55 protein-coding genes (2 of these 55 cut by a window edge) are annotated in these 57,671 nt (G+C 56.5%); all 55 read left to right on the top strand.

Annotated features, from left to right (window positions below):
• On the top strand, window positions 1–578 hold the final stretch of the coding sequence (gene flhA, locus E5161_RS04555) for a flagellar biosynthesis protein FlhA (protein WP_136776539.1). It extends 1,456 nt beyond the left edge of the window; only the last 578 of its 2,034 coding nucleotides appear in the window; its start codon lies beyond the left edge, outside the window; the stop codon is at window positions 576–578.
• A complete protein-coding gene (gene flhF, locus E5161_RS04550; protein WP_136776538.1) occupies window positions 575–1,927 on the top strand; it encodes a flagellar biosynthesis GTPase FlhF in 1,353 nt (450 codons plus the stop codon). Before flhA ends, flhF begins: the two co-directional genes overlap by 4 nt.
• Window positions 1,920–2,783, top strand: a complete 864-nt coding sequence (locus E5161_RS04545) for a MinD/ParA family protein (protein ID WP_136776537.1) — start codon at window positions 1,920–1,922, stop codon at window positions 2,781–2,783. The genes flhF and E5161_RS04545 overlap by 8 nt, the downstream gene beginning before the upstream one ends.
• 46 nt (window positions 2,784–2,829) lie before the next feature.
• Entirely contained in the window at window positions 2,830–4,275 is a 1,446-nt protein-coding gene (locus tag E5161_RS04540) for a protein-glutamate methylesterase/protein-glutamine glutaminase (protein WP_136776536.1), read from the top strand.
• Window positions 4,276–4,326: 51 nt separating this feature from the next.
• Entirely contained in the window at window positions 4,327–6,375 is a 2,049-nt protein-coding gene (locus E5161_RS04535) for a chemotaxis protein CheA (RefSeq protein ID WP_136776942.1), read from the top strand.
• A 28-nt stretch (window positions 6,376–6,403) separates the two neighbouring features.
• On the top strand, window positions 6,404–6,871 hold the full coding sequence (locus tag E5161_RS04530) for a chemotaxis protein CheW (protein WP_136776535.1): 468 nt from the start codon (window positions 6,404–6,406) through the stop codon (window positions 6,869–6,871).
• Window positions 6,868–7,494: a chemotaxis protein CheC gene (locus E5161_RS04525; protein ID WP_136776534.1), complete on the top strand. Its 627-nt coding sequence runs from the start codon at window positions 6,868–6,870 to the stop codon at window positions 7,492–7,494. Before E5161_RS04530 ends, E5161_RS04525 begins: the two co-directional genes overlap by 4 nt.
• Window positions 7,491–7,985 (top strand): chemotaxis protein CheD, encoded by a 495-nt coding sequence (locus E5161_RS04520; RefSeq protein ID WP_136776533.1) that lies wholly within the window; start codon window positions 7,491–7,493, stop codon window positions 7,983–7,985. The genes E5161_RS04525 and E5161_RS04520 overlap by 4 nt, the downstream gene beginning before the upstream one ends.
• 1 nt (window position 7,986) lies before the next feature.
• Window positions 7,987–8,400, top strand: a complete 414-nt coding sequence (locus E5161_RS04515; protein WP_136776532.1) for a hypothetical protein — start codon at window positions 7,987–7,989, stop codon at window positions 8,398–8,400.
• A 16-nt stretch (window positions 8,401–8,416) separates the two neighbouring features.
• Window positions 8,417–9,205, top strand: a complete 789-nt coding sequence (locus E5161_RS04510; protein WP_136776531.1) for a FliA/WhiG family RNA polymerase sigma factor — start codon at window positions 8,417–8,419, stop codon at window positions 9,203–9,205.
• A gap of 15 nt (window positions 9,206–9,220) precedes the next feature.
• Window positions 9,221–10,633, top strand: coding sequence for a flagellar assembly protein A (locus E5161_RS04505; RefSeq protein ID WP_281279841.1), 1,413 nt, complete (start codon window positions 9,221–9,223; stop codon window positions 10,631–10,633).
• A gap of 33 nt (window positions 10,634–10,666) precedes the next feature.
• Window positions 10,667–10,987 (top strand): hypothetical protein, encoded by a 321-nt coding sequence (locus E5161_RS04500; RefSeq protein WP_136776530.1) that lies wholly within the window; start codon window positions 10,667–10,669, stop codon window positions 10,985–10,987.
• Window positions 10,988–11,020: 33 nt separating this feature from the next.
• Window positions 11,021–11,608, top strand: a complete 588-nt coding sequence (locus tag E5161_RS04495; RefSeq protein ID WP_136776529.1) for a hypothetical protein — start codon at window positions 11,021–11,023, stop codon at window positions 11,606–11,608.
• Window positions 11,601–12,092 carry a hypothetical protein gene (locus E5161_RS04490; RefSeq protein WP_136776528.1) on the top strand — a complete coding sequence of 164 codons (492 nt, stop codon included), beginning with the start codon at window positions 11,601–11,603 and terminating at the stop codon, window positions 12,090–12,092. The genes E5161_RS04495 and E5161_RS04490 overlap by 8 nt, the downstream gene beginning before the upstream one ends.
• A gap of 270 nt (window positions 12,093–12,362) precedes the next feature.
• Entirely contained in the window at window positions 12,363–13,061 is a 699-nt protein-coding gene (gene rpsB, locus E5161_RS04485; protein ID WP_136776527.1) for a 30S ribosomal protein S2, read from the top strand.
• Window positions 13,062–13,199: 138 nt separating this feature from the next.
• Window positions 13,200–13,850, top strand: a complete 651-nt coding sequence (tsf, locus tag E5161_RS04480; RefSeq protein ID WP_136776526.1) for a translation elongation factor Ts — start codon at window positions 13,200–13,202, stop codon at window positions 13,848–13,850.
• Window positions 13,851–13,923: 73 nt separating this feature from the next.
• Entirely contained in the window at window positions 13,924–14,652 is a 729-nt protein-coding gene (pyrH, locus tag E5161_RS04475; RefSeq protein ID WP_136776525.1) for a UMP kinase, read from the top strand.
• Window positions 14,652–15,206 (top strand): ribosome recycling factor, encoded by a 555-nt coding sequence (frr, locus tag E5161_RS04470; RefSeq protein ID WP_136776524.1) that lies wholly within the window; start codon window positions 14,652–14,654, stop codon window positions 15,204–15,206. The genes pyrH and frr overlap by 1 nt, the downstream gene beginning before the upstream one ends.
• Before the next feature lie 67 nt (window positions 15,207–15,273).
• Window positions 15,274–16,086 (top strand): undecaprenyl pyrophosphate synthase, encoded by an 813-nt coding sequence (locus E5161_RS04465; RefSeq protein WP_136776523.1) that lies wholly within the window; start codon window positions 15,274–15,276, stop codon window positions 16,084–16,086.
• A 4-nt stretch (window positions 16,087–16,090) separates the two neighbouring features.
• Window positions 16,091–16,885, top strand: a complete 795-nt coding sequence (locus E5161_RS04460) for a phosphatidate cytidylyltransferase (protein ID WP_136776522.1) — start codon at window positions 16,091–16,093, stop codon at window positions 16,883–16,885.
• A gap of 33 nt (window positions 16,886–16,918) precedes the next feature.
• Complete coding sequence (locus E5161_RS04455) at window positions 16,919–18,064, top strand: 1-deoxy-D-xylulose-5-phosphate reductoisomerase (protein WP_211246688.1); 1,146 nt, start codon at window positions 16,919–16,921, stop codon at window positions 18,062–18,064.
• A 95-nt stretch (window positions 18,065–18,159) separates the two neighbouring features.
• Window positions 18,160–19,419 carry an RIP metalloprotease RseP gene (rseP, locus tag E5161_RS04450; RefSeq protein WP_136776520.1) on the top strand — a complete coding sequence of 420 codons (1,260 nt, stop codon included), beginning with the start codon at window positions 18,160–18,162 and terminating at the stop codon, window positions 19,417–19,419.
• 28 nt (window positions 19,420–19,447) lie between these two features.
• On the top strand, window positions 19,448–20,902 hold the full coding sequence (proS, locus tag E5161_RS04445) for a proline--tRNA ligase (RefSeq protein ID WP_136776519.1): 1,455 nt from the start codon (window positions 19,448–19,450) through the stop codon (window positions 20,900–20,902).
• Window positions 20,903–20,918: 16 nt separating this feature from the next.
• Window positions 20,919–21,872, top strand: a complete 954-nt coding sequence (locus E5161_RS04440) for a helix-turn-helix domain-containing protein (RefSeq protein ID WP_246042098.1) — start codon at window positions 20,919–20,921, stop codon at window positions 21,870–21,872.
• Window positions 21,873–21,968: 96 nt separating this feature from the next.
• A complete protein-coding gene (locus E5161_RS04435; protein WP_136776518.1) occupies window positions 21,969–22,541 on the top strand; it encodes a dihydrofolate reductase family protein in 573 nt (190 codons plus the stop codon).
• A gap of 227 nt (window positions 22,542–22,768) precedes the next feature.
• The gene (locus E5161_RS04430; protein ID WP_136776517.1) at window positions 22,769–27,100 is read left to right on the top strand and encodes a PolC-type DNA polymerase III; all 4,332 of its coding nucleotides are present in this window, start codon (window positions 22,769–22,771) and stop codon (window positions 27,098–27,100) included.
• Between the two features lie 185 nt (window positions 27,101–27,285).
• Entirely contained in the window at window positions 27,286–27,747 is a 462-nt protein-coding gene (gene rimP, locus E5161_RS04425; protein ID WP_136776516.1) for a ribosome maturation factor RimP, read from the top strand.
• A gap of 27 nt (window positions 27,748–27,774) precedes the next feature.
• Window positions 27,775–28,872 (top strand): transcription termination factor NusA, encoded by a 1,098-nt coding sequence (gene nusA, locus E5161_RS04420; protein WP_136776515.1) that lies wholly within the window; start codon window positions 27,775–27,777, stop codon window positions 28,870–28,872.
• A gap of 46 nt (window positions 28,873–28,918) precedes the next feature.
• On the top strand, window positions 28,919–29,239 hold the full coding sequence (gene rnpM, locus E5161_RS04415) for an RNase P modulator RnpM (protein WP_136776514.1): 321 nt from the start codon (window positions 28,919–28,921) through the stop codon (window positions 29,237–29,239).
• Window positions 29,220–29,555, top strand: a complete 336-nt coding sequence (locus tag E5161_RS04410) for a L7Ae/L30e/S12e/Gadd45 family ribosomal protein (RefSeq protein WP_136776513.1) — start codon at window positions 29,220–29,222, stop codon at window positions 29,553–29,555. Before rnpM ends, E5161_RS04410 begins: the two co-directional genes overlap by 20 nt.
• Window positions 29,548–32,454: a translation initiation factor IF-2 gene (gene infB / locus E5161_RS04405; RefSeq protein ID WP_136776512.1), complete on the top strand. Its 2,907-nt coding sequence runs from the start codon at window positions 29,548–29,550 to the stop codon at window positions 32,452–32,454. Before E5161_RS04410 ends, infB begins: the two co-directional genes overlap by 8 nt.
• Before the next feature lie 32 nt (window positions 32,455–32,486).
• Complete coding sequence (gene rbfA / locus E5161_RS04400; protein ID WP_136776511.1) at window positions 32,487–32,843, top strand: 30S ribosome-binding factor RbfA; 357 nt, start codon at window positions 32,487–32,489, stop codon at window positions 32,841–32,843.
• A 47-nt stretch (window positions 32,844–32,890) separates the two neighbouring features.
• On the top strand, window positions 32,891–33,877 hold the full coding sequence (locus E5161_RS04395) for a DHH family phosphoesterase (RefSeq protein ID WP_425456456.1): 987 nt from the start codon (window positions 32,891–32,893) through the stop codon (window positions 33,875–33,877).
• Window positions 33,874–34,827, top strand: a complete 954-nt coding sequence (gene truB, locus E5161_RS04390) for a tRNA pseudouridine(55) synthase TruB (protein ID WP_136776509.1) — start codon at window positions 33,874–33,876, stop codon at window positions 34,825–34,827. The genes E5161_RS04395 and truB overlap by 4 nt, the downstream gene beginning before the upstream one ends.
• A 54-nt stretch (window positions 34,828–34,881) precedes the next feature.
• A complete protein-coding gene (locus E5161_RS04385; protein WP_136776508.1) occupies window positions 34,882–35,868 on the top strand; it encodes a bifunctional riboflavin kinase/FAD synthetase in 987 nt (328 codons plus the stop codon).
• Window positions 35,869–36,017: 149 nt separating this feature from the next.
• Entirely contained in the window at window positions 36,018–36,287 is a 270-nt protein-coding gene (gene rpsO / locus E5161_RS04380) for a 30S ribosomal protein S15 (RefSeq protein WP_136776507.1), read from the top strand.
• Window positions 36,288–36,519: 232 nt separating this feature from the next.
• A complete protein-coding gene (gene pnp, locus E5161_RS04375; protein WP_136776506.1) occupies window positions 36,520–38,622 on the top strand; it encodes a polyribonucleotide nucleotidyltransferase in 2,103 nt (700 codons plus the stop codon).
• Window positions 38,623–38,727: 105 nt separating this feature from the next.
• Window positions 38,728–39,729, top strand: coding sequence for a polysaccharide deacetylase family protein (locus E5161_RS04370; RefSeq protein ID WP_136776505.1), 1,002 nt, complete (start codon window positions 38,728–38,730; stop codon window positions 39,727–39,729).
• Between the two features lie 90 nt (window positions 39,730–39,819).
• Entirely contained in the window at window positions 39,820–41,100 is a 1,281-nt protein-coding gene (locus E5161_RS04365) for a M16 family metallopeptidase (protein WP_136776504.1), read from the top strand.
• A complete protein-coding gene (gene dut / locus E5161_RS04360) occupies window positions 41,063–41,506 on the top strand; it encodes a dUTP diphosphatase (protein WP_136776503.1) in 444 nt (147 codons plus the stop codon). Before E5161_RS04365 ends, dut begins: the two co-directional genes overlap by 38 nt.
• A 233-nt stretch (window positions 41,507–41,739) precedes the next feature.
• Window positions 41,740–42,639 carry a dipicolinate synthase subunit DpsA gene (gene dpsA, locus E5161_RS04355; protein ID WP_136776502.1) on the top strand — a complete coding sequence of 300 codons (900 nt, stop codon included), beginning with the start codon at window positions 41,740–41,742 and terminating at the stop codon, window positions 42,637–42,639.
• Window positions 42,636–43,232, top strand: coding sequence for a dipicolinate synthase subunit B (locus E5161_RS04350; RefSeq protein WP_136776501.1), 597 nt, complete (start codon window positions 42,636–42,638; stop codon window positions 43,230–43,232). The genes dpsA and E5161_RS04350 overlap by 4 nt, the downstream gene beginning before the upstream one ends.
• A 37-nt stretch (window positions 43,233–43,269) precedes the next feature.
• A complete protein-coding gene (locus E5161_RS04345; protein WP_136776500.1) occupies window positions 43,270–44,310 on the top strand; it encodes an aspartate-semialdehyde dehydrogenase in 1,041 nt (346 codons plus the stop codon).
• Window positions 44,311–44,333: 23 nt separating this feature from the next.
• Window positions 44,334–45,557 (top strand): aspartate kinase, encoded by a 1,224-nt coding sequence (gene dapG, locus E5161_RS04340; RefSeq protein ID WP_136776499.1) that lies wholly within the window; start codon window positions 44,334–44,336, stop codon window positions 45,555–45,557.
• A 14-nt stretch (window positions 45,558–45,571) separates the two neighbouring features.
• Window positions 45,572–46,447, top strand: a complete 876-nt coding sequence (gene dapA, locus E5161_RS04335) for a 4-hydroxy-tetrahydrodipicolinate synthase (protein ID WP_136776498.1) — start codon at window positions 45,572–45,574, stop codon at window positions 46,445–46,447.
• A 240-nt stretch (window positions 46,448–46,687) separates the two neighbouring features.
• Window positions 46,688–48,367 (top strand): ribonuclease J, encoded by a 1,680-nt coding sequence (locus E5161_RS04330; RefSeq protein ID WP_136776497.1) that lies wholly within the window; start codon window positions 46,688–46,690, stop codon window positions 48,365–48,367.
• A gap of 221 nt (window positions 48,368–48,588) precedes the next feature.
• The gene (locus tag E5161_RS04325) at window positions 48,589–49,302 is read left to right on the top strand and encodes a ClpP family protease (RefSeq protein WP_246042125.1); all 714 of its coding nucleotides are present in this window, start codon (window positions 48,589–48,591) and stop codon (window positions 49,300–49,302) included.
• Complete coding sequence (locus E5161_RS04320) at window positions 49,299–49,571, top strand: YlzJ-like family protein (RefSeq protein ID WP_136776495.1); 273 nt, start codon at window positions 49,299–49,301, stop codon at window positions 49,569–49,571. The genes E5161_RS04325 and E5161_RS04320 overlap by 4 nt, the downstream gene beginning before the upstream one ends.
• A 62-nt stretch (window positions 49,572–49,633) precedes the next feature.
• A complete protein-coding gene (locus E5161_RS04315) occupies window positions 49,634–52,216 on the top strand; it encodes an FtsK/SpoIIIE family DNA translocase (RefSeq protein ID WP_425456444.1) in 2,583 nt (860 codons plus the stop codon).
• 73 nt (window positions 52,217–52,289) lie between these two features.
• Complete coding sequence (gene sleB / locus E5161_RS04310) at window positions 52,290–53,075, top strand: spore cortex-lytic enzyme (protein WP_136776493.1); 786 nt, start codon at window positions 52,290–52,292, stop codon at window positions 53,073–53,075.
• Between the two features lie 123 nt (window positions 53,076–53,198).
• Window positions 53,199–54,479 (top strand): EF-P 5-aminopentanol modification-associated protein YfmF, encoded by a 1,281-nt coding sequence (gene yfmF / locus E5161_RS04305; protein ID WP_136776492.1) that lies wholly within the window; start codon window positions 53,199–53,201, stop codon window positions 54,477–54,479.
• 2 nt (window positions 54,480–54,481) lie between these two features.
• The gene (gene yfmH / locus E5161_RS04300) at window positions 54,482–55,768 is read left to right on the top strand and encodes an EF-P 5-aminopentanol modification-associated protein YfmH (RefSeq protein WP_136776491.1); all 1,287 of its coding nucleotides are present in this window, start codon (window positions 54,482–54,484) and stop codon (window positions 55,766–55,768) included.
• Window positions 55,741–56,499 (top strand): elongation factor P 5-aminopentanone reductase, encoded by a 759-nt coding sequence (gene ymfI, locus E5161_RS04295; RefSeq protein ID WP_136776490.1) that lies wholly within the window; start codon window positions 55,741–55,743, stop codon window positions 56,497–56,499. The genes yfmH and ymfI overlap by 28 nt, the downstream gene beginning before the upstream one ends.
• Before the next feature lie 66 nt (window positions 56,500–56,565).
• Window positions 56,566–56,820: a DUF3243 domain-containing protein gene (locus E5161_RS04290; RefSeq protein ID WP_136776489.1), complete on the top strand. Its 255-nt coding sequence runs from the start codon at window positions 56,566–56,568 to the stop codon at window positions 56,818–56,820.
• A gap of 197 nt (window positions 56,821–57,017) precedes the next feature.
• A protein-coding gene (locus E5161_RS04285; RefSeq protein ID WP_136776488.1) for a DUF3388 domain-containing protein crosses the window boundary here: on the top strand, window positions 57,018–57,671 show its 5' portion. Its footprint extends 117 nt past the window's final position; the window shows 654 of its 771 coding nt (coding positions 1–654); its start codon is at window positions 57,018–57,020; its stop codon lies off the right edge, out of view.

The following is a 57,671-nucleotide window of genomic DNA, read 5'->3' as shown; positions in this document are numbered from 1 at the left end:
GACGGCAAGAGACGAAGGCGCTTGTCGAGAGCGTCAAGGAGACGTATCCGGCGCTGGTGGAAGAGCTGATTCCTTCGATATTGAGCGTTGGGGAAATCCAGAAGGTGTTGTCCAAGCTGCTCAAGGAAAAGATTTCGATCCGCGACCTGGTCACGATTTTCGAAACACTGGCCGATTACGGCAAGTACACGAAAGACCCGGAAGTGCTGACCGAATACGTCCGCCAAAGTCTTTCCCGTCAAATCACGCAGCAGTACGCGAGCGTCACGGAGCCGCTGAAAGTGATCACGATCAGCCCGGCCGTGGAGAAAAAAATCGCGGAATCGGTGCAGCAATCCGACCAGGGCAGCTATCTGGCGATGGACCCGGTGTCCTCGCAATCGCTCTATCAGAAGCTGACGGAACAGGTCAACCGGCTGGTGCAGTCGGGGCAGCAGCCGATCATTCTGACTTCTCCGACGATCCGCATGTATTTGCGTCAGTTGCTGGAGAGAAGTCTGCAAGATGTTCCGGTGCTTTCCTACAGCGAGTTGGAGCCCAATATTGAAGTGCAAAGCGTCGGGGTGGTGAACGCATGAAAGTCAAACGATACGTAGTCGACGATTTGCCGCAAGCCGTTCAGATGATCCGCAGCGAGCTCGGTTCCGACGCCGTCATCCTCAATACCAAAGAGATCCGCATCGGCGGATTTCTTGGTATGTTCCGCAAAAAACGGGTGGAAGTGATCGCGGCGGTAGACGAAGCATCGCGCAAAATGCCGGCTCGTCCGCAGCCGGCACGGCCGGCCAAACCCGCGGCCCCCGATAACAAACCGCCCGCATCCGTAACGGATGATCTGCCGGAGCTGCGCACGCCGATACCGAATCAGGCGGTCCGTAGCAAATACGCAGCCGGATCGGGCGCTTCCGCGCCTGCGGCTCCTGCGGGAGTAGCGATTGCGGAACAGGCGGTTGAATATAAACCTCTGTTAGACGAGACGCCGCTTCCGGGTATGGTTGAGGCTGTCCATCCATCCCAAGGACAGACCGGCGGGGAAGCGCCGGCTTCCGAAAATACGCTCACCTTGCTGCAAGAGCTTCGCACGATGAAGGACATGATGGCGAAGCTGACGCGTCAGCAGACGTTCCGCAGCATGCCGGAATCTGTCGTCAAATGGAGCCGGAGACTGGCCGAACAAGGCGTTGATCCGGTCCATGTCGAGCAATTCGCAGAAGAAGTGCGGCACCGGCTGGGCGACGAGGACAAATCGGACGAGTCGGCTTCTTACGAAGCGGCCAAGGAAGTGCTCACGTCCTGGCTGCTGCCATGCGCCGGTTCGGGTATATCACCCGGCATCCGGATCGCACACTTCGTCGGACCGACGGGCGTGGGCAAGACGACCACGATCGCCAAGCTTGCGGCGGAGCAGTCGCTGAACCACCGCAGATCGGTCGGCTTGATCACGGCGGATACGTACCGGATTTCGGCGGTCGATCAGCTTCGTACCTATGCGGACATTTTGAATGTTCCTTTGGAAGTTGTGTTTTCACCGGGAGAATTGACCCGTGCCTATAAGAAAATGGCGGACCGCGATTTATTGTTCATGGATACTGCCGGCCGCAATTACCGTAACGAGATGTTTGTTTCGGAAGTGAACAGCTTGCTCGCTCCTGGCGAGAAATCGGAAACGTTCCTTGTGCTCAGCATGACGCACAAATACGCCGACATGAAGCTGGTGGCCGCGCAGTTCGCCAAATACGGCGTCCGGCGTCTTCTGATCACCAAAACGGACGAAACCGACACGTTCGGCGCGATCGTCAATCTGGTGCGCGAGTTTTCATTTCCGATTTCTTACATTACATGCGGCCAAACCGTGCCCGACGACATTCGTCCCTTCGATCCGGCCGAATGGGTAAACAAGCTGTTGGGGGAACCGGCTCATGAATGATCAAGCGCAAGCGCTCCGGCAGCTCATTATGACACGGGGAAATACCGACACGAAGGCCACGCGGATCCTGACCGTCACCAGCGGCAAAGGAGGGGTCGGTAAGTCGAATTTCAGCTTAAACTTCGCGATGGCGCTCAAACGCCGGGGACACAGCGTGCTGGTGTTCGACGCCGATATCGGCATGGCGAACATCGATGTCCTGCTCGGCACCCCGGCGCAATATAACCTGTTTCATCTGCTTAAGCGGGAGAAAACGATCTGGGACATCATCCAGACGGGGCCGAACGAACTTCCGTTCATCGCGGGAGGCTCAGGGTTTCAAGAGCTCGTACGTCTGGACGATGAAGATATCGAGTACTTTGCCGAGCAGGTTGGCCAGTTGAATGGACATTTCGATTATTTACTGTTCGACACCGGCGCCGGTCTGTCGAAGGAAACGCTTCGGTTCATTACGGCGGCGGAAGAGACGATCGTCGTCACCACGCCCGAACCGACTTCGATCACGGACGCCTACGCCTTGATGAAAATGGTCAAGACCATGGGACACGACGTGCCTTTCCGGCTTGTCGTCAATCGTGTGAGCGACGAGCGCGAAGGTCTGGTGACGGCGGACAACATGCGCCAAGTGGTGCAGAAGTATTTGGCTGTGGACTTGCCGGTGCTCGGATTCATACCGGACGACACCCAGGTGACGAAAGCCGTCAAAAAGCAAACCCCGCTTTCGCTCGCGTTTCCACAGAGTGCGGCCATGCAGGGGATCGACCGGATCGCCGCGTCGTATTTACGGGAAGACAGAGGTCCGGCTCAGCCGGCCGCCGGCGGATTTCTTCAACGCATCAGGCGGCTTTGGAGTTAGGACAAGCAGCAGCTGCGGATAAAACAGCGGAGAGGTGAAGTCGTACATGCCCATCTATCGCGTACTCATCGTGGACGATTCGGCCTTTATGCGCAAAGTGTTCAGCGACAGAATCGGTGCGGACGACGACTTTACGGTGGCGGCCACCGCTTCCGACGGGGAAGAAGCGGTACGCCTGGCGCTCTCGCTGGAACCGGACATCATTACGATGGACCTCGAGATGCCGAGAATGAACGGGATCGAAGCGTTGCGCCGCATTATGGAGGTTCGGCCTACGCCCGTTATCATGCTCTCCGCGATTACGGACAATGGTACCCGAGATACGATAAGAGCACTGCAATACGGGGCATTCGACTTTATCCACAAACCGGATTCTTCGGTGAGACAGGATATCCGGCAGGTCGGCGACGAGTTGCTTAACAAACTGCGGATCGCCTTAGAAGCGGTGAAAACAGGAACATTCCGTATGCTTCCGGCTGTGGAAGACCGGAGCGTCGAAGAATGGCCTTCGCCGCCGGAAACCGCAGAAGGAGTGCCGAAGACGCCGATCTCGACAGAGCCGCCTCCGGAACCGGTGAACACCGTCCCGCCGGACACCGGTTCGAATCAAGTGACGGCTCCCGCGCAAGATCCGGCATTGGGACCGAAGCGGACCAGAGAGATGCACCACCCGCCGGAACCTGCGCCTCAGCCGAAGTCGGCACGACCTTCAGCGAAGACATCTAAGCCGGCCGCCGAAGCTTCATCGCTTCGGCCGCAGTCCAAAACAGTGCCGCGAAGTCCTGAGCCGGTACGTTCCCCCGCGGCGGCAAAGGCGGTCTCGCCGCCGCCAGTTCGTGAGACGAAACGGGAGACGCGTACCTCGGCTCCTGAACCGCGTAAGTCCGCTAAGCATTCGGCGGTATTTTCGCAGATCGTCGCCATCGGAACTTCAACCGGGGGACCGCGCGCTCTGCATGAAGTGTTGACCGGCCTGCCCGCGGATTTCGAAGCGCCGGTGCTGGTCGTTCAGCATATGCCGCCTAAATTCACCCTTTCACTGGCCCAGCGTCTCGACTCGTTTTGTTCGATACGCGTACGGGAGGCGGGGGACGGCGAGCAAGTCGAATCCGCAACCGCGTATATCGCGCCGGGCGGCAAGCATATGTCGCTCATGAAGGAGTCATCGGGCACGTATCGCATCAAGCTCACGGAGGAAGGGCCGCGAAGCGGACACATGCCTTCCGTGGACGTACTCTTCGAATCGCTGGTCGGCCATCGGCAGTTAAAGCGCCATGCCGTATTGATGACCGGCATGGGCAGCGACGGAGCCAAGGGGATGAAGGCGCTGCAAGAAGACGGTGCGGAGACGCGAATCGCGGAAGCGGAAGAAACCTGCGTCGTATACGGCATGCCACGCTCGGCGGTCGAGCTCGGCGCCGCTAACGCCCAGGTTCCGCTTCAGCGTATCGCACCGTTATTGGTGCGCGAAGTGAGATCCCGCAGCAAGTGAAACTGCATGTAGTGGTAAAGCCAACCAGGAGGTGTCCGGCCAGTGGAGGAAATGAATCAGTATTTGTCGATCTTCATCGACGAGGCAAACGAACATCTGCAATCCCTTAACGAGAATATGCTTCGGCTGGAGCAACAGCCGGAAGACATCGACATCGTTCAGGTCATTTTCCGTTCCGCTCACACGCTCAAGGGCATGTCGGCGACGATGGGGTTTGAAGATCTCGCTTCTCTGACGCATGAGATGGAGAACGTGCTGGATCTGGTTCGTAACGGCAAGCTCTCCATGAACGGCAACATTTTCGATACGTTGTTTAAAGGTCTGGACTCGCTGGAAGGCATGATCCAAGACGTGGTCAACGGAGGAACCGGCAAAGCGGACGTCGGAGAGCTCGTCCAGCGTCTGAAGGCGATCGTGTCCGGAGACAGCGCCGGCTCCGGCCCGGCTTCTTCCAAATCCTCCGATTTATCGGCTTCGCTTCTGTTGGATCAGTTCCAACAATCGGTACTGATGCAGTCGCTCGAAAGCGGGCACAGCGCTTATTACATCGAAGTGGCCGTACGCGAGGACTGCGTGCTGAAAGCGGCACGGGCCTATATGGTATTTGATGTTCTGGAACGCAACGGGGAAGTCGTCAAATCCCATCCTTCCGTCCAGGACATCGAACAAGAGAAGTTCGACCGCAGCTTCTCCGTGTATTACATAACCCGGATGGACGAGGAAGCGCTGAAAGAGCAAATCTCGCGCGTTTCGGAGATCGAATCGGTCAGGCTGAACGTCATCGACAAATCTTCGCTCGCCGAGATGGCTCGGGCGGAGAACGAAGCGCCTGCCGCTCCGAATGCCGCGCAACGGGAAGCGGCGGCCGCTTCAACAGCTCCTGCGGCGGCACAGCCCGCGACCAGCGAGAATGCGGCACCGCGTTCGGCTCCTGCCGCCGGCAGCGCGGCTCCGAGAACAATCCGCGTGGACATTGAGCGGCTTGACTCGCTCATGAACCTGTTCAGCGAGATGCTCATCGACCGTGTACGTCTCGAGCAGCTGGCTTCGGAAATCCGCCGCGGCGATTTGACCGAAACGGTCGAGCATATGGCCCGGGTGAGCTCCGATTTGCAAAACATCGTCCTTAAGCTCCGAATGGTGCCGATCGACAGCGTCTTCAACAGGTTCCCCCGCATGGTGCGAGACTTGGCGAAGTCGCTGAACAAAAAGGTTGACCTGGTCATCAGCGGAGCGGAGACGGAGCTTGATCGGACCGTCATCGACGAAATCGGAGATCCGCTGGTGCATTTGATCCGGAACGCCGTGGATCACGGGATCGAATCGATCGAGGACCGGCTCGCGGCGGGGAAACCGGAGATCGGTACGGTTCATTTGCGGGCCTACCACAGCGGGAACCACGTCTTTATCGAAATCGAGGAAGACGGACGCGGGATTCATCGCGACAAAGTGCTGGCCACCGCGGTGAAGCGCGGAGTGGTCACGCCGGAGGCCGCCAAGGCGCTCACCGACGACGAAGTGAATATGCTCATCTTCGCGGCAGGCTTCAGCACGGCAGACAAAGTGTCGGACATCTCGGGACGGGGCGTCGGTCTCGACGTGGTCAAAGCGAAGATCTCGTCGCTCGGCGGTCACGTATCCGTCACCTCGGCGCCGGGCAAAGGTACGACCTTCTCGATCCAATTGCCGCTTACCTTGTCCATCATCGCGGCGATGCTCGTAAAGCTAGGGTCGGAAAAGTACGCATTCCCGCTTTCTTCGATTGTGGAGACGTCGACGGTCAAGCGGGATCAAATTCGCTCGCTGCACGGCACGAATATCGTGGAGTACCGCCAGTCGGTGATTCCGGTGCTGTCTCTGGCGCAGCTGGTCGATTCGCCGGATTATCGCGACGCCGAAGAGACGGAAACCGAAATGCTCGTCATCCGCAAAGGGGACAAGCTGGCTGCGGTACTTGTGGATGAATTCATCGGTCAAAGCGAAATCGTTCTGAAAACGCTGGGCAAATATTTGAAGAACCTCGACCTCGTATCCGGAGCGACGATCCTCGGGGACGGCCAAGTGGCACTTATTATCGATCCGAACGCGTTAATCAAGTAAACCGGAACAGTCATAAGGAGGAGTTCGCATGGCAGAAGAGCTCAAAGTGATCGTGTTCACGTTAGCGAATGAAGAGTATGGCATTGAAGTCGACAAAGTCCGTTACATCGAGCGGATGCTCCCGATCACCCGGGTTCCCAAAACCCCTTCGTTCGTAAAGGGCGTCATCAACCTGAGAGGCGTCGTCGTGCCGGTCATCGACCTTCGCGGCCGCTTCGGGCTCGCTGAGACGGAGCCGACCGAAAGCTCGCGGATCATCATTGTCGCGGCTAACGACATGGAGATCGGCTTTATCGTGGATTCGGCGAACGATGTGTCGGATGTGATGAGCGACAGCATCGAAGTCCCGCCTGAAGTCGTTGGCGGAGTCAAAGCCAAATATTTGAGCGGCGTGGCCAAGCTGGACGAAAACCGCCTTCTGATCCTGCTGAATCTGACCGAGGTGCTGAACCGCTCGGAAATTATCCAACTTGAACAATTCGGAAGCGAATCGTGAGCTTGTTTCCGAACGATGAGGCTTTTAAGCTGGACGTGCTTCGCGAGGTGGGAAACATCGGCTCCGGACACGCTGCCACTGCGCTCTCGACCTTAATGGACAGGCCGGTGGATATGGCCGTTCCTACCGTCAGCCTGCTCCCGTTCGAATCGATCGCGGAGCGGGTCGGAGGACCGGAAGAGCTGGTGATCGCCGTTTTTTTCCGGGTGGAAGGACCGGCTCCGGGGAACATGTTTTTTATCCTCCATCCGCGGTCGGCACGCCGCCTGCTCGCACGATTTGAAGTGTTGAAGGGTTCCGAAGGAGACGAGTACACGTATTCGGAATTGGAACTCTCCGCGCTGTGTGAAATCGGCAACATTCTCGCCGGCTCCTACTTGTCGTCGCTCGGCGATTTAACAGGTCTGTACATGTCGCCTTCCGTGCCTTCGATCGCCTTCGATATGGCGGGAGCGATCCTCAGTTTCGGGTTGCTGCAATTCGGGGTGATGGGAGATGAAGCGCTGCTCATCGACACCACGTTGGTGGAAGGCGGACAAAAGACGGAGGGACAGTTTTTCCTGATTCCCGATCCGGAGTCGTTCGATAAGTTGTTTCGGGCGCTCGGGGTGCCGGTCGAATGACGGAAATGACCTTCATCAAAGTTGGCATGGCCGATTTGAACATTGCAGGCGACGGTGCGGTGCTCAAAACGACAGGCCTCGGCTCATGTGTCGGCATAACCTTGTACGACCCGATTTTGAAATTGGCCGGGATGGCCCACATCATGCTTCCGGATTCGCAGATTGCGAAGGAAGGGCAGCTCAATATCGCCAAATACGCGGATACCGCGGTTCCGGAGCTCGTTCGGAGGCTTCGTGAAAAAGGCGCGGACGTCAAGCGGCTGGTAGCGAAAATGGCCGGCGGCGCGCAAATGTTCGCTTTTGCGGTGGGAAGCGACTCGATGAGAATCGGTCCCCGCAACGTGGAGTCCACCAAGCTCGCGCTTCAGGCATTTTCGATCCCGCTGTTGTCGGAGGATACCGGGGCGAATTACGGGCGTACGGTCGAATTGGACAGCGGTACCGGAATATTTACGATCCGGAGCGTGCAGTTCGGAGTAAAGGAGATTTAGCATGATTGGTTCTTGGCGCTGGAATGCCGCTTTCGGCGGGTTTGGAGCGGCGTTGACGTTCCTGTTCTCGTTGGCGAACAACCCGTTCGGAACCACAATTCTTCGCACCTTGCTCGGTTTCGCGGCTTTCGGTTTGATGGCGTTTGCGGTCCGTTTCGTGCTGGGATGGCTGTTGATCCCGCCGGCGCAGCCTTTCCAGGCTGAGCTGCCCGAGGAAGAGCGGGGCTCTGTTCTGGATCTAAGGACGCCTGATGACGACCGGCTGCTCAGCGAAATGCTGAAAGAGCAGTGGTCGGACGGCAAAGAAGCGGGTGTAGCCGGCTTTCAGCCGCTGCAGCCCAAACGATTGGTCTCACTGGACGATCCCGACCCCGAGCAAGTGGTTCAGGCCATTCGCCGCCTGAACGATGAATAAGGAAGGTGAAGCAAAAATGGTCGATCAATCTCGTTCCCGGTTGTCTCATCAGGAATTGTGGCTGAGTTGGAAAGAGGCCGGAGATCCGGATGCCAGAAAGTCGTTGATCGAGCATTATTTGCCGCTGGTGGAATACGTGTCGAGCCGAATGGCCGCCACTTTGCCCAAAAACGTCACGAAGGACGATTTGGCCAGCCACGGCGTCATGGGTTTGATTGATGCCATAGAGAAATTCGATTACCGGCGCGGGCTGCAATTCGAAACTTACGCTTCCTGGCGGATCCGCGGAGCCATTATCGACGGGCTCCGCCAAGGAGATTGGGTGCCGCGGTCGGTTCGCGAAAAGGCGAAAAAAATGGAGGACGCATACGGAGTGCTGGAGCAGCAACATTTGCGCTCCGCCACGGACGAAGAAGTATGCGCCTACCTGAACATAACGGAAAAAGAATTTCAGCAAATGCTTCAGGAAGTGGCGGTTGCCGCCGTGTGTTCGCTGGAGGATCCGATCCGGGAAGAAGAGTCCGAGACTCGCTTGTCGCTGTTGATCGATGACAAAGCGCTGAATCCGGAGTCGAAAGTGCACGAAACATTTCTGAAAGAAACGCTTACGCAGGGAATCGGGCGTCTGACGGAGAAAGAACGTACGGTAGTATCTTTGTTTTATTACGAGGATCTTTCGCTGAGTGAAATCGCGGAGGTCATGTCTTTGTCGCCATCCCGCATTTCGCAGCTTCATTCCAAAGCGATCTTGAGACTGCGCGGCGCTTTGGCCAAACAAAAAGACCATCTGCTTCAAAATCGATGAAAGGAGGCGCTGCTTGTGGCAACCCATGATCCGTCGCAGCTTCAGCAATGGCTGCAGGTCTCGGTTTCTGAGGACAAAATGTATGCTTATTTGATATTCCGGCATGTGGAAGAGGAAGTCCGGCTGACCGCCGGCCAATTGGAGACCTTCCTATTCTCCCAAGGAGTAAAATTCGGCTTGCAGCAAGATTCGTTGTATTTGATCAGCCAGCGGCCGCAAGATTTCTATTTTACCCAAAACGTCGTGGCGGTTGGAATTCCTCCAACGAACGGCAAGGACGGCAGCATTCGCGTTCTGTTTGAATTGGACGATCAGAAAAACCGCCGGCCAACGGAGCGGGAAGACGGCAGCGTTGACTATAAGAATGTTACCCAACTGGCCAATGTGAAGGCCGGGCAGTTGATCGCCGAGCGGGTTCCGCCCGTTCCGGGAATTCCCGGCAAAGCGGTTACCGGCGAGGACGTCGCATGCAAGGACGGCAAGGAAGCAAATTTTAAAATCGGCAAAAACGTGGTCGTCAACCCGGAAAAAACGGCGATGTATGCGGCCATTGACGGACTTGTGACAAAGACCGAAAAAGATAAGCTCAACGTTTTTCCGGTATTCGAAGTGAACGGAGACGTAGACTACAATATCGGAAATATCGATTTTGTCGGCAACGTGGTCATACGGGGAAACGTTTTGACCGGGTTCCGCGTCAAGGCGTCCGGAGACATTCGGGTAACCGGCGGAATCGAGGGCGCCGAAGTAGAGTCGGAAGGTTCGATCGAGATTTCCGGCGGCATCATCGGGAGCAACAAAGGGTACGTGAAGGCAGGCCGAAACATCCGCTGCTCCTTCATACAAGAAGGAAATGTATATGCGGCCGAGGAAATCATCGTTCATCAAAGCATTATGCACTCCAATATTCGCTCCGGTAAAAATGTGATCTGCAACGGGCCGAAAGGGCTGGTGGTCGGAGGGCTGGTGCAGGCCGGCGAACGGGTCATCGCCCGCACGATCGGCAATTCCATGTCCACCGCCACGGCAATTGAGGTCGGCGTGCAGCCGGAGCTCCGCCAGGAGCTTGTGGACTTGAAGAAGCAGTTGAACGAATTGAGGGAGAACATCGACAAATCCGACAAAGCTTTAGCCCTCATCGACCAGCTCGCGGTTACAGGGCAATTGTCTTCGGATAAGCTTGCGCTCCGAACGAAGCTCAGTGCGACGAAAAAGCAAAGCACGGAACAGATACAGATCGCGAAGGAACGGGTATTGGAAATCGAAATGACGCTGGAAAACACCACGTTGGCCAGGGTGGATGGGGTGCATACGGTCTTCGGAGGCACCAAAATCGTGGTCGGACGATATACGCGGTTCGTGAAGGACAGCGTGCAGCGCGTCTCCTTCCGTCTGATGGACGGAGATGTAGGAATGGTTCCGCTATAAAGGATAAACCATTTTTAGGCTGGAGTGATGACCATGCCTTACCGACCGATCGATCTGCAGACCTCGATTCCGCGGGCGGCGGAGCTGACACCGTCGGCGCAATATCAACAGCATCGGACCGCCTCCGAACAAGCCATGCTGGCGCAGCAGACGGTGAAAAACACCGAGCGGCAAGCACAGCGCAAGACGAAGGCGGAATCGGCGTCGGGCGGCGGCATCACAGATCGGCAGCCGAAGGGCGGCGGAGGCCGTCAAGGCTCCAAAGACCAGCATCCGCACGGCGGAGCGCAGCAGCAAGAGACGAATCGCAGCGAGCACCCGTTCAAAGGCAAACATATCGACTTCATGGGGTGACAACGGCGCCGGGAAAGGGGAGCGACACGAATCATGAGTCCTTGGTTAAGCGTCGTATTATTCGGCGTTGCCGTATTCGGTTTCTCATGGCTGATGCCCAAACGCGGCCAGGGAGAAGACCGTGCCGGAATCGTCGGCGAGGCGGCGTACGACCGGCTGCTGGAAGATCTCGAGATGGAAAACCGCGAGCTTGTGGACGCGGTAGCCAAATTTAAGGATGAACAAGATGAGACCGTTCGCAGACTCGGCAATCGGATTGTCGAAATGGAACGGCAGATGAAATTATGGACGGACCAACAGTTCTCAGCTCCCGCGGTGCCAAGCTTGCAGACGGCTTCATCTGCGGGATCGCCGGCGGCACCGGTAACGGTGGAAGCATCGGCAATACCGGCAGCCTCTGTTGAAGTGCCGGAAGCTCCCGCACCAGCGGCGGAAGAGCAGGCGGGAGTCGAAGAAACGGATGTGCCGTCGACTTCCATCCGCGTCCGCTATGCCGAGTTGATCGCGATGCACGACAAAGGCCGGTCGGTGGAGCAGATCGCCAAAGCGGCGGGGATGAATAAAGGCGAAGTGCAATTGATTTTGCAGCTTGCGCGGCGGGAGGAAGAGCAGCTTGCGTAAACACCGGTCATGGCTGATGGGCTTCGGCATCGGGATTATTCTCGGCGCTTGCATGCTGCAGCTGATCACCTTCTCCGAGAAGCAGGATCAAGCGTTGTCGATCGGATCGGGCGCACTCACGCGCGCGGAATTAGAACAAGCGGCGCAGAATCAGGGGCTGGCACTTCTTCCGGCGGACGAGAAGACTTACACGCAGCAGCAGCTCGAACAAGAGATCGCGAAAGCGAAAGCCGACTCTTCCAAGGGACAAGCAACGGAGGACCCGGAGAATCGTTCGGTCAGCCTTTACGTGAAATACAACACGAGCTTGGAAGAAATCGCGTGGAAGCTGGAAGCTCTCGAGGTCATTAAAGACGCCGACGATTTCATCAGCAAAGCGTACGATATCCGCAAGAAGCTGGCCATCGGAACGAGCACGTTTAAAGACCAACCGACCTACAAGCAAATCATGGACGAACTCACACGTATCAAAAAAGACGAATAACGCTCGAACCGCCGCACTGTTTCCGGTGCGGCGGTTTTTTTACGCCGCGGGGCCCACACACCCACCGCAATTCTCTTTGGATGCGGCATGAAATGATTTGCGTCCGCCATGCGAATATGTTATATTATCTGTCGGTGTGAAAAAACACACGCCGTTCAATTTCGTCAATGGTGCTTCCTTTCGAGGTTCCTGTACAGGGAGTTTTGGCGAAAGATGCGAGCGGCGGCGGAGATTCACCTAAAAAACCATTTTATCAGGAGGTACGGAACCATGGCAGTTATTTCCATGAAGCAGCTTCTCGAAGCTGGGGTACACTTCGGTCACCAAACCCGTCGCTGGAACCCGAAAATGGATAAGTACATCTTTACCGAGCGTAACGGGATCTATATCATCGACCTGCAAAAAACGGTAAAGAAAGTTGACGAGGCGTACAATTTTGTTCGCCAACTCGCAGAGAACGGCGGCACGATGCTGTTCGTCGGCACGAAGAAGCAAGCGCAAGATTCCGTGAAAGATGAAGCGGAACGCGCCGGCATGTACTACATCAACCAACGCTGGCTCGGCGGCACGCTGACCAACTTCTCCACGATCCAGAAGCGGACTGATCGTCTGCATCAACTGAGCCGTTGGGAAGAAGACGGCACGTTCGAAGTCCTGCCTAAGAAAGAAGTTATTTTGCTCCGCAAGGAGAAAGAGCGCCTGGAGAAATTCCTCGGCGGCATCAAAAACATGCGCAAACTGCCGGACGCACTGTTCATCATCGATCCGCGCAAAGAGCGTATCGCTGTTGCAGAAGCACGCAAGCTGGGCATCCCGATCGTCGGCATCGTCGACACGAACTGCGATCCGGACGAAATCGACTACGTCATTCCGGGCAACGACGACGCCATCCGCGCCGTGAAGCTGCTCACAGCCAAAATGGCGGACGCGATCGTAGAAGCTCACCAAGGCGAAGAAACGACGGCATAAGCTTCAACTTCCATTTCGCGACAAACAAAGGGTGGTCAGAAGCGAACCTTCTCACCGCCCTTTTTTTAAAAAACACAGGACGCTCTCCGTACATAAGAAGACCGGACTGGAGAGCGCAAATTTCAGGAGGGAATCCACTTGGCTATTAGTGCAGCAGACGTTAAAACGCTCCGCGAAAGAACAGGAGCCGGTATGCTCGATTGTAAGAAGGCTTTGGAGGAAGCGAACGGCGATTTGACGAAAGCGTCCGAACTGCTCCGCGAGAAAGGCCTGGCGGCAGCCGCGAAGAAAGGCGACCGCATCGCCACCGAAGGCGTCGTCGAATCTTACATTCACGCCGGAGGACGCATCGGCGTTCTGGTCGAAGTCAACTGCGAAACTGACTTCGTCGCGAAAACCGATCAGTTCCGCAGCTTCGTGAAGGACATTGCCATGCAAATCGCGGCGGCCAACCCGAAATTTTTGAGCCGTGAAGAAGTGTCCCAGGAAGAATTGGACAAGGAGAAGGAAATTCTCCGCAACCAAGCGCTGAACGAAGGCAAACCGGAAAAAATCGTCGACAAAATGGTCGAAGGTCGCATGAACAAATATTACGAAGAAAACTGCCTGATGGAGCAAGCGTTCGTGAAAGATCCGGACAAAAACATCACGACGCTGCTGAACGAGAAAATCGCCGCCATCGGCGAAAAAATTTCTATCCGCCGTTTTGCCCGTTTCGAACTGGGTGAAGGCTTGGAGAAAAAAGTAGACAACTTCGTCGAAGAGGTTATGGCCCAGGCGAAGCTGTAATAAGCCATCGCCGATTCGGGAACACGCCTGTGTTCCCTCTTTTTAAACCACGAGACGATGGAGGTAACACAATTTGGAACGTCCGGTATATAAACGCGTAGTTCTCAAGGTGAGCGGCGAATCGCTCTCGGGCCCGAACGGATACGGGATCGAAGCGGCTACCATCCTGTCGATTGCGGAGCAGGTGAAGGAAGTCGTCGCACTCGGAGTGGAAGTCGCCATCGTTTGCGGCGGCGGCAACATTTGGCGGGGAATCGCCGGAAGCCAAAAAGGCATTGACCGCGCGACTGCCGATTACATGGGCATGCTCGCAACGGTTATGAACTCGCTTGCTTTGCAGGACGCATTGGAACAAATGGATGTTCCGACACGCGTGCAAACGTCCATCGCCATGCAGCAAATCGCAGAACCTTACATTCGCCGCCGCGCGATCCGTCATTTGGAGAAGGGACGCGTCGTCATTTTCGCTGCGGGTACGGGCAACCCGTTCTTCTCGACCGATACGACGGCCGCGCTGAGAGCAGCGGAAATCGAGGCGGAAGTCATCCTGATGGCCAAAAACAAAGTGGACGGCGTATACAGCGCAGATCCTTTCAAGGATGCCAACGCGGAGAAATACGAACAGCTTACTTACATGGAAGTATTGAGCAAAAACTTGGGCGTCATGGACTCCACGGCCTCCTCGTTATGTATGGACAACAACATTCCGCTTCTCGTATTCGCCATTACCGAGAAAGGAAACATTAAACGTGCCGTAATGGGCGACAAAATCGGCACGATCGTGAAAGGGAGTGTAGACTAGTGCCGCAAGCGATCAAGAAAGACGCCGAAGAGCGTATGGAAAAAGCATTGGCCGCTTTGAAGCGCGATTTGTCGACTCTGCGCGCCGGACGCGCGTCCCCGGCTCTGCTCGAGCGGGTGCAAGCCGAGTATTACGGCACCCCGACGCCGATCAATCAGCTTGGATCGGTCAACACACCGGATTCCCGTACGCTGGTCATCCAGCCGTGGGACAAAACCGCGCTGTCCGCGATCGAGAAAGCCATTTTGAAGTCCGAGCTCGGTCTGAATCCGGCCAATGACGGCTCGATCATCCGGATCGTGATTCCTCCGCTCACGGAGGAGCGCCGCAAGGAACTCGTCAAAGAGACGAAGAAGTTCGGCGAAGAGGCCAAAGTGGCGATTCGTAACATTCGCCGGGACGCCAACGACGACATCAAGAAAAAAGAAAAAGACGAAATTTCCGAAGACGAGTCGCGGCGTCATCAAGATGACGTTCAGAAGCTGACCGACCGGTACGTCGCGGAAGTCGATAAAATTTTGGCCTCGAAAGAAAAAGAAATCATGGAAGTGTGAAACAACTGCTTCGACCCCTCCGTCAGGTGGGGTTTATTCTCTTTTTGCTACTTAAGGGGGAACAGCCATGAGCAGCCGTTTCACCGGCGGTTGGCTCCACAAGCTTCGAGCCGGTTTTCCCGGTTCGGCAAATCGACAAAAACTTGCCCCTGGGATCGACGGGAATGCCGAGCCTTCCGGCGATAACATTCCGCACCATGTCGCGATCATCATGGACGGCAACGGGCGTTGGGCGAAATCTCGCGGCCTTCCCCGGATCGCAGGCCATCATAACGGGATGAAAGCGGTCAAACGAATTGCCAAAGCTGCGGACCGCATTGGCGTCAAAGTGCTCACGCTGTATGCTTTTTCGACCGAGAACTGGAAGCGGCCCAAAGACGAAGTGGATTTTTTAATGAAGCTTCCTCAAGAGTTTCTTTCCATTGAATTGGCCGAATTGATTGAGAACAACGTGCAGGTTCGCATGATGGGTTACCTAGAAGGGCTGCCTTCTCATACGCTGGCTGCGGTGGAAGAAGCGGTCAGGCGCACGAAAGGCAACACGGGACTCATTCTCAATTTTGCTTTGAATTACGGAAGCCGGCTGGAAATGGTCGACGCGGCCCGCCAGCTCGCGCGCGAGGCGGCGGAAGGCCGGCTGGATCCCGCGGCGATAGAGGAAGAACATATTGCTAGCCGGCTGCTCACAGCCGGAATACCGGATCCCGACTTGCTCATCCGCACAAGCGGGGAGCTGCGTTTGAGCAATTTTATGCTGTGGCAGCTCGCGTATACGGAGTTTTGGTTTACGGACGAGTATTGGCCGGGGTTTACGGAACAACATTTTTTCGAAGCCATCCGTGAATATCAGCGGCGGGCGAGACGATACGGAGGGCTGTAAGCGCATGGTGCAACGAATCGTCACCGGTGTGGTGGCGGGAGCCGCGTTTCTGGGGCTGCTGTGGCTTGGAGACTGGTACTATTCCCTCCTGCTTGTGGCAATGGCCGTGATCGGCTATGACGAATTCGCCAAGATGAACGCACTTCCCCGGACCCGCTGGGACGTATTGGCCGGGTTCGCCGCCGTCATTCTTCTTACCTTAACGCAGCTGCCGGCCTCATGGAATATTCAATTGCCTTCATTCGAGCGTGTTTCTTGGATTTTCATGTTTGTGGCGCTGGCTGCCACGGTCATCAGTAAAAACCGCATTCAATTGGAAAACGCGGGCATATTGTTCCTGGGCGCGGTATATGTGGGCACAGGGTTTCATTTTATGCTGGCCACCCGGGAACTCGAACACGGGATTTTCTGGTCGGCGTTAACCTTCGTCTGTATTTGGGCGTCGGACGCGGGCGCTTATTTCGTCGGCAAAGCGATCGGCCGAACGAAACTGTGGCCGGCCATCAGTCCGAACAAAACGATTGAAGGATCTGTCGGAGGGTTGGTGATCGCGGTCATCGCGGCATTGGCGTTCGCATGGTTCCAGCCTGAATGGCTGGGTTATGCCCAGGCGGCGGCCATCGGAGTCGTGGCGGCTGTTGCCGGTCAATTCGGAGACTTGATTCAATCCGCGTATAAAAGATTCCGCGGGGTCAAAGATTCCGGACATCTGCTGCCGGGGCACGGCGGCATTCTGGATCGGACGGACAGCTGGCTCATCGTGTTTCCGTTCGTCCACTTGCTCGGACTGTTGGGCTAGTCGATCAGTGAGTACATAACGCGGGGGTTTATCATGAAAAAAGTTGCCGTTCTCGGCAGTACGGGGTCCATCGGCACCCAGACGCTCGATGTGATCTCGCGGGAATCGGATCGATACGAAGTCGCTGGACTTGCGGCCGGCTCGAATGTCGAGCTGCTTCTTGAGCAGGCGGAGGCATTCCGGCCGAAGCTCGTTTCGGTGGCCACGAAAGAGCTGGCCGGCCGGATTCGCGACCGCCTGCCTTCCGGCACCCGAATCGTGTTCGGCGAAGAAGGATTAAACGAAGTCGCGGCCGGAGCGGGAGCGGATTTCGTCGTCTGCGCGCTCGTCGGCAGCCTGGGCATACGGTCCACGCTGGCGGCGATCGACGCCGGCGCCGCGATCGGACTGGCCAACAAGGAGACGCTCGTCACCGCCGGCCATCTGGTCATGGCGCGGGCCGAGGAGAAAGGCGTCGACCTGCTGCCGGTGGACAGCGAACATTCCGCTTTGTTTCAATGCTTAAACGGAGAGCCGCGATCCGCCCTCAAACGCCTGATCTTGACCGCGTCCGGCGGAAGCTTCCGCGACAAGACGAGGGATCAGCTTCGCGGTGTTACGGTAGAAGATGCGCTGAAGCATCCGAATTGGAGCATGGGTGCCAAGGTTACGATCGACTCGGCGACCATGGCCAATAAAGGGCTCGAGGTCATCGAAGCGCACTGGCTGTTCGGCGTGCCGTACGACCGGATCGACGTCGTTATTCACCCGGAAAGCATCGTTCATTCGATGGTGGAATTCGAAGATACGAGCGTGATGGCGCAGCTCGGCAATCCGGACATGCGGGTGCCGATCCAATATGCGCTCACCTATCCGGAGCGCCGTCCTTCACCGGCTTCGCCGCTTGATCTGCTCGCCAGGGGGGCGCTGCATTTCCGGCCGATGGATTTGGAACGTTATCCCGCCCTGCGGCTCGCCTTTGCAGCGGGACGCGCAGGCGGAACTGCGCCGGCCGTGTTCAATGCCGCCAACGAGGTTGCGGTCGCCCGGTTTTTACGCGGGGACATTCCGTTTCTAGCCATCGAAACGATGATCGAGGAAGTATTGAATCTTCACACGCCTAAGGCCTCGCCGGATTTGGAGACCATTCTCGAAACCGACCGCTGGGCCCGGCAAAAAGCCGAATCGCTCCGCCCGTGAAACCTGTTTCCTGTCCGTCCGTATTCTCTTGAATCGGTCCGGAGAATAATGTTAATCTAAGGACAGCCGTTTTGCGGCGACGGGAGTGATCTTACATGCAGCAAATACAGGTCGTGATCTCGACCGTTCTCATGTTTTTTTTGCTCGTATCTCTTCACGAGTGGGGGCATTTTTATTTCGCGAGACGCGCGGGAATCCTCGTCCGGGAATTCGCCATCGGATTCGGGCCGAAGCTGTTCTCCGTGAAACGTGGAGAAACGCGCTACACCATTCGCCTGCTGCCGATCGGCGGCTTTGTGCGGATGGCGGGGGAAGATCCGGAAACGGTGGAGATTCAGCCGGGCCTGACCGTGGCAGTGCGGATCAAGAACGACCTCGTCACCCGCATTTACTTGGACCGGCTTGACGAACGGTCCGATGTGCTCCGGGGAGAAGTCAAGTTCGTCGATCTCGAACGGGAACTCAACCTGCGTCTGGATGTTGACGGCGATGTGCAGCTGCTGAAGATACATCCGCAAGCGTTGATCGTCGCAAGAGGACGGGAAACGCAAATCGCGCCTGTCGACCGCCAATTCGGGAGTAAGACGGTCGGACAACGAGCGCTCTCCATTTTTGCGGGTCCGGTCATGAACTTTATTTTGGCGTTCGTATTGTTTGGGGTCGCCGTGCAATTGTCGGGCGTAGTGGTCGATAACCCGACGAAAGTGCTTATTAACGGTGTGACGAGCGATTCTCCCGCAGAGAAAGCCGGCCTCCGCAAAGGCGATTGGGTCAAGTCCGTCAACGGCCAGTTGATCGGCGGAGACATTGAAACCTTCGTGAAACAAATCGGCGAGTCCAAGGGCAAACCGATGAAATGGGTGGTCGTGCGGGACGGAGTGGATGTTCCGTTAACCGTCACGCCGGGTCAGGACGGCAAGGTCGGCATTTATCCGGGACCCGAGAAAAGGCGGCCCGCCGCCGGCGAAACGATCGGTATTGCCGGGCAGTCGATGGTCAGTTGGACACAAGTCATTTTTGACGGTTTCCGTAAAATCGTCTTCGGCGATGTGAAGCTGAAGGATATGAGCGGACCGGTTGGGACGACCAAAGTGACGCTCGATATCGCCAAACAAGGCATGCCCTATCTCGTGAACTGGGCGGCCATTCTAAGTCTGTATCTCGGTATATTCAACCTGCTGCCGATTCCGGCGCTGGACGGAAGCCGGTTGTTGTTCCTGGGCATCGAAGCCGTCAGAGGACGGCCGATCGATCCGAACCGGGAAAGCATGGTGCATTTTATCGGATTCGCGATGCTTATGCTGCTGATGGTCGTGGTGACGTATAACGATATTTTAGGATTGGTCAAAAAATAAAGCTGCTGTCGGGGGATGGAGAACCGTCATGTCGAAGGACAAGGACAAAGGATTTGTAACGGAAATTACGCCTCAGGGAGAAGATTTCTCCCGTTGGTATATCGATGTGATCAAGAAGGCCGAGCTGATGGACTACTCGCCGGTCCGCGGCTGCATCGTATTTCGTCCGGACGGCTACGAGCTTTGGGAGAACATGCAGCGCGAGCTGGATCGGCGGTTTAAGGACACCGGCCACCGCAACGCCTATTTTCCGCTTTTCATTCCGGAAAGCTTTTTTCAAAAAGAGAAGGAGCACGTGGAAGGCTTTAATCCCGAGCTGCCTTGGGTGACGGAAGCGGGCGGAGAAAAGCTGGAAGAGCGCCTCGCGATCCGGCCGACGTCGGAGACGATGATCGGACACATGTATGCCAAGTGGATCAACTCCTACCGCGATTTGCCGCTGCTCATCAACCAATGGGCGAACGTCGTCCGTTGGGAGAAGCGCACGCTGCCGTTCCTGCGTACGAGCGAATTTTTGTGGCAGGAAGGCCATACCGCGCATGAGGATGAAGCGGACGCCCGCAAAGAAACGATGACGATGCTCGATGTGTACACCGATTTCGTCGAGAACGTGCTTGCGATTCCGGTCATCAAAGGGCAAAAGACGCCGTCCGAAAGATTCGCGGGTGCGGTCGATACTTACTCTATCGAGGCGATGATGCGCGACGGACGAGCCGTCCAGGCGGGCACTTCCCATTATCTCGGAACGAAGTTTGCGGTCGCTTTCGACATCAAGTACTTGAGCCGTGAAAATACGCAGGAATACTGCCACACGACGTCTTGGGGCGTCAGCACGCGACTCATCGGCGCGCTCATCATGGTGCACGGCGACGACCGCGGCCTGATGATTCCGCCGAAAGTGGCTCCGACGCAGGTCATGATGATCCCGATCGGTCCGCCGAAAACACGTGAGCAAGTGATCGCCAAAACGGACGAGCTGTTTGCCGAGCTGAAGAAAGCGGGCATTCGCGTCCGCGTCGACGACCGCTCAGACGTATCGCCGGGCTGGAAGTTTAACGAATACGAAATGCGCGGCATTCCGATCCGGCTCGAGCTCGGGCCTCGCGATCTCGAGAACGGCGTGTGCGTGCTCGTCTCCCGCGTCACCGGAGAGAAGAAGCAGGTGCCGCTGGACAACCTCGTGGCGGAAGTACAAACGATGCTGGACGAGGTCCATCAACAGATGTTTGACCGGGCGCTGAAGTTCCAACAGGAGCACTTCTTCTCGGTCGACACGCTGGACGAGCTGAAGGCCAAGCTGGAAGAGAAGCGCGGCTTCGCACTGGCCGGCTGGTGCGGTTCCGAAGCCTGCGAGAAGCAGGTGAAGGAAGAAACCGGCGCCACGAGCCGGAACATCCCGTTCGAGCCGTTCGAGAAAAAGCACAAGTGCCTCGTCTGCGGCGACGCAGCGGAGCACACCGTGGTATTTGCGCGGGCATATTGAGGTTTAGGGAATCCCCATGTTCGGCCGGAAGGCCGGGCGTGGGGATTTTTTTTGTTGGCAGGCGGCCTCGGTATTTTACCGAAGCTTTTTGGCATCTTCCAGATGCTGCGCAATTCCTGTAAAATATTACATCATGACAACCATCAACTTTAACGTTGTGCCTCTTTCTCCAACTTTAAACCGGGATGTTGAGTGCCTGCGAATCTCGACTTACGCGGGAGATCAGCCGCTTGAGGTTAAGGTATGTCCGAGTGGCTATCCGGGTATCGTCTTCCAGCTTGCAGCGGATCATACCTCCGCGATTGAAAGCATTGCCATCCGATCCGCCCAAACATCTCATATCCCAATCTTATTTCTGCATGGTCAAGGTTCGGAACCAAGTATTATGCGTTTTAGAGGCACTCCTTATACGACGATTCAAGTGGTTTTTAAGCCCCATGCGCTTTACAGCTTGTTTGGCTGGGATGCGGCTGGTCATAATCAAGGCTTCTTGGCCCCGGATCAATTTGACGCGGTAGAACTCGGAAGGCAGCTATTGTCAGCGTATTCGACTGAGGAGCGAGTTTCTCTGCTCAATCATTTCCTCATAAATCGAATCATACAAACAAATAAACGGGACGAGCTCATTGAGTCGGCGCTTGATTATATTCGAGACAATATAATGAGCGTTACAGTGCCAGATCTGGTTGCAACTTTTCATATATCCGAGCGGCAATTCCAGAAACGCTTCACCCGTGTCGTAGGAATGCGGTCACATCTATTCATCAGGGTGAGACGCGTCAATGAAGCTTTGCGCTTGATGCATACAGGTCAGTACGAAAGATTGTCTGACGTTGCCTACGCACTGAACTATCATGATCAGTCGCATTTTATACGCGATATGAAGTCGTTCTCTTGGGTAAGCCCAAAACATATCGCGATGAAGGTGAGTGATTTTCATAGCGACTTGGCAGGCTCCTCCTACATATAGAATACGACGGTTTTGTCCAATTTTTTTCGAACCGTTGCGGGTATGATCAAGTTATTCCAATTGGAATAAACAATCCATACCAGGGAGCGAAAAATTATGAACAAGATTAAGATGTTGAATCGGATTTCGATTGACGGTTACTTTGCCAGTTTGAACGAGGCGAGTTCCGGCATGGATTGGTTTATTCATGACCCGGAGGTTGACAAAGCGGCTCACGCAATCGGCGGCAAGATGAACACACTTATTTTAGGAGGCACGACTTACCGCTTATTTGAAAGATCATGGGTACCTTTTCTCCGTAATCCCGATGCGCCGGGTCATTTGAAAGAAATAGCCGAAGAGTTGACCGGCATGACCAAAGTTGTTTTTTCCAGAACACTCAAAGAATCGGAATGGGAGAATACCCGAATTTATGGTGAACGTCTTATTGAAGTCGTACGGCAATTAAAACAAGATTCAAACTCTGACATTCTTGTGATGGGCAGCGGCTCCATCGTGCAACAGCTTGCCGAGGAAAGGTTGATTGATGAGTATATCTTTATTGTCAGTCCTGTTGTGGCGGGTAATGGAAAACTTTTGTTTGAACACGTCAAGCCGTTTGACCTCAAACCGGTAGAGGCGAAAACGTTCGAATCCGGAAACGTTATTATACATTACCTGATGAAGTAGCAGAGAGCGACTGCGCTGGGAGCGACGGTACAGTGTGCAACACGACAATTTCCATCTCTTTCTCGCCAACATCCGACAACGTTCCTATTGCTAGCTTCCCGATTCATACGATAAAATAAGAGGCACAAGAGATAAGCTTCCGGTTGGAAGAAGGCACACCGGGCCCGGTAACGGGCGGGAGCCGTCATTCGCGGGGAGCTTTTGTTGTTTTTGGGGGGGTTACGGTCATGCATCAAGCGGCGGATGGGCGCAAAAGGTTCGAATTGCTGCTGCAGCAGGCGGAGCTCCCGGCCGAATGGGTCGCGGAACATTTTTCGGACGGCTACATAAGCAAGGTCGAAGTGAGCAGATCCCGCAAGGAATGGAAGTTTTACTTCATCAAAAGTACGCCGCTCCCGGCGTCCATATATGTCGGTTTCGTCGAACGGATAAGAGGCAAACTTGCGCATTTGGCGGACATATCCGTCCACCTGGCCTACGAGGATACGGTACCGACCTCAGCGCTTTTGCAGGCCTATTGGCCGGTTTTCGTCGAGTGGATGCAGCAGGAATTCGCCTCCGTGAACGGCTGGCTCGCGAAAGCCCGCATCGAGGTGGAGAACGACCTGGTCACGCTCGTGCTGCTGGACGAGATGTCCCACGGTCTGGCCAAGCGCAAATCGATAGACACACATGCCGCGCGGTTTTTCGAGGAACGGTTCGGCCGCACTTGCCGCGTCAAAATGATGGTGGGAGAATCCCGACAGGAAGTGTATGAAGAATTTCAGCAAAAGATCCAGCAGGAAAACGGACAAGCCATTCAGCAGCTGATGGCCGCAAGTGTCGCAGAGGAGACGCCTGCAACGGGGGATGCCCCTGAGGTACTTCAGCATGGCTATGAAATTAAAGATGCGCCGGTTCCGATCGAGCAAATTTTGGAAGAAGAGAAGAAGGTCGTCGTACAGGGGACCGTATTCGGGCTGGACGTCAAGGAACTGCGCAGCGGCAGCACGCTGTATCAATTCTATGTGACGGATTTTACCGATTCGATCACGGTCAAAATTTTCGGGAAAACGAAGGACGACAACAAGACTTTGGCGCTGCTGGCCAACGGCAAATGGCTCAAGCTTAGAGGCCGAGTCGAGTACGACCGCTTTATGAACCCTCCGGAACTGGTCATGATGGCCAGCGACGTGAAGGAAGTGAACGCGCCGCCGGAGCCGAAGGACGATGCTGCGGAGAAACGTGTCGAGTTTCATCTGCACACGACCATGAGCGCGATGGATGCCGTCACGCCGGTCGACGTCTACATCAAAACCGCGGCCAAATGGGGCCACAAGGCGATCGCCATCACGGATCACAGCAACGTGCAGTGTTTTCCGGACGCCGTGAAGGCAGGCAAGAAAAACGACATCAAAGTGCTGTTCGGCGTGGAAGCGAATGTCGTGAACGATGCCGTGCCGATGGTGCTGTATCCGCGGCAGGAGAGCTTGCCGGACGCCACCTATGTGGTGTTTGATATCGAGACGACCGGTTTGTCGGTGACGAATAGCAAGATCATCGAGCTGGCCGGGGTCAAAATGAAAGACGGACAGGAGATCGGACGGTTCGCGACGTTCATTAACCCGCACGAGCCGATTCCTTACAACATCCAGCAGCTCACGAACATCAACGACGATATGGTGAAGGATGCGCCGGAACTGGCGCCCAAGCTGAAGGAGTTCCTCGATTTCATCGGGGATTCGGTGCTCGTCGCGCACAATGCCCGCTTCGATGTCGGCTTCATGCAGGAGGCGTGCAAACAGAACGGGTTCCCGCCGTTGACCAACCCTGTGCTGGACACGCTGGAGCTGGCCCGTTTCCTCCATCCGACCATGAAGAACCACCGGCTGAACATGCTGGCCGATTTGTATAAAGTGTCTCTCGAAAACCATCACCGGGCGATCGATGACACCATCGCGCTGGCAGGCGTACTTTACGGCCTGATCAAGGACGCGCAGTCGCGCGGAGTAACGGAACTCCACCGTCTGAATGAGATGAATACGACGAGCTGGAAGACGACCCGTCCGTTCCACTGCGGCATCTATGCGCTCAACGCAACAGGAAAGAAGAATCTGTTTAAACTCATTTCGCTGTCTCATACCCAGTATTTTCACCGGGTGGCTTGTATTCCCAAAAGCAAGCTGATCGAGCTGAGGGAAGGTCTCCTCGTGATGTCCGGCTGCGAGAAAGGCGAATTTTACGAGACCGTGCTCAACAAATCGCAGGAAGAGGCCGAAGAGATTGCCGCTTTCTATGATGTGCTGGAAATTCAGCCGCTCGATTTCTATATGCATTTGCTGGACAAAGGCTTGGTGGGAAGCCGGGCAGAGCTGGAAGAGTCGCTCCGGAAAATTTGCCGCATTGGCGAGAAACTGGGTAAACCGGTCGTCGCCACAGGCAACGTCCATTACCTCAAGCCGAGAGAGAAGTTGTTCCGGGACATTACGATTCATGGCATTACCGGCTTCAGCCCGCTGAAGGAGCAGCGTAAACCGGATGCTCATTTCCGTACGACCAACGAGATGCTGGAGGCGATGGCTTTTCTGGGCAAGGAGAAGGCGTATGAAGTCGTCGTACGGAACACTTCCGATCTGGCCGACCGCTTCGAGCCGTTCGAAATGTTTCCCAAAAAGGGCGGTCCGACCGATAACGGCTTGTTCTCTCCGATCATCGAGGGAGCGGACGAGGAGATTCGCGAAACGTGTTACGCCACCGCGAAGAAAATGTACGGAGATCCGCTTCCGGAAATCGTCACCGCGCGTCTGGAGAAAGAATTGAAGCCGATTATCCAATACGGCTTCTCGGCGAACTATCTGATTTCCGAACGGCTCGTTAAAAAATCCAATGCGGACGGCTATCTGGTAGGCTCGCGGGGATCCGTCGGATCGTCAGTCGTCGCCATGTTCCTCGGGATTTCCGAGGTGAATCCGCTGCCGGCACACTACCGGTGTCCGAATCCGGATTGCTGCCACAGCGAATGGATTACCGACGGAAGCGTGCCCAGCGGTTTCGACATGCCGGATAAGTCGTGCCCGAAGTGCGGAACGACGATGAAGGGCGACGGGCAGGACATTCCGTTCGAGACGTTCCTTGGCTTCAAGGGCGACAAGGTTCCCGATATCGATCTCAACTTCTCAGGAGAATATCAGCCGCACGCGCACAATTATACGAAAGTATTGTTCGGGGAGAAGAATGTGTTCCGGGCCGGCACGATCGGCACGGTGGCGGAGAAGACGGGATTCGGATACGCGAAGAAATACCAGGAGGATCACGGAAAGTCCTGGCGGGGAGCGGAGCTTAACCGGATTGCCGCAGGGGTGACCGGCGTCAAACGTTCTTCCGGACAGCATCCCGGCGGCATCGTGGTCGTACCCGACTACATCGACGTCGAGGACATTACGCCGGTTCAATATCCGGCGGACGATACGAGCTCGGAGTGGAAGACGACCCATTTTGACTATCACGCCTTCGACGAGAATTTGCTGAAGCTCGATATTCTCGGACACGATGATCCGACGATGATGCGCATGCTGCAGGATTTGACGGGCGTCGATCCGACGACGATTCCGATGAACGACCCGAAAGTCATGAGTCTGTTCAACTCGGTGGACGCCTTGGGCGTTCTGCCTCAGACCATCCGCACGCCGGTGGCCACTTACGGAATACCGGAGATGGGTACCCGATTCGTGCGTCAAATGCTGGAGGAAACGAAGCCGTCTTCTTTTGCCGACTTGCTCCAAATTTCCGGCTTGTCCCACGGTACCGGAGTGTGGCTAGGCAACGCGCAGGAGCTCATCAAGAACGGAACCTGCACGATCAAGACGGTTATCGGCTGCCGTGACGACATCATGCTTTTCCTCATTTATAAAGGCGGCATGGATGCGTCGCTCGCGTTCAAGATCACCGAAAGCGTGCGAAAAGGGAAAGGACTCACGCCGGAGTGGATCGACGAAATGAAACGGTGCGGCGTGCCGCAATGGTACATCGATTCCTGTTTGCGCATCGAGTACATGTTCCCGAAAGCGCACGCCTCGGCTTATGTGATCTCGGCGGTGCGGACAGCCTACTTCAAGCTGTATTATCCGATTGAATTTTACGCGACTTACTTTTCCGTGCGGGCGGCCGATTTTGACGTCGATCTGTTCTGCCAAGGCTATGATGCGATTCTGAAGACACTCATCGATATTGAGCAAAAAGGCTTCCAGGCCACAACGAAAGAGAAGGCCATGATTTCGATTCTTGAAATGGGCCTTGAGATGACGGCAAGGGGCTTCAAAATCAAACCGCTGGACCTTTACCGGTCGGATGCTACCCGCTTTATCGTGGACGGAGATTCGCTCATTCCTCCGTTCTCGGCGGTAGCCGGCATCGGGGAGAACGCGGCGCGCAACATCGCGGCTTCCCGCCAGGAAGGCGATTTCCTCTCCGTCGAGGATTTCCAGCAGCGTTCCAAGGCGAGCAAGACGATCATCGAGCTGCTCAGCGCTATGGGGTGCTTCCGGGGACTACCGGAGAGCAACCAGCTCATGCTGTTCTAAAGCGTCTTGTGGGCTTTTGACTCTATTGCCAGTGTCTCCGGAATATGTTAAACTACTTTTGGTAATCATGTGGATATCACTGTCTGCAGAAGAGTGGGGAAACCCACTCTTTCCGTTTTGCAATGGGCTTCTTACGTGTGCACAGAGGCTGCGGCGATCCATTTGAAGCACGGGAGGTTGGGCAATTGAGCGCAGCGAAAATCAAATCCATTGTGGAAGAATTCGCGACCCCTTATCTGGAAGCCAACGGTTTTCAGTTGGTGGATGTGGAGTACGTCAAAGAAGGCGCCAACCGCTTTTTGCGCGTGTATGTGGACAAGGAAGGCGGCATCGATCTGGATGATTGCGGCCGCATTTCGGAGTTTGTGAGCGCGAAGCTGGATGAACTGGATCCGATCGAAGAGGCGTATTTCCTGGAGGTCAGCTCGCCCGGGGCCGAACGTCCGCTGAAGAAAGCGGAAGACGTGGCCAAAGCCGTCGGCAAGCAGGTATTCGTGACCACCTATGAGCCGATCGACGGCGCCAAGGAATTTGAAGGAAGGCTGGAGGCGTTTGACGGTTCGACGATGACGGTCGTCATCGGACGCCGCAAGCATGCCATCCCTTACGATAAAGTGGCCTCGGCGCGCCTGGCCATCGTATTTTAATCCACCCGAAGGAGGGTTCAACCCGACATGAGCATGGAGTTTATCGAAGCGCTGTCCGAAATCGAGCGAGAGAAGGGCATTAGCAAGGACGTCCTGATCGAAGCTATCGAAGCGGCACTCATCTCCAGCTACAAGCGAAATTTCAATACCGCGCAAAATGTACGTGTAGACATCAACCGGATGACCGGACAAATCAAGGTTTACGCCCGCAAAACGATTGTGGAGGATGTGCTGGATCCGCGGCTCGAGATTTCCACGGAAGCGGCTCGCAGCATCAATCCTCACTATCAATTGGAAGACATCGCGGAAATTGAAGTGACGCCGCGGGATTTCGGACGCATCGCCGCCCAAACGGCGAAGCAGGTCGTGACCCAGCGAATCCGCGAAGCGGAGCGCGGTCTCATCTATGACGCTTTTGTCGACAAAGAGCAAGATATCGTAACCGGCATCGTGCAGCGGATGGATCTGCGGAATCTGTACGTCGACCTCGGCAAAGTGGAAGCGGCTTTGCCGCTCACGGAGCTGATGCCGACCGACAAGTTCAAGCAAGGCGATCGCGTCAAAGCTTATATCACGAAAGTTGAAAATACGAGCAAAGGCCCGCAAATCATTTTGTCCCGCACGCATCCGGGCCTGCTGAAGCGGCTGTTCGAGCTCGAGGTTCCGGAAATATTCGACGGCACCGTCGAGATCCGTTCGGTGGCCCGCGAAGCGGGATTCCGCTCGAAAATTGCGGTTCATTCGCGAAATGAGGAAGTCGATCCGGTCGGATCCTGCGTCGGCCAAAAAGGCGTACGCGTGCAGACGATCGTGACGGAGTTGAAAGGCGAGAAAATCGACATCGTCCGCTGGTCCGATTCGGTAGAAGAGTATGTGGCCAACGCGCTCAGTCCTTCTAAGGTGCTGGAAGTCATCGTGTTCGAAGCCGAGAAAATGGCGCGTGTCATCGTTCCCGACTATCAGCTGTCGCTGGCTATCGGCATTAAAGGCCAGAACGCGAGACTTGCGGCCAAGCTGACCGGCTGGAAGATCGATATCAAGAGCGAGACGCAGGCGGAGCAGGAGTACGGCCGGCCGAAGTCGCCGGGCGGCACGATGCACCAGGACAGTGTAAGCATCGATTAATAGCAGGATGCTGGATGTCCGCGAAGAAGGGAGAGGGGAATCGACTTTGAAACCGCGAAAAATACCGCAGCGCAAATGTGTGGCCTGCCAGGAAATGATGCCCAAAAAGGAATTGATCCGCATCGTCCGTTCGCCGGCGGGGGACATCCTCATCGACCTGACCGGCAAAAAACCGGGGCGCGGCGCATATCTGTGCGGCAAAGTAGGCTGCTTCAAGCTGGCCAAAAAATCGAAGGCGTTCGAACGGGCGCTGAAGGTTCCCGTTTCCGCGGACATCTATGACCGGCTGGAGCAAGATTTTATAAAAGTAGAAGACGAATTTCAAGCGAACAAAGAGTTTCAAGGGGATGACGAAGACGGCGGATAAAGTTTTGTCCAGACTCGGTCTCGCCATGAGGGCCGGCAAGCTGGTGACAGGGGAAGAGACGGTGCTGAAGGCGATCCGGTCCGGAGAAGCAAAGCTTGTCCTGATGGCCGCCGACGCTTCGGATAATTCAAAGAAGAAGCTGGCGGACAAATGCGGCAGCTACGGCGTGCCGCTGCTGGTTGGGTTTACCCGATTCGAGCTGGGATGGGCCGTCGGCAAACCGGAGCGCGTCATGTTCGCGGTGACGGATCAGGGATTCGCCGACTTAATTGCCGGCGGCTGGGGTCAACATTCGGAGGTGGAGAATATTGAGTAAACAAGAAACGAACGACAACAAGGATAAGCTTCGCGTTTATGAATATGCGAAATCGCTTAATATGAGCAGCAAAGAAATCATAACGATTCTCAAAAGACAGAACATGCCCGTCAACAATCATATGAGCGTGATGGAGGAGGGCATGGTCGGCGCGGTGGAGAAGTTCTTCCGCGATGTGAAAGCGAACGCCGCAGCCAAGATGGCGCAATCTTCTGCGAAACCGGCGGCGCAGGACCGGAAGCCGGCGGCAGCGCCTGCTTCTTCAAGTGCGTCTGCACCGGCACAGCCGGCAGCCCGCCCAACGGAACAGCCGGCCGCTCAGACGCAGTCGGCAGCTCCGGCACCGAGCGCGGCTTCCTCAACCGCGAATGCTCCCCGTCCGGCCTCGCAAGGTCAGGGCGGCGGGTATAACCGTGACGGCGGACGCCCGCAAGGCGGCGGTCAGGGCGGCGGGTATAACCGCGACGGCAACCGTCCGCAAGGCGGTCAAGGCGGCGGATACCAAGGCAATCGTCCGCAAGGCGGTCAAGGCGGCGGGTACCAAGGCAGCCGTCCGCAAGGCGGTCAAGGCGGCGGATACCAAGGTAACCGCCCGCAAGGCGGTCCAGGCGGCGGATACCAAGGCAACCGCCCGCAAGGCGGTCAAGGCGGCGGATACCAAGGCAATCGTCCGCAAGGCGGTCAAGGCGGCGGATACCAAGGCAGCCGTCCGCAAGGCGGTCAAGGCGGCGGATACCAAGGCAGCCGTCCGCAAGGCGGTCAAGGCGGCGGATACCAAGGCAACCGTCCGCAAGGCGGTCAAGGCGGCGGATACCAAGGCAACCGCCCACAAGGTCAAGGCGGCGGATTCGGCGGCGGTCGTCCACAAGGTCAAGGCGGCGGCGGTGCCGGACGTGGTCCTGCTCCGGCGGCAGCAGCACCGGCCCGCAGCGGACGTCCGGGCGACAACAACCGTCCGGGAGCACGCACCGGAGATTCGAAAGGCCGTGAAGGCGGCGGCTTTGGCCGTGACGGCAAACGCAGAGAGAGCGACTTCGGCGGCAAACGTTTTGACGAGGGACGCGGCGGGTTCAGAGGCGGCAAAGGCAAAGGCGGGAAAAACGCCCGCGGCCGGAGCAACCAGCCTCCACGCGAGAAAATCGACAACACGCCGAAGAAAGTTATCGTCCGCGGCGAAATGACCGTAGGTGAACTCGCCAAACTGCTGCATAAAGACGCCTCCGAAGTCATCAAAAAACTGCTCATGATGGGCACGATGGTGACCATTAACCAAGAGCTTGATTTGGATACGATCCTTCTCGTCGCCGGTGATTTCGGAGTCGAGACCGAAGTGAAAATCGTCGTCGAAGACACCAATTTCGAGACGACGGAAGAAAACGACGATCCGGACGCTCTGGAAACCCGCGCTCCGGTCGTAACGATCATGGGCCACGTTGACCATGGTAAAACGACACTGCTCGACGCAATCCGCGAGACGAAAGTCGCTGCGGGCGAAGCAGGCGGAATTACCCAGCATATTGGCGCGTACCAGGTGGAGACGAACGGGAAGAAAATCACATTCCTGGATACCCCGGGTCACGAAGCGTTCACCGTTATGCGTTCCCGCGGCGCCCAGGTTACGGATATCACGATCTTGGTCGTGGCCGCGGACGACGGCGTCATGCCGACGACCGTCGAAGCGATTAACCACGCCAAAGCGGCCAATGTGCCGATCATCGTGGCGGTCAACAAAATCGACAAGCCGGAAGCCAATCCGGACCGTGTCAAACAAGAACTGACCGAATACGGCTTAGTACAGGAAGCTTGGGGCGGCGACACCATTTTCGTGGAGATCTCCGCGAAAAACCGTCAAAACCTGGATGAGCTGCTCGATATGATTTTGCTCGTGGCCGAAGTCAACGACTACAAGGCGGTCGTGGACAAACGTGCCCGCGGTACCGTTTTGGAAGCCGAGCTCGACAAGGGTAAAGGTCCGGTTGCGCGTGTACTGGTGCAAAACGGAACGCTGAAAGTGGGCGACGCCTTCGTGGCGGGCGACTGCTTCGGACGGATCCGCGCGATGACGAACGACCGGGGCCGCCGGATCAAGGAAGCGGGCCCGTCCACGCCGGTCGAAATTACCGGTTTGACGGAAGTGCCGCAAGCCGGCGATCCGTTCATGGTGTTCGAGGACGAGCGCAAAGCCCGCGAAATCGCCGACAAGCGCGCCATCAAGACACGTCAGGAAACGATGAAATCGAACTCTAAGGTTACGCTCGACGACCTGTTCAGCAAGATCAAGGAAGGCGAAATCAAGGACCTGAACGTCATCCTTAAGGCCGACGTGCAAGGTTCGTTGGAAGCCCTCAAAGGCTCGCTGGAAAAAATCGAGGTGGAAGGCGTACGCGTCAAGACGATCCACAGCGGCGTAGGCGCCATCACGGAGTCCGACATTCTTCTCGCGTCGGCATCCGCAGCGATCGTGGTCGGCTTTAACGTCGTTGCCGAGCCGCGCGCGAGCCAGGCAGCCGAGCAGGAAAAAGTCGACGTTCGTCTGCATCGTATTATTTACAAGGTAATCGAGGAAATCGAGCAGGCTATGAAGGGCATGCTGGATCCTGTGTTTAAAGAACAAGTAATCGGACACGCGGAAGTGCGCGAAACGTTCAAGGTCAGCAAAATCGGCACGATCGCCGGTTGCATGGTCATTGACGGCAAGATTACGCGGAACGCGGAAGCACGCCTGATTCGCAACGGATCCATCGTGTTCGAAGGCAAAATCGATTCGCTCAAGCGGTTCAAGGATGACGCCCGTGAAGTGTCGGAAGGCTACGAGTGCGGTATTACGCTCGAGAAGTACAACGACCTGCAGCAAGGTGACATCATCGAAGCGTTCGTCATGGAATCCGTACAGCGCTGAGACCGCCAGAGCACCAAACGAGGTGAAACGGCATGGCCAAATTCCGTACGGGACGAGTCGGGGAACAGATCAAAAAAGAAATCAGCGGAATCATTCAAACCGAATTGAAGGATCCGCGGATCGGATTTACCACCGTCACCGGAGTGGAAGTGACCAACGATTTATCGCTCGCCCGTGTTTACCTGAGCATTTTGGGAAGCGAAGAACAGAAAGAAGCGACGTTGCATGCGATCGGCCGGGCCAAAGGCTTTTTACGCTCCGAGCTCGGACGGCGCGTGCGGCTGCGCCACACACCGGAAATCGAATTCCGGTTCGACAGCTCAATCGAATACGGCAGCCACATTGAAGCGTTGCTGCAGCAAATCAACCGGGAGTCGCGCGAATTTTGACGCGCCCCGGTTTCTTCCCGTTTGGGGAAGATTGACAAGCCGGAGGGATACGGATGTGGGCAGCACAATTGGAACAAGCGGCCGCTTTCTTGCGGAAACATGATGATTTTCTCGTCGTGTCGCACGTGCAGCCGGACGGAGACGCGATCAGCTCGACGGTGGCGGTCGGGTGGATCCTGGACAAGCTCGGGAAAAAATATACGATGATGAACGAGGGTCCAGTGCCTTCGCGCCTTCATTTTTTACGGGGCAGCGCGGACATTCACGGCTGCGGCGAAGGGGCGCCGGACCGCAAGTTTCGGTATATCGTCGCCGTTGACTGCGCGGATTTTGCGCGTGTGGGGCCGACCCAAATGTGGTTCGAGGATGAATTCCGGCTGCTCAACATCGATCACCATGCCACGAACGACGCTTATGGGGCTGTGAATTTGCTCAAATTCGACTCGGCTGCCACGGCGGAAATTTTATTCGATCTGGCTGTTCACATGGAGATGCCGATCGATGCGGAAGCCGCAGCGGCTTTTTACACCGGACTCATTACGGATACCGGCGGGTTTCGCTATTCGAATACGAGCCCGCATGTGATGGAAATCGCTTCGCGGCTGCTGGCGGCGGGTGCTCAGGGTCCGGTTTTGGCGGAGCAGCTGTTGGAGCGGATGTCCATGGGACAGATGCGGATGATTCAGCGCGGCTTATCCCGCCTGACCTTCAGCGACGATCAGCGGATCGGCTGGCTATGGGTGACGACCGAAGATTTGGCCGAGACCGGCGCGTCCAATGAAGATTTGGAAGGTCTGGTCAACTACCCCAGAAACATCGAAGGGGTGGAGGTCGGCATTTTGTTTAAAGAAAATGGAACGAAGTCGGTCAAAGTAAGCCTGCGTTCGGCCGGTTTGGTCGACGTGGCGGCCGTGGCCCAGCATTTCGGCGGGGGCGGGCATGTCCGTGCCGCCGGCTGCCGGCTCACAATTCCGCTTCAGGAAGCGGTCGAGCAGGTGGTTGGGCACGTGCGCGCCGCACTGGAGGGACGATGAACGTCAAAACTTCCGCAGCTCTTGAAGGTGTTCTGGCAATTTGGAAGCCGGCCGGCTGGACGTCTCACGACGTGGTGGCCAAAGCTCGGCGGCTGCTTCGAGAGCGCCGGATCGGACATACCGGAACGCTGGATCCGGCGGTAACCGGCGTGCTTCCGCTTTGTATCGGACGAGCCACGCGGTTCGTGGAGTATTTGCAGGAGCTGCCCAAAACGTACGAAGCCACGCTGCGTTTCGGGATCGCGACCGATACCGAGGACTTGGAAGGCACGGTAATCGAAGAGGCGGACGCCTCGTTTCTCACGGAAGAACGGATGAGAGACGCCGTTCTGTCCTTTGTCGGAGAGATCGATCAGGTGCCTCCGATGGTGTCCGCGGTGAAGGTGAACGGCAAAAGACTGTACGAGCTGGCTCGCGAAGGCGTGACGGTAGAGCGGAAAGCGCGCAGGGTAACGATACATGAGATCGAAATCCTGGAGGTTCGGACGGGTACGGCACATCCGGAGATCCGTTTTCGCGTCCGCTGCTCCAAGGGCACATATATTCGCACCTTATGCGTAGATATCGGCCGGCGGCTCGGTGTACCTGCCGTCATGGCTTCCTTGATCCGCACGGAAAGCGCGGGTCTCGGGCGGGAAGCATGCGTCACCTTGGAGCAAATCCCGGAGCTCATCGCCGCGGGAAGCTTGCAGGAGAAGCTGCGTCAAGGAGACCGGCTGCTCGATCACTTGCCGTTCACGCAAGCCGGAATGCCGGAGGCGCACAACGCGCTGCAAGGGAAACCGGTGACCGCCTTGGCGTTAAACCCGGTGCCGGACCGATCCGGGTTATGGCGGTTGTATCGAACGGACGGCACTTTTCTCGGCCTATTCGAGTACGATCCGGCCGGCGGGTCCCTGCGTGCGGTCAAGGTTTTCCCGCCTTCAGGCGATCCGGAATCGAAAGAGTGAGCGGAACCATAAAGGCAGTAAAATGGCTGCGGTCCGCTCAAGGAGGGGCATCACGTGGAACGATACGAACTAACGGTGGATACGATCGGAAACGAAGCCGCACTTCCCGAGGGAGCACGCAAACCGCAAGGGTTATCCCTGGCGATCGGGTTTTTCGACGGCGTCCACCTGGGTCATGCGGACGTTGTGCGCCGTGCGGTTGCGGCCGCTCGCGAACGCGGACAGACGCCGGCGGTCATGACCTTCGACCCTCATCCCCGGGCCGTTCTGGGGCAGGGAGATCAATATCAAACGGTGCTGACACCGCTGGACGACAAGCTTGCGCTGATGGCCTCCTTAGGTGTGGAAGCTGCTTATGTGATCAAGTTCGACCGGGACTTCGCGGCCGTGACGGCAGAGCGATTCGTACAGGAATTGCTGCTGCCGCTTGGCGTGCGTTCGGCGGTCGTCGGCTTCGATTTCGCTTTCGGCCACCGTGGTCAAGGCAATGCGGAAGCGCTGCGCTTGTTCAGCCAAGGTTCGATCGACGTCAGTGTGGCGGAACCCGTGTACGATGGCGGCGAGAAGGTCAGCACCACGCGCATCCGCGAAGCGCTTGCCGACGGCGACTGCGATACGGCGGCCCGGCTGCTGGACCGTCCTTATGACCTGCAGGGGAAAGTCGTGCATGGGGATGCGAGGGGCAGACAGATCGGTTACCCGACCGCAAACCTTTTTCCTGAGCAGCCTTATGTAATTCCCAAGCCCGGCGTATATGCAGTGACTGTGAGTCTTTTACAGGACGATGGACAGCCGGAGCCGAAGAAAGAAGCGGTCGTGAACATCGGCTTCCGTCCCACTTTCGAAGTCCCACGCGGAGAGCTTAGGCTGGAAGCGCACCTGTTCGATTTTGAAGGGGACTTATACGGCCGCAGTTTGAGACTTACGTTTCATTCCTATATACGGGAAGAGCAGAAGTTCGCCTCTTTGGAACAGTTAATAAGCCAGATCGGCCGTGACGCGGATCAGGCACGTACGCTGCTCTCCCGGCTGCGAGACTGACTTTTTGCATCTCGGCATTGTACCGGGGCTATCCGATATGCTATACTAAGGAACGTTGCGCACACGCGCACATAGAACCTTGGCTTGGCCGCGCGATTTCACCGTCGGCGGCGAGGCTAACGGCGATTTCATAGAAGGAGGTGATTAGGATGGCATTGACTCAAGAGCGTAAACAAGAGTTGATTGAAGCGCACAAGACACACGCATCGGACACGGGTTCCCCGGAAGTCCAAATTGCTATCCTGACCGAGAACATCAACAACTTGACGGCTCACCTGCGGGATCACAAGAAAGACCACCACTCCCGCCGCGGTCTGCTCAAGATGGTCGGTCAACGGCGCAAGCTGTTGGCATACTTGAAGAACAAAGATGTGAAACGGTACGGCGCCCTGATTGAAAAACTGGGCCTGCGCCGCTAATTCGACGCCTTAGAAAGCAACCTGCCCGAGTCGATTCGGACTTTCGATCCGACCGGTACCGGGTTGCTTTTTTCCCATGTCGACGCCGTTCGGTTTACGCGGGCACGCTGCGCCTAAGCCGGCTGATGGCAGGAAATAATGGGTAAGGTGACGAAATTACATAAGTTCAGTTGCGGCGGCTTATCGTAACGACGATTGAGGAATCCAGCCGCGCTAGGAGGAGGGAAAAGTTATGGAACATCGCGTAGAAATGCAACTCGGCGGCCGTCCGTTCGCCCTGGAGACGGGGCGTCTGGCGAAACAAGCGAATGGAGCGGTGGTGGTCCGTTACGGCGAAACCGTCGTATTGTCCACGGTTACCGCTTCTTCGGAGCCGAAAGATCTCGATTTCTTCCCGCTGACCGTAAACTACGAAGAACGGTTATACGCCGTCGGCAAAATCCCGGGAGGCTTCATTAAACGGGAAGGCCGTCCAAGCGAGAAAGCGATTTTGGCCAGCCGTCTCACGGACCGGCCGATTCGTCCGTTGTTTCCGGATGGCTTCCGGAACGATGTGCAGATCGTCAATCTGGTGATGAGTGTGGATCAGGACTGCTCGCCGGAAATTGCCGCGATGATCGGGACATCCGCTGCGCTGTCGATCTCCAATGTGCCTTTTAACGGACCGATCGGCGGCGTGATCGTCGGTCGTGTGGACGGACGCTTCATCATCAACCCGACCGTGGAACAGGAAGAGAAGAGCGACTTGTACGTGGTAGTCGCCGGAACACGCGACGCCATCATGATGGTCGAAGCGGAAGCCGAAGAAGTGCCGGAAGCCGACATGCTCGAAGCGATCATGTTCGGTCATGAGGAGATCAAGAAGATCGTGGATACGATCGATCAATTGGTCGCCAAAGCCGGCGTTCAGAAAATGGAAGTGAAGCTGCATACGGTCGACGCAGGAGTGGAAGCGGATGTACAAGCCTTCGCGCAATCCCGTCTGGTCGAAGCCGTCCGCATTGGGGAGAAACATGCCCGCCAAGAAGCGATCGACGCTATTAACGCCGAGACGGTGGAACACTTTAGCTCGGTGTACGCCGAATCGCCGGAAAAGCTCGCCGACGTGAAAGAAGTGCTGTACGATATCGTCAAAAATGAAGTGCGCCGCCTCATTACGCATGACAAGGTCCGTCCGGATGGGCGCAAGCTTGAAGAAATCCGTCCGATTACGAGCGACGTCGGCATTTTGCCCCGTACGCACGGATCCGGCCTGTTCACGCGCGGACAAACCCAGGCGCTCAGCATATGTACGCTCGGCGCGCTCGGTGACGTACAAATTTTGGACGGCATCGGCTTGGAAGAGACCAAGCGGTTCATGCATCACTATAACTTCCCGCCGTTCTCGGTCGGAGAAGCCCGTCCGCTGCGTCCTCCGGGCCGCCGCGAAATCGGACACGGCGCGTTGGGTGAGCGGGCGCTGCTGAAAGTGATTCCGTCGGAAGCCGAATTCCCGTATACGATTCGTCTCGTATCCGAGGTGCTGGAATCCAACGGTTCCACCTCTCAGGCGAGCATCTGCGCCAGCACGCTGGCCATGATGGACGCGGGCGTACCGATCAAAGCTCCGGTTGCCGGGGTGGCGATGGGGCTCATCAAAGACGGCGAACATTTTTCGATCCTCACGGATATCCAAGGCATGGAAGACCACCTTGGCGATATGGACTTCAAGGTGGCAGGAACTTCGGCAGGCGTGACCGCGATTCAGATGGATATCAAGATCGACGGAATCGACCGCGCCATCCTTACGCAAGCGCTAGATCAGGCCAAAGAAGGCCGGATGTTCATCCTCGGCAAAATGCTCGAGACGATGAAGGAACCGCGCAAGTCTTTGAGCCCGTACGCTCCAAAAATCATTTCGATGAAAATCCACCCGGACAAAATCCGCGACGTCATCGGATCGGGCGGCAAAATCATCAACAAAATTATCGAGGAAACCGGCGTCAAAATCGACATCGAACAAGACGGTTCGGTCTACATCTCCTCGACGGACGAGGCGGCCAACCGCAAAGCCCAGCAAATCATCGAAGGCATCGTGAAGGAAGTCCAAGTCGGAGAAGTGTACACCGGCACGGTCAAACGAATCGAGAAATTCGGCGCCTTCGTCGAGATTTTGCCGAACAAGGACGGTCTAGTTCACATTTCGCAGCTGGCGAATGAGCGGGTGGCGAAGGTGGAGGACGTCGTCAATATCGGCGATACGATCCAAGTGAAAGTTACCGAGATCGACAACATGGGCAGAATCAACTTGTCCCGCAAAGTGCTTCTGACACCGGAGCAGCCTTCTTCCGTTTAAGGAAGCGAATTTCATCGAGAAGCTAAAAGAGACTGAGCAGGTCTCTTTTTGTTTTGTCCGGCATAGGATGAAGGCAGATATCGGACAAGGCGGGTGAGCCTGTTCATGAGCAAATCTTCTTCGTTCCGACTGGCGTCTTTGCTGGTCTGTTTGTGTGCTATTTGGTTTGCGGGAACGTACGGTCCGCTGGCTCCCTTCGTACAAGCTGTCAAACATCCCGAGCCGCAGTCTGCCGCTTTCCGGACGGAAGGGCAGCCGCTGCCTTCTTTGCGGGAATGGATACGGTCGGAAGCAGCAAAACGAAACATTCCGCCGTCCGATGCCATCATCGACCGAGTCTGGAAAGCCATTCCGGGGTACAATGGACGTGTGATCGATGTGGAAGCCACCTATGCGAAAGCGAAAGCGATAGGTCTCATGCCGGATTCCGCCGATTTTCCATGGGTGTACAAAGAAGTGCCGCCGGCCGTCGGGCTTGAGAACCTGCCGCTCCATCCGATCTATCGGGGCAATCCGGCCAAACCGATGGTAGCTTTCATGATCAATGTGGCGTGGGGCGACGAATATTTGCCGTCGATTTTGGATGCGCTGGCTTCAGAAAATGTGAAAGCGACGTTTTTTTTGGACGGCTCCTGGCTCTCGAAACACGAAGACACGGCCAAAGAGATTTTGGCCCGCGGACACGAATTATCGAATCACGCTTACTCCCACCCGAACATGAGCGCGTTGAGCAACGCCCGCCAGCGGCAGGAGATCGCCAAGACCGAAGCGCTGCTGAAGAAGCTGGGCGTGCGGAACGTTTGGTTCGCTCCTCCTTCGGGGGACTATGACGCAAGAACGGTGAAGGCAGCTTCCGAGTTCGGACTCCGCACCGTGCTTTGGACGCTCGATACGCTGGATTGGCAAAATCCGCCGGCTTCGGCGGTCGTGTCCAAAATCGCCCAGCGCGCAGGGCGCGGTTATTTGATCCTGATGCATCCCACCGCCACTTCCCAACATGCGCTGAAAGGGATGATCCGTTCCGTGAAGGCGAAGGGGTACCGGATCGGCACCGTGAGCGAGACTTTATCGCCGGACCGTGTGGAATCCGCGCCGCCGGGCGTGTAAGAGCAGCGAAGGTAAAGCCGCGCTGGGGTTTGTTGTGGCGAATGTCGGAATTTGTTATAGTGGAATCATTCATCGCTAGGGGGAAAACGGGTGAACAAATATCAACTGCGGAACGGGCTCCGCGTTATGATCGAGCAGATCCCCACCAGCCGGTCGGTGTCGTTCGGCATCTGGGTCAAAACCGGTTCCCGCAACGAAAATCCGGAAGTGAACGGCATCTCTCATTTTATCGAGCACATGCTGTTCAAAGGAACGAACCGGCACTCCGCCAAGGAAATCGCCGACCGTTTCGACGGAATCGGCGGCAACGTGAACGCCTTCACCTCCAAAGAATATACGTGCTACTACGCCAAAGTGCTGGACCAGCACCTGCCGATCGCGGTGGATGTGCTGGCCGACATGTTTTTCGAGTCGCAGCTGGCGGATACCGAACTTGCCAAAGAGAAAAACGTCATTTTGGAAGAGATCTCGATGTACGAGGACACTCCGGATGACACGGTGCACGATCTCGCCTCGCGGGCCGCGTACGGCGATCATCCGCTGGCCTGGTCCATTCTCGGCACCGCCGAGCGTTTGGGGGCAATGGGGCCGGAACATTTGCGCCGTTATATGAAGGAACACTATCGCATCGATAACACCGTCATCAGCATGGCGGGCAACGTCGGGGAAGAAGTGCTGGAGCTGATCGAGCGGCATTTCGGCCGGTTCGACGTCAGAGGTGCCGACCCGGCGCTGGAGCATCCGCTTTTTCGTTCGGACAGCTTGTTCCACCGCAAAAAAACGGAACAGAATCACCTGTGCCTTACGTTCCCGGGCGTATCGATTTCCAATGAGAACTTGTACGCCATGATTTTGCTGAACAACACGATCGGAGGGGGCATGAGCTCCCGTCTGTTCCAGGAAATCCGGGAAAAACGCGGTCTCGCGTATTCGGTTTATTCCTATCACACGTCGTATGCGGACAGCGGACTGTTTACAGTGTACGCTGGCACCGCTCCGAAACAGACGAAAGACGTGTACGATTTGACGATGGAACTGCTGCAAGAGCTGGCGGACAAAGGTTTGAGCGAAGCGGAATTGTCCCGCGGCAAGGAGCAGCTGAAAGGGAACCTCATCCTCAGTCTCGAAAGCACCAGCAGCCGAATGAATCGTTTGGGGAAAAACGAGCTGATGCTGGGCCGGCATTACACGCTCGACGAAATGCTTGAACGAATCGATCGGGTGTCGTTGGACGATGTGGGCGCCATGATGGCCCATATCATGAAAGAGCCTTGCGCCATTGCGCTTGTAGGAGCGAACGAGAAAGTGCTGTCGGGAATCGGGAGGGAGTTCGTTGTTTCCAATCCAGTTGAAACGGCTTCCGGGGAATGAGGATCTCCCGCTGCCGCGCCGAATGTCGGAGTGGGCCGCGGGCTTCGATCTTCACGCCGCTGTGCCGGAACCGCTCGAATTGACGCCGGGGGAACGGGCTTTGATTCCGACCGGCTTCGCCATGGCGATGCCGCGGGAATTGGAAGCCCAAGTGCGGCCGCGCAGCGGGCTTGCGTTGAAACACGGAATTACCTGCTTGAATACACCCGGCACGATCGATGCTGATTACCGGGGCGAAGTGAAGGTGCTGCTCATCAATTTGGGCAAGGAACCATTCACGATCGAACGCGGGGAGCGTATCGCGCAGCTCGTCTTCCAGCGGGTGCCTGAAGTCTCGCTCAGCGAAGTAAGCGAATTGCCGGATACCGTTCGCGGGATCGGCGGATTCGGGCATACGGGCAAATAACGGGAAGCCGTTTCGGACGAAAGTCCGGACGGCTTTTTTGGTGCCCGGGCCGCCGCTCACATCGCCAATAAGACTGTTTCACAACCTTACATACCGCTAACCGCAACTAACTGTCCCCGCGATGCCGGAAACACCAGATAGGCACCCGCCGGAAGCGCTTGAGGAATGGCACCCGCGGCTGGGCGCAAGCATACGATGTGTAGGTAAGATGCCGAAGGGAGGTAGTACCTCTTATGCTCACGGGAGTGCAGGTCGTTGTGGCCGGCGGGGACGCAAGGCAGCTGGAAGTGATCCGCGTGCTGACCGAATTGGACGCTTCGGTGACCATTGCCGGGTTCGAGCGTCTGGATACGCTGTTCACCGGGGTGTCCAAGGCCGAATGGTCGCCGGACATCTTAACCGAATCCGACGCGCTATTGCTCCCGGCTGTTGGAACCGAAGACGATGGAAGCATTTCCGCCATTTTCACCGACCGGGAAATGAAGCTGACGGATGCGCACATCGCCGCGCTGCCGGAGCATTGCAAAGTCTACACCGGCATGGCGAAGCCTTATTTGCAGAAGCTTTGCGAAAAGCACCGTGTGCAGCTGGTCGAACTCTTCGAGAGAGACGACGTGGCCATCTATAACTCGATTCCGACCGCGGAAGGCGCCGTCATGATGGCCATTCAAAATACTGACATCACCATTCACGGCTCCGTGTGCATGGTCCTGGGACTCGGAAGAACGGGGCTCACCCTGGCCAGAACGCTTCAAGGATTGGGTGCAAAAGTCAAGGCGGGCGTGCGTCGGGAAGACAGTTTTGCGAGGGCTTTCGAAATGGGGTATGAACCCTTCTACATGCCTGATTTGGCGCGCCAAGCGGGGAATATCGACTTGCTTTTTAATACGATTCCGACTATGATAGTCACAGCACAAGTGATCGCTCAGCTCCCCCAGCGCGCCTGCATTATCGACCTGGCTTCGAAGCCCGGAGGCACCGATTTCCGCTTCGCCGAGAAGCGGGGAATCAAGGCGCTGCTTGCGCCCGGTTTGCCCGGCATTGTGGCTCCGAAAACTGCGGGTCGCATCATTGCCAACAGTCTGATCCAGATCATTCTGGAGGACAAAGGGCTTCGGGGGAATGAGCTATGAATTGGCAAGGAATTACGGTCGGTTACGCGCTTTCCGGTTCCCATTGCACGCTGCCGGAAGTGATGCCGTATATTCAGCGTTTTGTGGATGCCGGCGCGAACGTTATTCCGATCGTCTCGTCGACGATTATGACGACGGATACCCGATTCGGAACGTCCGAACATTGGCAGTCAGAGCTTAAGCGCATTACCGGGAACGCACTCATTTCGTCCATCGTGGATGCAGAGCCTCTTGGTCCGAGCAAACGGATCGATGTTCTCGCGATCGCGCCTTGTACGGGGAATACGACGAGCAAGCTGGCTAACGCCATGACCGACGGTCCGGTTCTGATGGCAGCCAAGGCCCAGATGCGCAATTGCCGGCCGGTCGTGCTCGCCATTTCGACGAACGACGGGTTGGGCCTCAATGCCGCGAATATCGCGAAGCTGCTCGTCACGAAAAACATCTATTTTGTACCCTTCGGCCAAGACAATCCGCAGGGCAAGCCGAATTCGCTTGTGGCCCGGATGGATCTCGTCATGGAAACATGCGAAGCGGCGCTTCAGGGGAAACAATTACAGCCTTTACTCATTGAGCGGTTTCAATACGCTTAACGTTATTTTTGCCGCATCTGAGGGGAGAAACAGCCATATGTCGACTCAAGCCTTGTTTAACGTCGCGGTCGTAGGAGCGACCGGCGCCGTTGGGGAACAGATTCTGAAATTGCTCGCAGAACGCAATTTTCCGATCAAATCCTTGAAACTGCTGTCTTCTGCGCGTTCGGCGGGCAGTAAAATTTCGTTCAGAGGTCAGGAGTTGACGGTAGAAGAAGCGACTCCGGAAAGCTTCGAAGGAGTGGATATCGCGTTGTTCAGCGCCGGCGGGGACGTCAGCAAGGCGCTGATTCCGCTTGCCGTTCGCCACGGTGCGGTATGTATCGATAACACGAACGCTTACCGGATGGACCCGGAAACGCCGCTTGTCGTACCGGAAGTCAACATCGACAAGATTAGCGAACACAAAGGCATCATCGCCAATCCGAACTGCTCCACCATTCAGATGGTTGCCGCGCTTAAGCCTCTTTACGATCGTTTCGGCATTTCCCGCATCATCGTGTCCACCTATCAGGCGGTATCCGGCGCGGGAGCGAAAGCGATCAACGAAATGCTCCGGCAATCCAAGGAAGTGCTGGCGGGCAACCCGGCGAATCCGGACATTTTGCCGGTCGGTTCTTTGCCTGTAAAACACCAAATTGCGTTTAACGCGATTCCGCAGATCGATAAATTCCAAGACAACGGCTTTACGTTGGAAGAGATGAAGATGATCCGCGAAACGAAAAAAATTATGGGCGACGATTCGATTGAAGTTACGGCCACCTGCGTAAGGATCCCGGTCGTATACGGCCACTCGGAATCGGTTTATGTGGAACTGAAAAGCGATTTCGACATCGGCGAAGTGAAATCGCTGCTGGCCGACGCACCGGGTATCGCTCTCGTCGACGATCCGGACACCCAATCGTATCCGCTGGCGACCGACGCCGCTGGGAAAAATGAAGTGTTCGTGGGCCGAGTCCGCCGCGACTTGTCGAATCCGCGCGCGCTCAACCTGTGGATCGTATCAGACAACCTGCTCAAGGGAGCGGCTTGGAACGCGGTTCAAATCGCCGAGTACATCGCCATTCCGCAAGCGTAATCTCGCGGAGGGGGAAACCGCAGATGATCATCACAGTTCAGAAATTTGGCGGGACGTCGGTGTCCGACGAACATAGTCGGCGCCACGTCCTGCGTCATATTGTCCGGGAACAGCAGTCCGGACACAGCCTCGTCGTAGTCGTGTCCGCCATGGGGCGCCGCGGCGAGCCGTATGCCACCGATACGCTGCTTGACTTGATCAAGGATAACGGCAGCTCCTTGCCGGCGCGCGAGAAGGACTTGCTTCTGTCCTGCGGAGAGTTGATTTCCGCTTCAGTGTTGACTAGCCTGCTGAATGCGGAAGGGATTCCGGCAGTCGCGCTTACAGGAGGGCAGGCCGGGATTATTACCGATGCCGGTTTCGGTGCCGCACGCATTCTGGATGTGCAGCCGAAGGCGATATTAAAGCATTTGTCGGAGGGCAAAGTCGTCGTCGTGACCGGCTTCCAAGGAAGAACGGAGGACGGCGAGATTACGACGCTCGGCCGCGGAGGCAGCGATACCTCGGCCACCGCATTAGGCGCCGCATTGAATGCTTCCGTGGTGGATATCTTCACCGATGTCGACGGCATATTGACGGCGGATCCGCGTATTGTGAGCGACGCAAGACCGTTGTCCGTCGTGAGTTACGAAGAAATTTGCAACATGGCCTATAACGGCGCGAAGGTCATTCACCCGCGCGCCGTGGAAATCGCCATGAAAGCGGGTGTGCCCGTAAGGGTTCGCTCCACGTTCTCCGACGGAGAAGGCACGCTGGTGACGCGATCGGAAGCCGTCCGCGGGCGCCCGGGCTGGACGGACCGCACCGTCACCGGCCTTGCGCATGTTCAAGGCGTGACGCAGCTCAGCGTGGTGACCGAGGGCGGTCCGCACGATCTTCAGCTTCGCGTCTTCAGGGCGATGGCCGCCAACGGAATCAGCGTCGATCTGATCAACGTCATGCCGAACGCGGTACACTACACGGTGAAAGAAAACGATGCTTCCAAAGCGATCGCGCTGCTTCGCGACCTCGGATTCGAGCCCCGCGTACGGGAGAGCTGCGCGAAGGTGTCGGTCATCGGCGGCGGTATGAACGGTGAGCCGGGTGTTATGGCGAAGATTGTGGAAGCCTTGACCAACCGCCAAATCCGGATTTTGCAGTCCGCGGATTCGAATACGACGATCTGGGTGCTCGTTTCCGGGGAAGATATGGCAGGTGCGCTTCAAGCGCTGCACTCCGAATTTGGCCTTCATTTAGCCGCTGTTTGAGGAGGAAGAGATCGATGAATTTCGGACAACTCATTACGGCGATGGTTACTCCGTTCGATGAAAACCTCTCGATCGACTGGGATGCCACCGGCCGTTTAATCGATTACCTGATTGAAGAACAGCAATCCGACGCGCTCGTCGTGTCCGGAACGACCGGCGAATCGCCGACGCTTACGGACGACGAGAAGATCGCGCTATTCCGGTTTGCCGTGAAGCATGCGGCAGGCCGCTGTAAGATTATTGCGGGTACTGGCAGCAACGATACCGCCCACTCGGTCCATTTGACGAAAGCGGCCGAGGAAGCCGGCGTCGACGGTGTGCTGCTCGTCGTGCCGTATTACAACAAACCGAGTCAAGAGGGGTTGTACCGGCATTTCCAAACTGTTGCCGAATCGACCAGCCTGCCCGTAATACTCTACAACGTGCCTTCACGTACCGTGACCGGGTTGTCTGCCGCTACCACACTCCGTCTGGCCCAGATTCCGAACGTGGTGGCCACGAAGGAATGCGCCTCGCTGGAACAAATGACGGAAATCATCAAAGATGCTCCGGACGGGTTCGTACTGTACTCCGGCGACGACGCGCTGACGCTTCCGTGTTTGGCGGTCGGAGGGCAGGGCATCGTCAGCGTGGCCAGTCACGTGATCGGCGGTCGTATGAAGCGGATGATCGAATCGTTCAAAGCCGGCCGGGTATCGGAAGCCGCGCAGCTTAACGCGGAGTGCTTCCCGGTGTTCAAGGGCCTGTTTAATTGTCCGCACCCGGTGCCGAATCCGGTTCCGGTCAAATATGCTTTGTCGCTGCGCGGGTTATCCGTCGGCGGTGTGCGGCTTCCCCTTGTGGAAGCCGACGAGCAGGAAGCGGCCTTTATCCGCAAGCTTCTTGGCTGAAGCGACATGTCCACTCCGTCAAACCGGTGCCGTCGGCACCGGTTTTTTTCGGTTTCTTTGACCGGCGGATGGAGACATTATACGGTAAGGATCGGCATTCCGGGCGAATGCGGGAACCAGCCTTGTAATTGGTCTTTGGCTTCATGTATAATGGTTGCGAGTGATTGGGTGCGGCCAATATTTGCAACTTGACAATTTCATATTCGTGGGATCGTCGAATTGATTTGGGAGGTACTAGAATTGTCCAAGAAAAACAGCCAAGATAAATTACTGATCTTTGCCCTCGGCGGTGTCGGCGAGATCGGGAAGAACATGTATTGCATTCAGTACGGCAACGATATCGTTGTGGTGGACGCAGGCTTGAAATTCCCGGAAGAAGAGATGCTCGGCATCGACGTCGTCATTCCGGATATCACGTATTTGACCGATAACCGTGACAAAGTACGGGCGATCCTGGTTACGCACGGACACGAGGATCACATCGGCGGTCTACCGTATGTGCTTAAGCATCTGAACGTCCCGGTGTACGGAACGAGGCTGACGCTCGGTCTCATCGAGCATAAGCTGAAGGAAGCGGGATTGCTCGGAGAAACGAAACGCCACTTGATCAACGCCGAATCGGAAGTGCAGCTAGGCGCGATCAAAGCCAGCTTTTTCCGTACGAACCACAGTATCCCGGATTCGGTAGGCGTCTGTCTGGAAACGCCGGAAGGCATCGTGGTCCATACAGGCGACTTCAAGTTCGACCATACCCCGGTTAACGAACAGTACGCCGACCTTCAGCGGATCGCCGAAATCGGCAAACGCGGCGTGCTCGCCTTGCTATCGGACAGCACCAACGCGGAACGCCCGGGATTCACTCCTTCCGAAAGCAGTATAGGGAAGGAATTGGAAGAAATTTTCCGCACGACCAAGCAGCGCGTGGTGGTCGCAACGTTCGCGTCCAACGTGCACCGGATCCAGCAAGTCATCAACGCGGCTATGGAAACGCGCCGCAAGTTGACGGTTGTTGGTCGAAGTATGGTTAACATGGTGACCATCGCATCCGAGCTGGGATACCTGCAGGTTCCGGAAGGTATGCTGATCGAGCCTGAGGAAGTGAACAAGCTCCCGGCAGACCGCGTCGCCATCTTGTCGACGGGAAGCCAAGGCGAGCCGATGTCTGCCCTTACCCGCATGGCACGCTCGACCCATCGCAAAGTCGATATTTTGCCGGGTGACACCGTTGTCATCGCCGCGACTCCGATTCCGGGCAACGAGCGTTATGTCGGACGGACGGTCGACGAACTGATGCGCCTCGGAGCGAATGTCATCTGGGGCCCGGGTTCCGTGTCAGGCGTCCACGTGTCCGGTCACGGCAGCCAGGAAGAACTGAAACTGATGCTGAACCTGATCCGTCCGCAATACTTCATTCCGATTCACGGCGAGTACAGAATGCTTCGACATCACGCCATGCTCGCCGAAGCCGTCGGCATCGATAAAGAGAATATCTTCTTGATCGATAACGGTGATACGGTGGAGTTCCAGAACGGCGTGGGCCGCAAAGCCGGGAAAATTCCAGCCGGCAATGTGCTGATCGACGGACTGGGCGTGGGAGACGTGGGCAACATCGTCCTGCGCGACCGCAAGCTGTTGTCCCAAGACGGCATTTTGGTGGTGGTGGTGACGCTCAGCAAGCAGGACGGCACCATTTTGTCCGGACCGGACATCATCTCGCGCGGATTCGTGTATGTGCGGGAATCGGAAGGATTGCTGGAGGAAGCCAACCGCATCGTCACCAGCACGCTGCATAAGCTGATGAGCGACAACGTGAACGAATGGGCATCCTTGAAAACGAACGTGAAGGACGCGCTCGGTCGTTTCCTATTCGAACAAACGCGCAGAAGACCAATGATTTTGCCGATTATTATGGAAGTATAAACAGCGCTTGCAACAACCCACACTCGAAAAAACCGTTTCTGTTCCGCCTCGTGCGGAAGGGACGGTTTTTTTTCATGATTCGGAACTTGCGCAGGCGGCGTAAGACGCGGCGGGTTAGTTCATACTATGTCAAGTCATGCCAGAAAAGGAGGTTCTATATGAACGACAACCCGTATGTGAAACTGACTTCCGAGCAGCCTCCGGGCCCGGGGGTGAGCCCGATGGAAGAAGCCCGCCGCGCGAACGCCGCGGTCGAAGCCGTCGTGCAGCTCGGACAAACCGCCGTTCCGCAGGCCGAAAGCAACGTATTCTGCCTGACGATCATCGGACAAGTCGAGGGCCACATGATTTTACCCCCGCAGAACAAGACCACCAAATATGAACACATCATTCCGCAGCTTGTAGCGGCCGAGCAAAACCCGAAAATCGAAGGGATTCTGATCATCCTGAATACGGTGGGAGGAGACGTCGAGGCCGGTCTCGCCATCGCCGAAATGATCGCGTCGCTTTCCAAGCCGAAAGTGGGAATCGTGCTGGGCGGCGGCCATTCGATCGGCGGCCCGATCGCAGTGTCGGCCGATTACACGTATATCGCGGAGACTGCCACGATGACCATTCATCCGATTCGGCTGAACGGGTTGATTATCGGTGTGCCGCAAACCTTCGAGTATCTGGAGAAGATGCAGGAAAGGGTCGTGGGCTTCGTGACCCGTCATTCCCGGATCACCGAAGATAAATTTAAAGAGCTTATGAACAAAACGGGCGAACTGAACCGCGATATCGGGACCACGGTCATCGGTGAGGACGCCGTGAAGCACGGCTTGATCGACGCGGTTGGCGGACTCGGCGACGCGATGCGGCATTTGAACCAAATGATTATGGAACGCCGCGGTGTCCAATCGGGCAATGTGCTGGGGGGTGTGAGAGTCCAATGACGCTGTACACGGCAATGCCTCTTGAGCTGGTGCTGGACGGCGCTGGGCAGGAACCTGGCCCCTTCGTCGACTTGTCGATCGGCGGTGTGACGATGCGGGTTCTTCCGATCGCTCCCGGTCTCGGCCGGATTGAACGGCTGCTGAGTGCTCCGCTCGACTATTACTTGAAGCCGGAATACAGCCCCGGACAGACGATCGCCTACGGTGAACGGTCCATTCAAGCGGACTACACGCAAACCGCCTCCGAATATTCCCCGTACGAGGTGTAATTCCCCACGTCTGCCACCCTCCCGCCAACTGTGGTATAATGTTGAACCGGGAGGTGGCAAGCTTGGCCAAGCGCAAAAAGAAAAAGGCGTCATTCGGAGCCAACTTGAAATACGAAATTTACGGAATTCTGCTCATCACCATCTCCGTTATCGCCTTTTCCGGGGAAGCCGCAGTCGGCAGGTCACTGTCCAAGCTGTTCGGCTTTTTGCTCGGCATACATTTTTATATGATCGCGATTGCCGGCGTCTGGGCCGGCTTATATGTGATGATCAGAAGAAGCTGGCCCCGGGGCTGGACGACTCGCCGCACCGGCTTTTTATTGATCGCTCTCGGATTTGCTTTGTGGAGCGCCATGGGAGTAATCGACAGCACGCTCGGCCAGTTGGATGCGGTAACACCGTCCACCATCGTGAATCAGACGTTCAAGCAGCTGCAGGAACAGTTATGGATGGCCTCTCCGGTGCAGAACGTGCCGATATGGCAAAAACATATCGGCGGCGGTATGGCGGGAGCTCTGCAATACTCGGTTCTATACTGGATGTTCGGTTATTACGGGGCGAAATTCGTCATGATCATCGAATTCGCCATCGCTCTGCTGCTGATTACGAACCGCTCTTACGTGGAGATGGGACGGGCCGTCCGGCTGTTCCTGTTCCGTGTGATGCCTCTGCTTGCCGCGCGTTTGTCGGCGGGCCGCAAACTGAGATCCGCCAAGGCGGTTCCTGTGCAGCCTTCCGGCAAGCACGCGCAGCCGGCCATGGAACCGGTTCCCGAGGACGAAGGGCTGGAGGATTTGCCTTACGTGCCGGCACAGCGTAAAACGCCTTTGTTTTTTCAGCTTTTCCACGGAAAACCGGAGCGCGAATCGGCCGATCCGCGTGAGGACGGCTGGGAGGAAGACGAAGAAACCGAATGGAGCGCGCGTGCCGCCGCAGGACGTCAGAAGCCGGTTGAAGAAGACGCACACGCTTCGCCTGCAGCGCCTAATCGGGAAGAGAAGGAAATCCCTGCTCCCCGCTTCACCGATTTCACCGCGCAAGCCACGACGCCGCCCTGGACGCAGGAAGACGAGGAGGTTTCGAGCGGTGAAGCTGCCGGTTTGACGGAGGGAGAAGGCCTGATTTCTCCCGATGCCGAGGAAATCCCGGTAAGCGAGGAAGCCGGTGGAGAAGCAGAATCCGCAGCGCCTCCGAAGCCGATACGCAAAAAACCGAAGCCTTATCGGCTGCCCGGCGCGAACCTGCTCAACAAGCCGTCGGCGGCGGGCAAGTCCGGCAATGCCAACGACTACCTCGAAACCGCCCGCAAGCTGGAGGCAACGCTCGAGAGTTTCGGTGTACGCGCCAAAGTGCTGGATGTGGCGCGGGGGCCGGCAGTCACCCGTTACGAGCTTCAGCCGGATGTCGGCGTGAAGGTCAGCCGCATCGTGAGTTTGACGGACGATATCGCGCTTGCCCTAGCGGCAAGAGACATTCGGATGGAAGCCCCGATTCCGGGGAAATCGGCCATCGGCATCGAGGTGCCGAATAGCGAGGTTAGTGTGGTAACCCTGCGGGAGGTCGTGGAAACGCAGGCTTTCCAAGAGACGCAGAATAAACTGACGGTGGCGTTCGGACGCGATATTTCGGGCCAGCCGATCGTGGGCAACCTGGCAAAAATGCCCCATCTGCTCGTCGCGGGAGCGACTGGGTCCGGCAAATCGGTGTGCATCAACGGCATCATCACCAGCATTTTGTATAAAGCGAAGCCGGACGAGGTCAAGTTTCTGATGATCGACCCCAAAATGGTCGAGCTCAACGTATACAACGGGATTCCGCACTTGCTGGCACCCGTGGTCACCGATCCGAGACGCGCTTCGCTGGCCTTGAAAAAAATCGTCGTCGAAATGGAAAAACGCTACGAGAAGTTCTCGAAGTCGGCCACGCGGAACATCGAAGGCTATAACGCCTTGATGCTGAGCGGCGACAACCCGGACGGCGTGCTGCCCTATATCGTCGTCATCGTGGACGAGCTCGCGGACCTGATGATGGTGGCCGCGGGAGACGTGGAAGATTCCATCACACGTCTGGCCCAGATGGCCCGTGCGGCGGGCATTCACTTAATCATCGCCACGCAGCGTCCTTCCGTGGACGTCATCACCGGCGTTATCAAGGCGAATATTCCAAGCCGGATCGCCTTCGGCGTATCTTCTCAAGTCGATTCGAGAACGATCCTCGACATGGTCGGCGCGGAAAAGCTGCTTGGACGAGGGGACATGCTGTTCCTGCCGATGGGCGCATCCAAGCCGATCCGCGTGCAGGGTGCGTTCTTGTCGGACAATGAAGTGGAAGCCGTCGTGAATTACGCGCGCGCGCAGGCCGAAGCCGAATACAACGAGGACCTCGTGCCGGAAGTGGACGAGTCAGTGCCCGAAGCGGAAGATGAATACGTCGACGAGCTGTTCGACCAGGCCGTGCAAATCGTGCTGGACGCAAAACAAGCGTCCGTGTCGCTGCTTCAGCGCCGGATGCGCATCGGATATACACGGGCGGCGAGACTGATCGATGCGATGGAAGCCAAAGGCATCGTCGGACCTTATGAAGGAAGCAAACCGAGAGAAGTGCTTATGACCATCGAACAGTACCAGCAGCGCATTCCGTCTTAATTGGGTATAAGAGGCTTTCACCTTTCTCATACTAACGTGCGAACCCATCGTATGAGAAAGGCGTGAGCTCTAGGTGAGTTATCGTCTGGTGTTGTTGACGTGCTGTCTTGTTTTCGGCTTGCTCGGATTGTACAGGCTTGAGCATTCGGGCACGAGCATGGAAACGTTCAGCAGAGCGACCTTGAAGGCGGGCGCGTCGGGCAAAGACGTGAACGAGCTTCAGGGAAGGCTGAGATTTTTAGGCTTTTACAGCGGCGATGTGACGGGTCAATTCGATCAGGAAACGTTGAACGCTGTGAAATGGTTTCAATGGAAGTTCGGCTTGAAAGCGGACGGGGTCGTCGGAGGGAAAACGAAGCTGAAGCTCTGGAAGGCGACGAAGAACTGGAGGCCTACCGCGGAGGATGTTCCGCAAGCCGCCGGCGGCGCGAAGGCCGGTGGCGCGACTGCCGGCGGAGGCACCGACCGAGGTCAGGCTCTGCCGCCTTCCAATGACCAGGGCATGACGTCCAGGGAACTTAAAATGATGGCGAATGCCGTATATGGAGAGTCTCGCGGCGAGCCGTATGAGGGCCAAGTTGCGGTAGCTGCCGTTATCCTGAACCGCGTACGCTCGTCCCAATTTCCCAATACACCTACGGGTGTCATTTTTCAGCCGGGTGCCTTTACCGCTGTAGCAGACGGCCAAATTTGGCTGACGCCGAACCCTCAAGCGATGAGAGCCGTCAAAGACGCGCTCAGCGGTTGGGATCCGACCGACGGCTGCTTGTATTACTTCAATCCGAAGACCGCAACATCCAAATGGATTTGGAGCCGTCCGCAGTATAAAAGGATCGGCGAGCACATCTTCTGCCGGTGATCGGGGCCCCCGGTTTTCCAGCATTTGCTTCCCGGTTGTCCCATCAGGTAGAATGGGGCTGATCGTTAACCGCAGCGAGAACCGACGGGAATGCGACTATACCCATAAAGGGGCTTGAGGAACATGCCGGAACAATTTGAACGCGGCGAGCTGGAGCGGCTCCGACTGCATGTACTGCCGACGAAACGCTTCAAAACGTTCGCCTTGTCGTTGTTTGCTGGAATCCCTTTATCCGAATCCAGGGTGACGCCCACGGCGCTCACCCCTTTTGTGCTTCGGCGGGGAACGCAATCTTATCCCGATACCCTTCAGTTTCGGGAACGCTTGGACAATTTGTACGGAGCGGGCTTCGGCTTCGATTTGTACAAACGGGGCGACCATCAGGTCGTCAATTTCCGGCTCGATATCATTAATGACCGTTTCGTGTCCTCTTCGGAGTCTTTGTTGAAAGAGGCTTTGAAGTTTCTCGGAGAAGCCGTGACGGCGCCTGCCTTGGAAGACGGCAAATTTCGCCCGAAATATGTGGAGGCCGAAAAAACGACGGTCTCTAAGCGGATCGATGCGATCATCAACGATAAAATCCGCTACGCCGGCGAACGCTGCGTCGAAGAAATGTGCCGGAACGAACCGTTCCGTCTGCATGCCCTCGGCCGAAAGGACGATCTTCCGGGCATCGATGCGGGTACGCTCACGGAAGCCTATCGCAGCTGGCTGCAGGATGTGTCGCTCGACCTGTATGTCGCCGGAGACACGAGCCTGAGCGAGGTACAAGAGATCGTCGGTGGAGCATTCCGTCTGCCGCAAGGCTCGCCGGCCGGATATCAGGAGCCTGCGCTCATACCGGCCAGAGACGAGGTCCAGACGATCGTCGAACGCCTCGACGTCGGGCAAGGCAAGCTGAACATGGGACTGCGCGTCGGTTCGTCTTACGGCAGCGACAAGTATCCCGCGCTCCTCGTATACAACGGTTTGCTGGGGGCGTTTCCGCATTCCAAACTCTTCGTGAACGTACGGGAAAAAGCAAGTCTTGCTTACTACGCTTCGTCGCGCCTGGACGGCCACAAAGGCATCATGACGATCCAGTCGGGGATCGAAATCGCCAACTATGAGAAGGCTGTCGGCATTATTCGGGAGCAGCTGGCGGCGCTGGAGCGCGGAGAATTTACGGCGGACGACCTGGCCAAGACGAAAGCGATGATGTCCAATCAAATTCGCGAAATTCAAGATTCCGCATTCGAGCGGATCGGGTTCGATTTCAGCGGCGTCGTCGCCGGCAAAGACCGCACGGGCGAAAGCTTTATTTCCGAACTGGAAGCCGTGACGCCCGAGATGGTGGTCGAAGCCGCCAAAGACGTCAAGCTCGATACGATCTACTTCCTGCGTGACCGGAAAGGGGAGGGCTGAAGATGGAGAAAATGGACTATCCGAAGCTTCAAGAAACCGTCTGGCACGAGAAGCTGGAGAACGGGCTGGAGGTGTTCGTGCTTCCGAAGAGCGGTTTTACGAAGACTTACGCGGCGTTTACGACCCGTTTCGGATCCGTGGACAACCGATTCCGGCCGCCGGGCGGAGATGAAATGAAGGTGCCGGACGGCATCGCGCATTTTCTGGAGCACAAAATGTTCGAAGAGCCGGAAGGCGACGTGTTCTCGCGGTTCGCCGCGCAAGGCGCCTCCGCCAACGCGTTCACGAGTTTCGACCGGACGGTGTATCTGTTTTCCGCCACACGGCAAATTCCGGAGAACTTGACCACGCTGCTCGACTTTGTGCAAAATCCGTATTTTACGGACGAGAATGTGGAAAAGGAAAAAGGGATCATCATCCAAGAAATCGACATGTACCGGGATAACCCGGACTGGCGCGTATACTTCGGCCTCATCGAGGCGCTGTACCAAGATCATCCCGTTCATATCGACATTGCCGGCACGGCCAAATCGGTCCGCTCGATAACGAAAGAGATGCTCTATGACTGTTACAACACATTCTACCATCCGTCGAACATGACGCTGTTTGTCGTGGGCGGGGTCGAGCCGGAACCGACATTCGAGCTGATCAGGCAAAATCAGGCGGGAAAGTCCTTCCCGCAGGGCGGGGATATCCGGAGAACGGTTGCCGAGGAGCCCCCTCAAGTGAAGGACAAGAAGCGGGATATCCGGCTGCCCGTGTCGCTGCCCAAATGTTTGTTCGGCTTTAAAGAACCGCAGGGGACGGCACAGGGAGAAGCCGGGATCCGGCAAGAGCTGGCGACCAAATTGGCGCTGGAAACCATTCTGGGTCCAAGCTCGCCTCTGTATCAGAAGCTGTACGACGACAATCTGATCTCGGACAATTTCGGCTATGAGTTCAACACCGGCCCGGGGTTCGCCTTTTCCATCATCGGAGGGGAAACGGCCAATCCGGAAGAGTTGATGGAGCGTGTCACCGCGGCTTTGTACGACACCGCCGCCAAAGGCATCGACTCCGACGTGTTCGAGCGCACCCGCCGCAAGCGGATCGGAGGCTTCCTCCGCATGCTGAACAGCCCCGAATCGATCGCCAACGAATTTACCCGTTACCGCCACCGCGGCGGAGACCTGTTCCGCGTCGTTCAATATTACGAGAGCTTAACGGTCGACGAGTTGAATGAGCTGCTGAAGAGCCATGTCTCGCCGGACCGGCTGGCCGCATGCATCGTGAGGAGCGCCGAGGCGTGACGCGTACGGCGCTCATTACGGGCGGCTCCCGGGGGATCGGTGCCGCCGCGGCGCGCGGGCTGGCCTCGGACGGATGTGCCGTCGTGATCCAATATTACGCTTCCGGCGAAGAGGCGGAGCGGGTGGCGGCCGATTGCCGGAGGTGGGGAGTTCGCGCCGAGACCGTATATGCGGACGTCCGGGATGCCGATTCTCTGATGGCGCTCAAGACACGGACCGCCGAATGGGGCCTGTCGCCCGATATTCTCGTGCACAGCGCCGGAACTGCCTTTTACGGCCTGCTCGAAGACTCCGGCGAAGAAGTATGGGACGATCTGATGGGCGTGCATTTGAAGGCCGCATACCGGCTTACCCGCTTGTTCGCTCCTGACATGAGATGGCGGCGGTGGGGGAGAATCGTGTACTTGTCCAGCATTTGGGGAGTCGTAGGCGCATCGGGAGAAGCGGCTTATGCGGCCGCGAAGGGCGGATTGAACGCGTTCGCCAAATCGATGGCCCGCGAGCTGGCTTCCTCCGGGGTGACGGTCAACGCCGTCGCTCCCGGAGCGGTCGAAACCGACATGCTCGCCGGATTAGAGGAAGCGGAGAGGGCGTCCATTCGCAGTGAAATTCCGCTCGGACGTCTCGGCAAGCCGCAAGAAGTGGCCGACCTGATTCGATTCCTCGCATCGGAAGGAGCCGGCTATATGACCGGGCAGGTGGTCGGGATCAATGGCGGATGGTCGGCGTAACGTCCGCATACGGGCGAAACGGGAAGGGCATATTATCGACGAAGTCACGATAAGGAGGCCCTCTCAATGTCGACCGTTCTGAACAATTTCGAGAATTGGAAAAAGTTTTTGGGCGACCGTGTCGCGGCGGCCAAAAGATTGGGCATGGATGAGCAAGCCATGACGAAGCTGGCTTACGAAATCGGAGAATACCTCGACCAGCGCGTGGATCCCAAAAACGAAGAGCAGCGTGTGCTCAAGGAGCTTTGGGATGCGGGGGACGAGGCGGAGCGCAAAACGATGGCTCATCTCATGATCAAATTGGCCGAACAGAACTCGTAAACATCCGCCAGGCGGGTCACGAGACACTTGGGATTCCGCGAAAGCCTCCTCCGGGAGGCTTTCTAAATTTTGCTAATTGTAAAATGGGACTTTTGGCTGAATCGATTTGTTTTATTTTGCAGGAAAATAGGGAGCGTTGTAGAATAAAAGAGATAGCGGAACAACGGATTTTTTGTGTTCCTCGGATGAGGTGTGTCATGGAACCTAAACAATGGTATATGGAATATAAAATTCACAAAAACCGTCCAGGTTTGCTGGGAGATATCGCGTCTTTGCTCGGGATGCTCGGCGTTAACATTTTAACGATCAACGGGGTGGAAGACCGGGCCAGAGGCATGCTGCTGCAGACGGACGACGAGGAAAAAATCGAGCTGCTCGGCAAAATGCTGACCAAAGTCGAAAACATTACCGTCAGCAAGCTTCGTCCGACGCGGCTGACTGATATTTTGGCTGTAAGGCACGGACGTTACATCGAAAGGGATTCGGACGACCGCAAAACGTTCCGGTTCACCCGGGACGAGCTGGGACTGCTGGTCGACTTTCTCGGAGAGCTGTTCAAAAGGGAAGGCAACCAGACGATCGGGCTGCGGGGAATGCCGCGCGTCGGCAAAACGGAATCCATCATCGCGGGGAGTGTATGCGCCAACAAACGATGGACGTTCGTATCTTCCACGCTGCTGCGCCAAACGGTGAGAAGCCAGCTTTCCGAAGAAGAGATGAACCCCAACAACGTGTTTATCATAGACGGCATTGTCAGTACCATTCGTTCGAATGAAAAGCATTATAATCTGCTCCAGGACATCATGTCCATGCCTTCGACGAAGGTCATCGAGCACCCGGACATTTTTATG

Origin of the sequence: Cohnella pontilimi (assembly GCF_005049045.1) — a bacterium.
Classification (GTDB): Bacteria; Bacillota; Bacilli; order Paenibacillales; family Paenibacillaceae; genus Cohnella; species Cohnella pontilimi.
Note: the sequence above shows the minus strand (reverse complement) of the source record. Positions and strands in the feature narration are given on the sequence as shown.

Bases quoted from the DNA above. Each gene is read 5' to 3' on its own strand.
- flhF (WP_136776538.1), top strand. From the start codon at position 575: ATGAAAGTCAAACGATACGTAGTCGACGATTTGCCGCAAGCCGTTCAG.
- E5161_RS04545 (WP_136776537.1), top strand. From the start codon at position 1,920: ATGAATGATCAAGCGCAAGCGCTCCGGCAGCTCATTATGACACGGGGA.
- E5161_RS04540 (WP_136776536.1), top strand. From the start codon at position 2,830: ATGCCCATCTATCGCGTACTCATCGTGGACGATTCGGCCTTTATGCGC.
- E5161_RS04535 (WP_136776942.1), top strand. From the start codon at position 4,327: ATGAATCAGTATTTGTCGATCTTCATCGACGAGGCAAACGAACATCTG.
- E5161_RS04530 (WP_136776535.1), top strand. From the start codon at position 6,404: ATGGCAGAAGAGCTCAAAGTGATCGTGTTCACGTTAGCGAATGAAGAG.
- E5161_RS04520 (WP_136776533.1), top strand. From the start codon at position 7,491: ATGACGGAAATGACCTTCATCAAAGTTGGCATGGCCGATTTGAACATT.
- E5161_RS04515 (WP_136776532.1), top strand. From the start codon at position 7,987: ATGATTGGTTCTTGGCGCTGGAATGCCGCTTTCGGCGGGTTTGGAGCG.
- E5161_RS04510 (WP_136776531.1), top strand. From the start codon at position 8,417: ATGGTCGATCAATCTCGTTCCCGGTTGTCTCATCAGGAATTGTGGCTG.
- E5161_RS04500 (WP_136776530.1), top strand. From the start codon at position 10,667: ATGCCTTACCGACCGATCGATCTGCAGACCTCGATTCCGCGGGCGGCG.
- E5161_RS04495 (WP_136776529.1), top strand. From the start codon at position 11,021: ATGAGTCCTTGGTTAAGCGTCGTATTATTCGGCGTTGCCGTATTCGGT.
- rpsB (WP_136776527.1), top strand. From the start codon at position 12,363: ATGGCAGTTATTTCCATGAAGCAGCTTCTCGAAGCTGGGGTACACTTC.
- E5161_RS04465 (WP_136776523.1), top strand. From the start codon at position 15,274: ATGAGCAGCCGTTTCACCGGCGGTTGGCTCCACAAGCTTCGAGCCGGT.
- E5161_RS04460 (WP_136776522.1), top strand. From the start codon at position 16,091: ATGGTGCAACGAATCGTCACCGGTGTGGTGGCGGGAGCCGCGTTTCTG.
- E5161_RS04455 (WP_211246688.1), top strand. From the start codon at position 16,919: ATGAAAAAAGTTGCCGTTCTCGGCAGTACGGGGTCCATCGGCACCCAG.
- rseP (WP_136776520.1), top strand. From the start codon at position 18,160: ATGCAGCAAATACAGGTCGTGATCTCGACCGTTCTCATGTTTTTTTTG.
- proS (WP_136776519.1), top strand. From the start codon at position 19,448: ATGTCGAAGGACAAGGACAAAGGATTTGTAACGGAAATTACGCCTCAG.
- E5161_RS04440 (WP_246042098.1), top strand. From the start codon at position 20,919: ATGTTCGGCCGGAAGGCCGGGCGTGGGGATTTTTTTTGTTGGCAGGCG.
- E5161_RS04435 (WP_136776518.1), top strand. From the start codon at position 21,969: ATGAACAAGATTAAGATGTTGAATCGGATTTCGATTGACGGTTACTTT.
- E5161_RS04430 (WP_136776517.1), top strand. From the start codon at position 22,769: ATGCATCAAGCGGCGGATGGGCGCAAAAGGTTCGAATTGCTGCTGCAG.
- nusA (WP_136776515.1), top strand. From the start codon at position 27,775: ATGAGCATGGAGTTTATCGAAGCGCTGTCCGAAATCGAGCGAGAGAAG.
- E5161_RS04410 (WP_136776513.1), top strand. From the start codon at position 29,220: ATGACGAAGACGGCGGATAAAGTTTTGTCCAGACTCGGTCTCGCCATG.
- rbfA (WP_136776511.1), top strand. From the start codon at position 32,487: ATGGCCAAATTCCGTACGGGACGAGTCGGGGAACAGATCAAAAAAGAA.
- truB (WP_136776509.1), top strand. From the start codon at position 33,874: ATGAACGTCAAAACTTCCGCAGCTCTTGAAGGTGTTCTGGCAATTTGG.
- rpsO (WP_136776507.1), top strand. From the start codon at position 36,018: ATGGCATTGACTCAAGAGCGTAAACAAGAGTTGATTGAAGCGCACAAG.
- pnp (WP_136776506.1), top strand. From the start codon at position 36,520: ATGGAACATCGCGTAGAAATGCAACTCGGCGGCCGTCCGTTCGCCCTG.
- E5161_RS04370 (WP_136776505.1), top strand. From the start codon at position 38,728: ATGAGCAAATCTTCTTCGTTCCGACTGGCGTCTTTGCTGGTCTGTTTG.
- dpsA (WP_136776502.1), top strand. From the start codon at position 41,740: ATGCTCACGGGAGTGCAGGTCGTTGTGGCCGGCGGGGACGCAAGGCAG.
- E5161_RS04350 (WP_136776501.1), top strand. From the start codon at position 42,636: ATGAATTGGCAAGGAATTACGGTCGGTTACGCGCTTTCCGGTTCCCAT.
- E5161_RS04345 (WP_136776500.1), top strand. From the start codon at position 43,270: ATGTCGACTCAAGCCTTGTTTAACGTCGCGGTCGTAGGAGCGACCGGC.
- dapG (WP_136776499.1), top strand. From the start codon at position 44,334: ATGATCATCACAGTTCAGAAATTTGGCGGGACGTCGGTGTCCGACGAA.
- dapA (WP_136776498.1), top strand. From the start codon at position 45,572: ATGAATTTCGGACAACTCATTACGGCGATGGTTACTCCGTTCGATGAA.
- E5161_RS04325 (WP_246042125.1), top strand. From the start codon at position 48,589: ATGGAAGAAGCCCGCCGCGCGAACGCCGCGGTCGAAGCCGTCGTGCAG.
- E5161_RS04320 (WP_136776495.1), top strand. From the start codon at position 49,299: ATGACGCTGTACACGGCAATGCCTCTTGAGCTGGTGCTGGACGGCGCT.
- yfmF (WP_136776492.1), top strand. From the start codon at position 53,199: ATGCCGGAACAATTTGAACGCGGCGAGCTGGAGCGGCTCCGACTGCAT.
- yfmH (WP_136776491.1), top strand. From the start codon at position 54,482: ATGGAGAAAATGGACTATCCGAAGCTTCAAGAAACCGTCTGGCACGAG.
- ymfI (WP_136776490.1), top strand. From the start codon at position 55,741: ATGCATCGTGAGGAGCGCCGAGGCGTGACGCGTACGGCGCTCATTACG.
- E5161_RS04290 (WP_136776489.1), top strand. From the start codon at position 56,566: ATGTCGACCGTTCTGAACAATTTCGAGAATTGGAAAAAGTTTTTGGGC.